Annotated in this window: 48 protein-coding genes and 2 pseudogenes (1 of these 50 running past the window's edge); 25 read left to right on the top strand and 25 right to left on the bottom strand. The window is 61.4% G+C overall.

Annotated elements, in window-relative coordinates; translation table 11 throughout:
- The 3 genes in view from ACZ6YA_RS22305 to ACZ6YA_RS22295 are tightly spaced (at most 27 nt apart) and all read right to left on the bottom strand, a layout consistent with a single transcriptional unit that may run on beyond the window.
- Positions 1-964 carry the 5' portion of an SDR family oxidoreductase gene (locus ACZ6YA_RS22305; RefSeq protein WP_465899503.1) on the bottom strand. The gene continues 362 nt to the left of window position 1, outside the view, so only the first 964 of its 1326 coding nucleotides appear in the window; its start codon is at positions 962-964; the stop codon falls past the left edge of the window.
- Positions 965-991: 27 nt separating this feature from the next.
- Positions 992-1225, bottom strand: a complete 234-nt coding sequence (locus tag ACZ6YA_RS22300) for a PLD nuclease N-terminal domain-containing protein (protein WP_465899501.1) — start codon at positions 1223-1225, stop codon at positions 992-994.
- Between the two features lie 13 nt (positions 1226-1238).
- Positions 1239-2441 carry a zinc-dependent alcohol dehydrogenase gene (locus ACZ6YA_RS22295; RefSeq protein ID WP_465899499.1) on the bottom strand — a complete coding sequence of 401 codons (1203 nt, stop codon included), beginning with the start codon at positions 2439-2441 and terminating at the stop codon, positions 1239-1241.
- A 276-nt stretch (positions 2442-2717) separates the two neighbouring features.
- Between ACZ6YA_RS22295 and ACZ6YA_RS22290 the strand changes: the two are divergent.
- From ACZ6YA_RS22290 to ACZ6YA_RS22275, 4 genes and pseudogenes are all read left to right on the top strand, one after another.
- A pseudogene (locus ACZ6YA_RS22290) lies at positions 2718-2861 on the top strand (manganese catalase family protein); the annotation flags it as partial.
- Entirely contained in the window at positions 2860-2988 is a 129-nt protein-coding gene (locus tag ACZ6YA_RS22285) for a hypothetical protein (protein ID WP_465899497.1), read from the top strand. The pseudogene ACZ6YA_RS22290 and the gene ACZ6YA_RS22285, both read left to right, overlap by 2 nt.
- Before the next feature lie 16 nt (positions 2989-3004).
- Positions 3005-3235 (top strand): hypothetical protein, encoded by a 231-nt coding sequence (locus ACZ6YA_RS22280; RefSeq protein WP_465899495.1) that lies wholly within the window; start codon positions 3005-3007, stop codon positions 3233-3235.
- A 166-nt stretch (positions 3236-3401) separates the two neighbouring features.
- The gene (locus ACZ6YA_RS22275; RefSeq protein WP_465899493.1) at positions 3402-3680 is read left to right on the top strand and encodes a hypothetical protein; all 279 of its coding nucleotides are present in this window, start codon (positions 3402-3404) and stop codon (positions 3678-3680) included.
- Positions 3681-3691: 11 nt separating this feature from the next.
- On the opposite strand, the gene ACZ6YA_RS22270 is transcribed toward ACZ6YA_RS22275, so the two are convergent.
- Both ACZ6YA_RS22270 and ACZ6YA_RS22265 read right to left on the bottom strand, forming a co-directional pair.
- Complete coding sequence (locus ACZ6YA_RS22270; RefSeq protein ID WP_465899492.1) at positions 3692-4486, bottom strand: OBAP family protein; 795 nt, start codon at positions 4484-4486, stop codon at positions 3692-3694.
- Between the two features lie 179 nt (positions 4487-4665).
- On the bottom strand, positions 4666-4986 hold the full coding sequence (locus ACZ6YA_RS22265) for a hypothetical protein (RefSeq protein WP_465899490.1): 321 nt from the start codon (positions 4984-4986) through the stop codon (positions 4666-4668).
- 156 nt (positions 4987-5142) lie between these two features.
- Between ACZ6YA_RS22265 and ACZ6YA_RS22260 the strand changes: the two genes are divergently transcribed.
- Together ACZ6YA_RS22260 and ACZ6YA_RS22255 are read left to right on the top strand one after the other, a co-directional pair.
- Positions 5143-5856 (top strand): DUF72 domain-containing protein, encoded by a 714-nt coding sequence (locus ACZ6YA_RS22260; RefSeq protein WP_465899601.1) that lies wholly within the window; start codon positions 5143-5145, stop codon positions 5854-5856.
- Between the two features lie 71 nt (positions 5857-5927).
- The gene (locus tag ACZ6YA_RS22255) at positions 5928-6146 is read left to right on the top strand and encodes a hypothetical protein (RefSeq protein ID WP_465899488.1); all 219 of its coding nucleotides are present in this window, start codon (positions 5928-5930) and stop codon (positions 6144-6146) included.
- A 247-nt stretch (positions 6147-6393) separates the two neighbouring features.
- On the opposite strand, the gene ACZ6YA_RS22250 is transcribed toward ACZ6YA_RS22255, so the two are convergent.
- Both ACZ6YA_RS22250 and ACZ6YA_RS22245 read right to left on the bottom strand, forming a co-directional pair.
- A complete protein-coding gene (locus ACZ6YA_RS22250; RefSeq protein WP_465899599.1) occupies positions 6394-8199 on the bottom strand; it encodes a glycoside hydrolase family 15 protein in 1806 nt (601 codons plus the stop codon).
- A gap of 179 nt (positions 8200-8378) precedes the next feature.
- A complete protein-coding gene (locus ACZ6YA_RS22245) occupies positions 8379-8795 on the bottom strand; it encodes a low affinity iron permease family protein (protein WP_465899486.1) in 417 nt (138 codons plus the stop codon).
- Positions 8796-8948: 153 nt separating this feature from the next.
- On the opposite strand from ACZ6YA_RS22245, the gene ACZ6YA_RS22240 reads away from it, so the two are divergent.
- Together ACZ6YA_RS22240 and ACZ6YA_RS22235 are read left to right on the top strand one after the other, a co-directional pair.
- Positions 8949-10013 carry a zinc-binding metallopeptidase family protein gene (locus ACZ6YA_RS22240; RefSeq protein WP_465899484.1) on the top strand — a complete coding sequence of 355 codons (1065 nt, stop codon included), beginning with the start codon at positions 8949-8951 and terminating at the stop codon, positions 10011-10013.
- A gap of 256 nt (positions 10014-10269) precedes the next feature.
- Positions 10270-14412 (top strand): CheR family methyltransferase, encoded by a 4143-nt coding sequence (locus tag ACZ6YA_RS22235; protein WP_465899482.1) that lies wholly within the window; start codon positions 10270-10272, stop codon positions 14410-14412.
- 644 nt (positions 14413-15056) lie between these two features.
- On the opposite strand, the pseudogene ACZ6YA_RS22230 reads toward ACZ6YA_RS22235, so the two are convergent.
- Positions 15057-15365: pseudogene (locus ACZ6YA_RS22230) on the bottom strand (type II toxin-antitoxin system YhaV family toxin); the annotation flags it as partial.
- The gene (locus ACZ6YA_RS22225) at positions 15362-16276 is read right to left on the bottom strand and encodes a LysR family transcriptional regulator (protein WP_465899480.1); all 915 of its coding nucleotides are present in this window, start codon (positions 16274-16276) and stop codon (positions 15362-15364) included. The gene ACZ6YA_RS22225 and the pseudogene ACZ6YA_RS22230, both read right to left, overlap by 4 nt.
- A 206-nt stretch (positions 16277-16482) precedes the next feature.
- On the opposite strand from ACZ6YA_RS22225, the gene ACZ6YA_RS22220 reads away from it, so the two are divergent.
- The 7 genes from ACZ6YA_RS22220 to pgm all read left to right on the top strand — a co-directional run bounded on the left by ACZ6YA_RS22220 (position 16483) and on the right by pgm (position 26991).
- Positions 16483-17505 (top strand): zinc-dependent alcohol dehydrogenase family protein, encoded by a 1023-nt coding sequence (locus ACZ6YA_RS22220; RefSeq protein WP_465899478.1) that lies wholly within the window; start codon positions 16483-16485, stop codon positions 17503-17505.
- A gap of 490 nt (positions 17506-17995) precedes the next feature.
- On the top strand, positions 17996-19387 hold the full coding sequence (locus ACZ6YA_RS22215) for a hypothetical protein (protein WP_465899476.1): 1392 nt from the start codon (positions 17996-17998) through the stop codon (positions 19385-19387).
- Positions 19377-20681: an aminotransferase class I/II-fold pyridoxal phosphate-dependent enzyme gene (locus tag ACZ6YA_RS22210; RefSeq protein WP_465899474.1), complete on the top strand. Its 1305-nt coding sequence runs from the start codon at positions 19377-19379 to the stop codon at positions 20679-20681. The genes ACZ6YA_RS22215 and ACZ6YA_RS22210 overlap by 11 nt, the downstream gene beginning before the upstream one ends.
- A gap of 74 nt (positions 20682-20755) precedes the next feature.
- Entirely contained in the window at positions 20756-21247 is a 492-nt protein-coding gene (locus ACZ6YA_RS22205) for a GNAT family N-acetyltransferase (RefSeq protein ID WP_465899472.1), read from the top strand.
- Between the two features lie 112 nt (positions 21248-21359).
- On the top strand, positions 21360-23009 hold the full coding sequence (locus tag ACZ6YA_RS22200) for a VRR-NUC domain-containing protein (RefSeq protein WP_465899470.1): 1650 nt from the start codon (positions 21360-21362) through the stop codon (positions 23007-23009).
- Positions 23006-25267: an ATP-dependent DNA helicase gene (locus tag ACZ6YA_RS22195; RefSeq protein ID WP_465899469.1), complete on the top strand. Its 2262-nt coding sequence runs from the start codon at positions 23006-23008 to the stop codon at positions 25265-25267. The genes ACZ6YA_RS22200 and ACZ6YA_RS22195 overlap by 4 nt, the downstream gene beginning before the upstream one ends.
- A gap of 86 nt (positions 25268-25353) precedes the next feature.
- A complete protein-coding gene (gene pgm / locus ACZ6YA_RS22190) occupies positions 25354-26991 on the top strand; it encodes a phosphoglucomutase (alpha-D-glucose-1,6-bisphosphate-dependent) (protein ID WP_465899467.1) in 1638 nt (545 codons plus the stop codon).
- Between the two features lie 39 nt (positions 26992-27030).
- Here pgm and ACZ6YA_RS22185 read toward each other — a convergent pair whose 3' ends face one another.
- A complete protein-coding gene (locus tag ACZ6YA_RS22185) occupies positions 27031-27729 on the bottom strand; it encodes a pirin family protein (RefSeq protein WP_465899466.1) in 699 nt (232 codons plus the stop codon).
- Positions 27730-27915: 186 nt separating this feature from the next.
- Between ACZ6YA_RS22185 and ACZ6YA_RS22180 the strand changes: the two genes are divergently transcribed.
- The 4 genes from ACZ6YA_RS22180 to ACZ6YA_RS22165 all read left to right on the top strand — a co-directional run bounded on the left by ACZ6YA_RS22180 (position 27916) and on the right by ACZ6YA_RS22165 (position 33798).
- Entirely contained in the window at positions 27916-30420 is a 2505-nt protein-coding gene (locus ACZ6YA_RS22180) for a UvrD-helicase domain-containing protein (RefSeq protein WP_465899464.1), read from the top strand.
- Positions 30421-30524: 104 nt separating this feature from the next.
- Positions 30525-31451 carry an alpha/beta fold hydrolase gene (locus ACZ6YA_RS22175; protein ID WP_465899462.1) on the top strand — a complete coding sequence of 309 codons (927 nt, stop codon included), beginning with the start codon at positions 30525-30527 and terminating at the stop codon, positions 31449-31451.
- A 74-nt stretch (positions 31452-31525) separates the two neighbouring features.
- Positions 31526-31945 carry a VOC family protein gene (locus tag ACZ6YA_RS22170; RefSeq protein WP_465899460.1) on the top strand — a complete coding sequence of 140 codons (420 nt, stop codon included), beginning with the start codon at positions 31526-31528 and terminating at the stop codon, positions 31943-31945.
- Positions 31946-32124: 179 nt separating this feature from the next.
- Positions 32125-33798 carry an MFS transporter gene (locus ACZ6YA_RS22165; RefSeq protein ID WP_465899458.1) on the top strand — a complete coding sequence of 558 codons (1674 nt, stop codon included), beginning with the start codon at positions 32125-32127 and terminating at the stop codon, positions 33796-33798.
- Positions 33799-33862: 64 nt separating this feature from the next.
- Here the strand turns inward: ACZ6YA_RS22165 and ACZ6YA_RS22160 are convergent, their stop codons facing one another.
- From ACZ6YA_RS22160 to ACZ6YA_RS22135, 6 genes are all read right to left on the bottom strand, one after another.
- Positions 33863-34432 (bottom strand): hypothetical protein, encoded by a 570-nt coding sequence (locus ACZ6YA_RS22160; RefSeq protein WP_465899456.1) that lies wholly within the window; start codon positions 34430-34432, stop codon positions 33863-33865.
- Between the two features lie 28 nt (positions 34433-34460).
- Positions 34461-34847, bottom strand: coding sequence for a VOC family protein (locus tag ACZ6YA_RS22155; RefSeq protein WP_465899455.1), 387 nt, complete (start codon positions 34845-34847; stop codon positions 34461-34463).
- Between the two features lie 108 nt (positions 34848-34955).
- On the bottom strand, positions 34956-35954 hold the full coding sequence (locus ACZ6YA_RS22150; RefSeq protein WP_465899453.1) for a transketolase family protein: 999 nt from the start codon (positions 35952-35954) through the stop codon (positions 34956-34958).
- Positions 35951-36799 carry a transketolase gene (locus ACZ6YA_RS22145; protein WP_465899451.1) on the bottom strand — a complete coding sequence of 283 codons (849 nt, stop codon included), beginning with the start codon at positions 36797-36799 and terminating at the stop codon, positions 35951-35953. Before ACZ6YA_RS22145 ends, ACZ6YA_RS22150 begins: the two co-directional genes overlap by 4 nt.
- A gap of 22 nt (positions 36800-36821) precedes the next feature.
- Positions 36822-38120 carry an MFS transporter gene (locus tag ACZ6YA_RS22140; RefSeq protein WP_465899450.1) on the bottom strand — a complete coding sequence of 433 codons (1299 nt, stop codon included), beginning with the start codon at positions 38118-38120 and terminating at the stop codon, positions 36822-36824.
- A gap of 75 nt (positions 38121-38195) precedes the next feature.
- The gene (locus ACZ6YA_RS22135; RefSeq protein WP_465899448.1) at positions 38196-38945 is read right to left on the bottom strand and encodes an SDR family NAD(P)-dependent oxidoreductase; all 750 of its coding nucleotides are present in this window, start codon (positions 38943-38945) and stop codon (positions 38196-38198) included.
- 149 nt (positions 38946-39094) lie between these two features.
- Between ACZ6YA_RS22135 and ACZ6YA_RS22130 the strand changes: the two genes are divergently transcribed.
- Both ACZ6YA_RS22130 and ACZ6YA_RS22125 read left to right on the top strand, forming a co-directional pair.
- Complete coding sequence (locus ACZ6YA_RS22130; protein WP_465899446.1) at positions 39095-40015, top strand: LysR substrate-binding domain-containing protein; 921 nt, start codon at positions 39095-39097, stop codon at positions 40013-40015.
- Between the two features lie 124 nt (positions 40016-40139).
- A complete protein-coding gene (locus ACZ6YA_RS22125) occupies positions 40140-41045 on the top strand; it encodes a LysR family transcriptional regulator (RefSeq protein ID WP_465899444.1) in 906 nt (301 codons plus the stop codon).
- A 34-nt stretch (positions 41046-41079) separates the two neighbouring features.
- On the opposite strand, the gene ACZ6YA_RS22120 is transcribed toward ACZ6YA_RS22125, so the two are convergent.
- Both ACZ6YA_RS22120 and ACZ6YA_RS22115 read right to left on the bottom strand, forming a co-directional pair.
- Positions 41080-41496 (bottom strand): RidA family protein, encoded by a 417-nt coding sequence (locus ACZ6YA_RS22120; RefSeq protein WP_465899442.1) that lies wholly within the window; start codon positions 41494-41496, stop codon positions 41080-41082.
- Positions 41496-42815, bottom strand: a complete 1320-nt coding sequence (locus ACZ6YA_RS22115) for a flavin-containing monooxygenase (protein WP_465899440.1) — start codon at positions 42813-42815, stop codon at positions 41496-41498. Before ACZ6YA_RS22115 ends, ACZ6YA_RS22120 begins: the two co-directional genes overlap by 1 nt.
- Positions 42816-43118: 303 nt before the next feature.
- Here ACZ6YA_RS22115 and ACZ6YA_RS22110 point away from each other — a divergent pair, with 303 nt between their 5' ends.
- Together ACZ6YA_RS22110 and argE are read left to right on the top strand one after the other, a co-directional pair.
- Positions 43119-43796 (top strand): DUF1028 domain-containing protein, encoded by a 678-nt coding sequence (locus tag ACZ6YA_RS22110; RefSeq protein ID WP_465899439.1) that lies wholly within the window; start codon positions 43119-43121, stop codon positions 43794-43796.
- Positions 43789-44949, top strand: coding sequence for an acetylornithine deacetylase (argE, locus tag ACZ6YA_RS22105; protein WP_465899437.1), 1161 nt, complete (start codon positions 43789-43791; stop codon positions 44947-44949). The genes ACZ6YA_RS22110 and argE overlap by 8 nt, the downstream gene beginning before the upstream one ends.
- 120 nt (positions 44950-45069) lie before the next feature.
- Here argE and ACZ6YA_RS22100 read toward each other — a convergent pair whose 3' ends face one another.
- The 4 genes from ACZ6YA_RS22100 to ACZ6YA_RS22085 all read right to left on the bottom strand — a co-directional run bounded on the left by ACZ6YA_RS22100 (position 45070) and on the right by ACZ6YA_RS22085 (position 50158).
- Positions 45070-46329: a carbohydrate porin gene (locus ACZ6YA_RS22100; RefSeq protein ID WP_465899435.1), complete on the bottom strand. Its 1260-nt coding sequence runs from the start codon at positions 46327-46329 to the stop codon at positions 45070-45072.
- A gap of 125 nt (positions 46330-46454) precedes the next feature.
- A complete protein-coding gene (locus tag ACZ6YA_RS22095) occupies positions 46455-48872 on the bottom strand; it encodes a glucose/quinate/shikimate family membrane-bound PQQ-dependent dehydrogenase (RefSeq protein ID WP_465899433.1) in 2418 nt (805 codons plus the stop codon).
- A 225-nt stretch (positions 48873-49097) separates the two neighbouring features.
- The gene (locus tag ACZ6YA_RS22090; protein WP_465899431.1) at positions 49098-49433 is read right to left on the bottom strand and encodes a cupin domain-containing protein; all 336 of its coding nucleotides are present in this window, start codon (positions 49431-49433) and stop codon (positions 49098-49100) included.
- Positions 49434-49546: 113 nt separating this feature from the next.
- Positions 49547-50158, bottom strand: a complete 612-nt coding sequence (locus ACZ6YA_RS22085; RefSeq protein WP_465899428.1) for a LysE family translocator — start codon at positions 50156-50158, stop codon at positions 49547-49549.
- A gap of 109 nt (positions 50159-50267) precedes the next feature.
- Between ACZ6YA_RS22085 and ACZ6YA_RS22080 the strand changes: the two genes are divergently transcribed.
- Complete coding sequence (locus ACZ6YA_RS22080) at positions 50268-51263, top strand: GlxA family transcriptional regulator (RefSeq protein WP_465899426.1); 996 nt, start codon at positions 50268-50270, stop codon at positions 51261-51263.
- On the opposite strand, the gene ACZ6YA_RS22075 is transcribed toward ACZ6YA_RS22080, so the two are convergent.
- A complete protein-coding gene (locus tag ACZ6YA_RS22075) occupies positions 51230-52081 on the bottom strand; it encodes a CAP domain-containing protein (protein WP_465899424.1) in 852 nt (283 codons plus the stop codon). The two genes, ACZ6YA_RS22080 and ACZ6YA_RS22075, sit on opposite strands and share 34 nt — an antisense overlap.
- A 260-nt stretch (positions 52082-52341) precedes the next feature.
- Between ACZ6YA_RS22075 and ACZ6YA_RS22070 the strand changes: the two genes are divergently transcribed.
- Positions 52342-54507, top strand: a complete 2166-nt coding sequence (locus ACZ6YA_RS22070) for a TonB-dependent receptor (RefSeq protein WP_465899422.1) — start codon at positions 52342-52344, stop codon at positions 54505-54507.
- A gap of 7 nt (positions 54508-54514) precedes the next feature.
- Here the strand turns inward: ACZ6YA_RS22070 and ACZ6YA_RS22065 are convergent, their stop codons facing one another.
- The gene (locus ACZ6YA_RS22065; RefSeq protein ID WP_465899420.1) at positions 54515-55123 is read right to left on the bottom strand and encodes a cell wall hydrolase; all 609 of its coding nucleotides are present in this window, start codon (positions 55121-55123) and stop codon (positions 54515-54517) included.
- Positions 55124-55171: 48 nt separating this feature from the next.
- Positions 55172-56089 (bottom strand): AEC family transporter, encoded by a 918-nt coding sequence (locus ACZ6YA_RS22060; protein WP_465899418.1) that lies wholly within the window; start codon positions 56087-56089, stop codon positions 55172-55174.
- Positions 56090-56345 lie beyond the last annotated feature (256 nt).

Raw genomic sequence — 56345 nt, 5'->3', positions numbered from 1 at the left:
GTCCCGTGTAGTTGCCGCCGTCTCGGAAGCCAGGTGTGTCCATGACTGCTGGGTAGATGCCGCACACATGGATGTTTGGAAACTGAGTCAGCTCCCCTCGCAGCGCCTCGGTCAGTCCACGCAAGCCGAACTTGCTCGCCGAATACGCCGCTGCATAGGGCTGGGCCACCCAGCTGCCCAGCGACAGGGTGTTGATCAGAACCCCGCTACCTTGCGCTTTGAAGAAGGGAAGGGCGACGTAGGCGCCTCGCAGGTATCCAATCAGGTCGGTCTGGATAACCTGTTCGTGAGCTTCCAGTGGAGTATCCTCGAACTTCCCGACCGCCCCGACCCCGGCGTTGTTGACCCAGATATCGATCCGGCCATGGCCAAATTCCGAGGCCTGCGCGGCCAGCGCTCGAACCTGGTCGCTGCTCGTGACGTCGGTCGTGATCGCGATGGCATCCGTACCGCAATCGGTACATTCATCCAGGACGTCAAATAACGCTTCTTCATCGCGGGCCGCGAGCACCAAGCGCGCGCCTTTGCAGGCAAAGGCGTGTGCGGCGGCGCGGCCTATGCCGCTGGATGCCCCTGTGATTACCACAACCTTGCCGCGCAGCGGCCCTCTGACCGGATATCCATTGCGGGGCGCTTCTTGCTCTGTACCAGTGCTAGGGTGATCGAGTGGTGCGATGAGCTCTTCGGCTTCGACCAGAGAGAGCTCAAGGGCGGTGCCATCGACCAGGGTCAGGGTCAGCCCTTCGACCGTGCCTGCCTCTTTGTTTGGAAACACAGGTTCACCTTCAGCATCCAGGCTGTCGTAGATGAAGCGTGTACCTTCGAGCCATCCCACAGCGGTGAGAAGCTCAGGGCCTAGATAATACTTCCCGTCTTGAAAGAATCCTGGAAACTGATGCGCTCGCTCCACGCTTTCCACACGGTAGCGCTCACCTGATTTCATACCTGTCGCTTGATCGACCATTTTGCAAACCCCTATAGCCCAGAGATGTCAGCCTTTGCTGTGCTCGTCGGATGTGGGCCCAGTGCCTCGCTTGATGCCTCGCGGGCCGGCAACGCCCCATATGCCCAGACCTACTAACGGTAGCGCCACGATCAGGAGGGCCCAGGCCGCTTTGACGGCGTCTGTCTTGTCGCTCCGGAACACGCTGACGATGGCCCATAGGTCGATGAGTTGAAGAATGGCCGCTACGGCGATCCAGAAGTAACTGGCGAGACCGTTCATGAGCATTCCTCCTCTACACGAAGTCAGGGCCCAAAGTGCCCGCAGCAGCACCCGGCACGAGGATGACCTTGCGACAGTTGTCTTGCTTCTGATCGAACATTTTGTAGCCCATGGCCGCCTCTTCGAGGGCCAAACGGTGGGTGACGATCAGTTCCGGTTGCAGCCGTCCTGCTTCGATGTGCTCCAGCAGTTCGGGAAGGTATTTTTGAACATGGGTCTGACCCATCTTGAAGGTCAGGCCTTTGTCGAAGGCATCACCGAACATGAAGCCGTGAATGAACCCCGCATAAACGCCGGGCACGCTGACTACGCCGCCACGTCGCACCGCCGCGATGCTCTGGCGCAGGGCCTTGCCGCTGCTGCCTTCCAGTTTCAAGGCCGTCATCACCGTTTCCGTGGTGCTGCCTTTGGCTTCAAACCCGACCGCATCGATGACCGCGTCTACGCCACGCATACCCGGTGTCTGGCGAATGATGCTGTCGGCAGGATCATCATCATTTTCGAAATTGATCGGGATGACGCCGTAGGCTTCCTGGGCGTAGGCCAGCCGGTAGTCATTGTCATCCACCATGAAGATCGAATTGGCACCCAGCATCCGTGCACAGGCAGCACTCAGCAGCCCCACTGGCCCCGCGCCATAAATCGCTACCGACGACCCTTGGCCGATCTCAGCATTGATGACTGCTTGCCAGGCCGTGGGCAGGATGTCGGAAAGGAACAGCACTTTGTCGTCGGCGAGGGTGGTCGGCACTTTGAAGGGCCCGACGTTGCCTTTGGGTACTCTGACGTAATCAGCTTGGCCTCCAGGGATGCCGCCATACAGATGGCTATACCCAAACAAAGCAGCACCTGGTGGGATGCCTTTTTTGTTGATGATCGATCCGCGCCCGGTGTTTGTAGTCTCGCAGGCAGCAAACAGATCGTGCTGGCAGAAGAAGCAACTGCCGCAGGCAATCACAAATGGGATCACGACGCGGTCGCCAATCTGAAGGTTCGTCACGTCTCTGCCGACGTCCTCCACAATGCCCATGAACTCATGGCCGAAGATGTCGCCCTGTTCGGTTTCAGGGATCTTGCCGCGATACAGATGAAGGTCAGAGCCGCAGATAGCGGTTGCAGTGACCCGAAGGATTACGTCGTCCGCCTCCATGATAATGGGATCCGGGACGGTATCGACCCTGACATCGTTAGCGCCGTGGTAGGTAAGTGCTCGCATGGTGCTACTCCTGCTTCATAAAGCTCCAAGGGTATGCAGGGGAAGCCATGGGTATCATCAAAGTTCAGAAAAACTGCTTCAGTGGTTAACGTGGGCGCGCTAATCATTGGAGTGAAGTTATTTTTATTTATGTATAAAACTTAGCTTGAACCTTTTCATCTTTTCCTTTCGTCCTGAAACCTTGTGGTGCGTTGGCACGTATTGGGGGCAGCTTGCTCCCACCCAGAGAAGGCGCGCATTTATTTGAGCGCTTGATCAGCCGCGAGGAGAAACCGCATGTTTATTCACATTAAGCGCTTGCAATGTACGGTGCGCGTCGCTCAGCCGAATCCTGTCCTTGCAAACTTGCTCTTGGAGCAGTTTGGCGGCCCTCAGGGTGAGCTGGCGGCTGCCAGTTGGTGGAGATGGCAGCGCCTCGGTGGAACTGGCCGCGCCTGATCTGGCGGTAGTGGAGGCCATGAAACTGCGGACGATGCCCGATCCAGCCAGCAATCCGATCACCGGCGCGGATCTCGGCTCGGGCTTGGTCAACGGTAAAGATGACTGAGGTGAAGGAGGCAGCAATGAGCACGTTGAGAAGAAGGGATAAGACTGAGGCCGGTATCGGCTTCGAGCATTTGATGAATGTGGCGCTGGCGGAGTTTGAGGCGGACTCGCGCCTGGCTTGCCGAGCGATGCGAGTAAAGATGGCCATAGGCATGTTCGGCGTTGGCTCCCTGCTGCCTAACGATCTGCCCCCGAAGCTTCCCGTTGAGTCCTTACACGAGAGTCTGATCAGCCACACGCTGCAGTGAAAATCGATAGAAAAAGCCGCGGACGAGAAGCTGTCAGCGATTGCCGAAGAGGGCGGGAACCAGGCCGCCACCCTCGAGAAGCAATGTGTCGGGCCCAGCCAAGGAGGGGCTGGGCTTGCCACGAATCTGTCGTTTCAACCACGGCCTTGGTAGAAGGGTGAGCGCTATGCGGATACGCGGCGATATTTTTCGAAAATGGACAGATCCAACGCTTCAACTCAGAACGCACATCGAGACATTGGACGACGGCACGACAATGGACATCCAGGTGCGGTTGTCACGAACAGGCAATACGCAAATGTTCATCGGCGTCTATTCGAAGACCGGCATGGCACTGCATGAAGAAGCCTTCGACACCCGGCCCGGGGAGTCGCTGACTCGCGCCCTGGCTTGGGGAGTCGGGCGTGCAAGAAGCGTGATCACCGATTTACAACAAAAAGCCTGACCCCCCTTAGGTCACTGGGTTGATCGGCTGTTCGCTTTCTCAGGTGTCGATCCAGCGGGCCGATGCAGATGGGCGCCGGTTGGATCGGTGATTTGAATAACGTTGCCGTGCTGCCAGCCATTCGCCTTGGGATCAGCCGCGGGGATTTGCATGTCTGCCCGCTGAGCCTTGGTTTTTGCCGCATCCACTCCCAGACGCCGATTCCGCTGCTCGACCATCGCTGGGTCAGCCTGGCCATCTGCAGTGAAACCCATCATCAGTTGAGGGACGCCAACAGGCAGAGATTTGTCCTGGTCGGTGTGCCATGTATGCCATGTCTTCCCATAAGTATGGGCAAGCCGCTCCATCAAGGCATGCTCAGCAGGGGCAGGAATCCCAGGCGCGACCAATTGCCCGGATGACACCTCATAGCCATGACTGTGCCACATCGCCTTCTCCTTCGCCGGCAGTCCGGCGAAGAGCTTCTCGTCAATGATGTACTCGACGCCCATGATTTTCGCTTTCTTGGTGTTGCCGTCGAAGATGACGCACTGGATGACATCCTCGTTGAGGATGGAGCAGTAGTGATGCGCCTCCATCTGCACATCGGGATGGCCGTTGTAGAAGTGGAAGCCATCCAGGTAGGCGTTGATAGCCTCAATTGGCGGCTTGGCCTGCAGTGTCGCGGCCCCTGCTTCGAGCAGTTGAGTCTTAGCTGATTCAAGCCGGCCGGGTGTTTCCACTGGCGACTTCGTTTCGGGAGCGGAACAAGCCCACAGCACAGAGCAGGCGAGGGGAAGTGTTATCCATTGAATTGGCTGGCGCATGTGATTGGCTCTCGCTGGTGTACTGTCGCAATCAGTAGGTGGTTTCTGCTTTACGACGACGTGGAAAGCAGGCGTGAGTGTTCGAGCACCCAGGATCAAGCGTTACTGCGCCAGACTGACGAGAAGGACGTTTTGGGATTGCAGGTTGGCCTATCAGCTCTGCACGGCCAGCCGGAAAATCATCCCCCACTGCCGCTCGAACCACCACCGCTTGCGCCGCCCGAACCTCCGGTTCCGCTGCCGGTGCCAGAACCCGAACCGTTGGTAGTGCCGTCACCACCGGTATTGTCGGTGCCATTGCTACCGGTACCGCCTGACCCGGTTCCCATGCCATCAGCTGGAGTACCCGACCCGCTGGCTCCGCCGTTCATCTCGCCATCGTCTTGCGTTTGTGTGCCGGGGGCGCGCTGGTCGTTCAAGTCGGTAGCCGCCAGCACGATGGGTGCGCTTGCACCCAGGCACAGCGCCATTAGCCATGTAGCAGGCTTCACTAATTTCATGATGAATCTCCTTTTTGCGGTGTTCGCCTAGTGTTCGGCCAGCGGCGGAGTGGGCCGTGCGATGCGATCGACGGACGGGCCGTGTTCAGGCGCCAATGGAACAACGACCGGCCCTGGCGACTCCATTGCAGCAACGGCGTGCTACGGAGTGTCATGATGATCCACCTAGGGTGCGCAGGCTGGAACTTGCCCCGCCAGTACGCCGATGAGTTCCTGCAGCCGGGCAGCCACTTGCAGCGCTATGCCGCACGGCTGGGTGCCGTGGAGATCAACAGTTCGTTTTACCGGCCACACCTGCCTGCGACTTATGCCCGTTGGGCTTGCTCGGTACCGGAGCATTTTCGCTTCTGCGTCAAGCTGCCCAGGCTCGTCACCCACGAGCTGCGCCTGCAGGGCTGTGAGGTTGCGCTGGACGCGTTTCTTGGCCAATGCCAGCAATTGGGTGACCGCCTCGGCTGCCTGCTTGTGCAACTGCCACCTTCGCTGGAGCATGACGCCCGCCGCGACCGATGTTTCTTTGAAGCCCTGCGCCAACGCCATGCCGGGTTAGTGGCGCTCGAGCCCAGACACGCCAGTTGGCAAGCGGCGCAGTCGATGCTGATTGATTTGCGTATTGCCCAGGTGGCGGCAAGCCCTTCACGTTTCGGTGCCGATGCGCAACCCGCTGGCTGGCCTGGACTGGTCTATTGGCGCCTGCACGGCGAGCCGCGGATCTACCACAGCGAGTATTCGCAACAGTGCCTGCAACTGCTGGCTGAGCGGCTGCAGCGCAGCCACGCCGCAGGTGCAGCGACTTGGTGCATGTTCGATAACACCGCTTTCGGTGCGGCAGTAGGTAACGCGCTGGCGCTCCAGCAGTATCTGCGCTGATTCAACCGAATCAAACTTTTTGGCTGCCGTCGGACTCTTCAGAAAACCTATTGCACGGCGAGGAACAGCCCATGAAAACTGACGATGGCAAGACCGGCGACAAAGTCCCACGGCCGCTTTCTTCTGAAGAGGCACAGCAAGGCGAACGGACCCCGGACCCGGTGCTCGAGCGCCCGAACCGGGATACCGAGGCAGTGGACAAGGTCATTACGCCCACTTCCATAAAGGAGCAGGAAGAACAGACGCGCCAGATCAACCAGCACCTGGCCCAGGCCGACAAGAAAGCCTGACGCTGAATACGTGCGCAAATGGCCGGGTGCTTAGCCCGGTTTGCGTGCTTGTCAGTGGAACTCGCTCACCCTGCGATACCCCCAGCAGGATCCGCGATCGAGAACGGCGAGGGCTGACAGTTGACGAGTGGTGCATCCTGGACTGCAGTGAAGCGTCATGGCCGTGGGGCGCCCATGGCAGTCCAGCCGCTTGATCTCCTTATATTGGCTTCCAGGGAAGCATGGGCAACGGTCGAGAAGGTTGTCATCATCGATCAGGGTGACGGCCTCCGATGGCAAGCACTGCCCGAAGAGCAGCCAAGTGGGTCAGGCCCTGCGGAAGATTGCCAAGGTATTGGCCATTGTTCGGGTCGATCATTTCCGAGTAGATACCTACCCCCCGTGATAACCCCTGCAATGCTTCGGCATGCGCGGTTTCCGCACGCTCTTGCTGACCGAGGATCGCCCAGGCTTCGATGAGCCAGAAGGTGCAGGCCAGGAAGCAACCTTCCTCCTCTTGAGCCTGGCTGTAGCGATAGTGAAAAGCGCCGGCCCCCAGCTCATTTTGAACAGCCTCCAGCGTACTGCGTAGTCGATCCACGCTGGGGTATCCAAATCGGACAGCCAGTGCTATCGAGGCATCCAATCGATCACTGGCTGGGTAGAACAGGTAAGCCTGATGTGCCGCGCTCCAGCAGTGGGCTTCAATCCAATTCTGGATGCGTTGCCGCTCGCGATCCCAGCGTTCCCGGCAAGTGGTAGGAAGGTGACCACCGTCCGCCAACTCGATAGCCCGGCTCAACGCTTGCCAACAGCTGATTTTGGACATGGTGTAATGCTGCTTTTCCGGTAACTCCCAGATGCCAGCGTCTTCTTGTCGCCAGCAATCGGCGCATTGGTCGGCAAGGCCGGACAGGATCATGGCGCTTGGCGAGTCGAGAATATTGCCGCTGTCGATGAAGCAGCGAGCGGTTTCGAAAATATCGCCGAATACGCCGTGTTGCAGCTGATCACGGGCATCGTTGCCGACGACGGGAGGCGAATGCTTGTAGCCGGGGAGGGCGACCGGGCGCACGCAATCACCCACTGCCCCGTCCAGGGTGTAAAACACCCGTGGCCCGTGTTCAGCCAGCCGACGCAGTAACCAGGTGAAGGCAGCCTTGGCTTCTGGTTGCGCACCGATGCCCAAAAACGCTTCGATGGTGTAGCCGGCATCACGAATCCAGGCGAATCGGTAGTCGTAGTTTTTGTCTCCACCGATTTGCTCAGGAAGCGATGAGGTCGCTGCGGCCATGATCGAGCCACTGGGCGAGGACAGCAGTAGCTTCAGGGCCAGTGCATTGCGTACTACCAAAGCTTGATGCGGGCCGTCGTAAATCAGCCCCTTCGACCATTGGCACCACTCCCTGTGTGACCCATCGATTCGCTGATCGATCAGGGCCAATGGAGGGACCACCAAGGGCTCATCACGACCTGCGACGATCGCGACCACTGAGCGTTGACCAGCGGCAATGCTGAGGCGGGCACGCACGCCCATGTCGTCCTTGCGGCTGATGTGTACCTGCTGGTCATGTAGGAACATTCCCAGTATGCGGCCTGCATGAAATACGCAGGCGTTGTCATTCGGCGCTACATAGGGGCTGACCGTATCGGCCTGGGTTCCGAAATCGATCGCAATCTGCAAATCCATCTGCCCCTCAACGCCTTCGATGCGCCTCGCCAGTTCGGCCCAAGGCAACCGGCCAGCAGGGCCGCTATTCAGGGACTCTGTGAGCCGAGCACGGCTGGTACCGGTTATGAATGTCGTTTCCAGAACATTGCTGTCAGGAAGGTAACGGCGCTGCGCAACAAACGGCTCGCAGGGGGTTATGGAGAAGAAGCCGCCTGTTTGCGGGGCCAGCAGTTTGTCGAACAGAGGCGGGGAGTCCATATGGGGCACGCACCACCAGTCGATAGATCCGTCCAGGCCGATGAGCGCAACGGAGCGCCCATCTCCGAGCGCGCCGTATTCCTCGAGGGGTAGCCAGCCACCATCATCTCGCTGAGGAGCACCACGTTGCGTCCGAACGACCAGTTCTCTCTGCACCTGCATACCTCCCCTGATGTCTTGCACTGTTTGGGACCTACCTGTAGAGCGCCTAGTTCGTGGCAGACGGTGGCCAATCTCTCTGAGTAGCAGGAACAGGTGATGGACAACGATCACCTCAGTGCTCGACTCCCTTGAGATTCGCTAAATCCATCTGGCCACAAGATTTAGCGCTGCTGATTGTCAAGGGACGAATCCTCTCCCAGCTGCTCGGCGGGCTTTTCAGGATGGGCTTCGCACTGGCTGCCCATGGCTCGGTACTCTTTGCGTAGCTTATGAATTTGCTGATTGTCGAGCGCTTCCAGATCGAGCACGGATTGGTGTGCTGATTTGGTAGCCCTAATAAGTTCGTCCAGCTTCACATGGATGATGTCGTTATCACGATTTTGGGTGTTCTGGATAAGGAAGACCATGAGGAACGTGATGATGGTGGTCGACGTGTTAACGATGAGCTGCCAAGTATCGTTGTAGTGGAACCAGGGACCGGAGGCTGCCCACATGGCGATCAACACCACGGCGACCAGGAACGTGCTGGGTTTGCCCGCGTGATTGGATAGCCATTGGCAAAATTGTGCGAATTTCATTACTTTGCATCTCCACCGCTGTCTACCAACTCTGACCACAGCGAAGCGCAGAAATCTTTTTTCACATTACGCCAGGTCTTCCGGCGAAGCCCGGCTGAACGCAAGTTGCTGGGGTGGGGTCAATACCTGACGCAGCAGCGAGGAGGGCGATCTGTGCAAATTGACGCGCTATTGACTGAGCTACTGAATGCTCGCGGCCCGGGCGGCCAGGAAGACGAGGTGCAGGCCATTTGTCTGCGGGAGTTGGCCTCCCACTGTGACGATGCGCATATTGACCGGGCAGGCAATGTCATTGGGGTCGTTCGCGCTGGACACTCTTGTGATTCAGAACATGCCATCAGGGTCATGGCGCACCTTGATGAGATCGCAATGATCGTCAAGAACGTCCGCGAGAATGGAACGCTGGAAGTTCTGGCCTTGGGTGGTGCTCAGCCGATCAGCTTCGGTGTCTGCCCCGTCGAGATCCTCGGCGACGAACAGGCCCTGCCCGGTGTTCTGTCCTATGGGTCCATGCACAACAGCGGTCGGACTTCCAACGGGCGAGATGTGCTTGCAGGCGATGTTCATTGGAAGGATGTGTACGTGGTCACTCGCATGTCGAAGTGTGAGCTGGATAGCGCCGGCGTGCGCCCGGGGACCCGTGTGGTACTCAGTCAGCATTGGCGTAAACCTTTCAGCGTCCGTGACTGTGTGGCTGCCCATTTTCTTGATGACCGTGCACCACTCACTGCGGTCATTGAGTGCGCCCGCTTGCTGCGAGCAAGGCGTGAGGAACTGCACCAGGATGTGTGGTTTGTCTTGACCACGCTGGAAGAGGAATCCAATGCCGGTGCGCTATACGCTGCTGCCAGGTTACCGGGAGACACCACCATAGCAGTCGAGGTCGGGCCGGTGCTTGAAGAATACGGAACGGAGCTCACGGCCAACCCGATCATCAATACCGGCGACCAGAAGGGATACTACAGTCGCACCGTGGTGCAGGCCCTGATGGCCGCCACTCGGCGGGCAGGGTACATCCCCCAAGCGGCATTGCTGGTGGATTTTGCTTCCGATGCCAGCGCGGTGTTGAGCACAGGTATTGATGCCAAGGCTGGTTGCATAGCGATCCCGACCGAAAATACCCACGGTTTCGAGATGGCCCTACTGGAGGGGATCTCGGCCTGTGCCGTTACGCTTGTCGAATATCTGATAGATCCGCAGCCAGGCCTGAATGGCTAAACCTGAACTAAGTACAGGTGACGAAACCTTTGTCTTCGCCTCAGGAGCGCTGACTCATTTGTGGTCGCGCCACTGCGATTTCAGCCGTCGGTCAGGAGCAAAGGTGGGGTATGCTGTGGCGACTTCGCGAATGGTAGGCACTATACTTTGGTAATGTACAGCGCCCGTCTACTGTGCTGATAGCGTCGATCAGGACACTGGCCATCGACTGCCCGAGCCGTCAAATCTCAGCCCACGATCAGATTCGAGATCCACAATGAAACCGACAACAAGACGTCCCACCTCACTGCCGGAGCGAGAGGGCATTCTGCCCAGCCACCTGCGGTTTCCTGTGGTCGGTATAGGGGCTTCGGCGGGTGGTCTGGCTGCGCTGAAGACATTTTTCGAGCAAATGCCCGCTGACAGCGGCATGGCGTTTGTCATTATTCTGCATTTGTCGCCAGACCACGAAAGTGTGGCCGACAAAATTATCCAGGCGTGTACTTCGATGCCTGTGATGCAGGTAACGGATACCGCACCCATTGAGCAAAACAGCGTTTATGTGATCTCGCCCGCCAGTCAGCTGGCCATGAACGATGGCTACTTGAGAGTAACGGCAGCCAGTCGTCCGGCGGGTAGTCATGTGGCTATCGACCTGTTTTTCCGTGATCTGGCTGACGTGCACAAGGAGTTCGCCTACTGCCTGGTGCTGACCGGCACGGGCAGCGATGGTGCCGTGGGCCTGTCACGCATCAAGGAGCAGGGTGGCATCACCATCGTGCAGAGCCCGGGTGACGCTGAATTTGACGGGATGCCTCTGGCGGCGATAGCGACCGGAATGGTCGACGCTGTGCTGCCGATTGCCGAGATACCTAACAAGCTGCTCGAGATCTGGCGTAATACCAGGGCTATCAAGATCCCCGCACCACACGACATGAAGGTCGCATCCACTTCTCCGGAGCTGGAGCGTGAAGTCGCCGAGCGGGTGTTGCTGGATATTCTGTTGCTGCTGCGAACCCGCACCGGGCATGATTTCAAGCACTACAAGCGGGCGACGGTACTCCGGCGTATCGAGCGGCGCCTGCAGGTAACGGCTCAACCCGACCTGCCTGCGTACTACCAGTACTTGGAGAACACGCCCGACGAAGCCAAGCAGTTGTTGGGGGACATGCTGATCGGCGTGACCAATTTCTTCCGCGACCGAGAGGCCTTCGAGGCGCTTGAGCGCCACGTGCTCAGCCCTTTGATGTCCACAGGCGATGACAAAACTCGCCCCGATGAGGTGCGCATCTGGTCTGCTGGATGTTCGACAGGGGAGGAGGCATACAGCTTGACGATCCTGTGCACCGAGCACCAGAAACTTGAGGTCAACCCGGTCAAAGTCCAGGTATTTGCTACGGATATCGACGAGCGTGCCATTGCGATAGGTCGCACTGGCGCGTATCCGGAGGCGATCATTACCGACGTGCCACCCACGCGTCTGCGACAGTATTTCCTGAAAGAAGGTGAGCACTACCGCGTCCGTAAGGAAGTCCGCGAGAAAGTCTTGTTTGCCAAGCACAGCCTGCTGTCCGACCCGCCTTTCTCGCAAATCGACCTCATCGTCTGCCGCAATTTGCTGATCTATCTGGATCGAGACATCCAGCGAGAAATGCTGCAGATGTTCCATTTTGCCCTCAAGCCGGGCGGTTATCTGTTCATGGGCTCTTCCGAGTCCGCCGATGCCTGCCCTGACCTGTTCACACCGGTCGACAAGCGCAATCGGATTTTCCGAGCGCGGGCAGGAGCCAATATCAATCGCCGGGCACCTTCGATGCCCCGTGGCGGCTTTGCGCTGTCCAGCCTTGCCGCGCCGCCACCCATGCTGCCGCCCACGCGCAAGTTTTCCTATGCCGATATCCATCAGCGGGCGATGGCCGAGCAGATGCCGCCGAGCATGATTGTCGACCCCAATGGCGACATCCTGCACATGAACGAGGGTGCTGGCAGATTCCTGCGTTACGTCACGGGGGAGGTTGGGCGAAACGTCCTGGTGCTGATCATGCCGCAGTTGCGCCTTGAGCTTCGCACCACGCTGTACCAGGCCCAGCAAAGTGGTAAAGCCACACTGTCCCGCAAAATACGGGTGAGCGATCCTGACGGTGACTACTTGGTCGATATCACGGCGCGCCCTTTCAAAGACGAAGCCACCGATCAGGATGTGCGCACCATCGTGTTCAACGTCACGTCCATCGAACCGGGCACCGACTTGCTCGATCTGGATTTGCAAACCGAGAACAAAGTGCTGGCCAGCTTGGAGAACGAGCTGCAGCGAACCAAGACCCACCTGCAGGAAACCATCGAGCAATCGGAGGTCTCAAGCGAAGAGCTCAAGGCGTCCAACGAGGAAATGCAAGCCATCAACGAGGAGCTGCGCTCCGCGACGGAAGAGCTGGAAACCAGCAAGGAAGAACTTCAGTCGATCAACGAAGAACTGCTTACGGTCAACTACGAGCTCAAGACCAAGGTCGAAGAAACCGACAAGATCAACGACTATCTGGCAAACCTCATTGCCTCTACAGATATTGCCACGGTGTTCGTAGACCGCAACATGCATATCCGTTGGTTTACGCCCCGCGCCAAGGAGATTTTCAGCATGCTCCCGGTGGATACTGGGCGCTCGCTGCTGGATATCACACATCGGCTCAATTATCCGGAATTGGCCGAAGACGCTTCGTCCGTGTACGAATCACTGACCATGCTGGAACGTGAAGTCAGCAGTGCCGACGGCCGCTGGTACATTGCCCGGCTCTTGCCGTACCGCTCCAGCGAAGACCATATCGACGGTACGGTGCTGACGTTCATCGACATCACCAAACGTCGCGAGGCCGAGGAAGATCTGCGCCTGGGTCAGGAGCGCATGCGCCTGGTCGCCGAGAGCACCCACGATTTCGCCATCATCATCCTCGATGAACACGGCAAGATCACAGACTGGAACACCGGGGCTCAGCTGATCTTCGGTTACACCACCGAAGAGGTCATCGGCTCGTCCTACGAACTGATTTTCTCCGCGGAAGATCGCAGTGCGGATGTCCCGCAGACCGAGATGCGCAATGCGCGTGAGCATGGACGTGGGGAGGATGAGCGCTGGCACGTGCGTAAGGACGGCAGTCGGTTCTTCTGCAGTGGGGAAATTACGTTGCTGCGTGCCGAAAGTGCTCTGGGTTACGTGAAGATTGCTCGTGACCTGACGGGCCATAAACGGCTGCACGACGAGCAGAGCAGAAAGCTCGCCGAGACACAGAGCACCATCCACATGAAGGATGAGTTCTTTGCGGTCATGTCCCATGAACTGAAGCATCCACTCAACCTGATTCAACTCAACGCAGAAATTCTTCGAAGGCTACCAGCCGTTCGCAACACCGAGAATGCCAGCAAGGCGGTCAGCGCCATTGGCGAGGCTGTGACCAGCCAGGCTCGAATTATCGATGACTTGCTCGATGTGGCTCGCATTCGCACGGGCAAGCTGAAGTTGGCGACGCGCCTGCTTGACATCGGTGCCATGCTGAGTGAGATCCACTCAATCGTTATCGACGAATATCCCTACGCAGAAATCACGCTGGAAAAGCCGAGTGCGGAAGTGCCGGCGATGATCATTGATGGCGACCCTACCCGGCTGGAGCAGGTGATCTGGAACCTTCTGCAAAATGCGCTGAAGTTCAGCGGTGAAGCGGCCAAGGTACGTATTGTGCTCAGCAAGGCGGACAAGCACGCCCACATCGATATCATCGACAACGGTGTCGGATTGCCTACTGCTGACCTTGAGAACGTGTTCGACTTGTTCAAGCAGGCCAAACCCAAACATGTCAGCCATCAGCGAGACGGCCTCGGTATTGGGCTGTCGCTGGTTCGCCAACTGGTACAGGCCCATGGAGGCTCGGTTGTGGCCCGGTCTGCGGGTATTGGTCATGGGTGTACGTTCAGTGTCTCGCTGCCACTTTCACAAGCGCTGATCAAAGAGCCGAAGGATGGGAATGAAGCCGGCGAGCCCCAAGGACGACTGAAGGGGCTCAAGGTCTTGCTGATTGATGACTCGCCAGAGGTTCTGGAAGTGATGCGCATGCTGCTTGAAATGGAGAGCGCCCAGGTCAAGAGTTACAGCGATCCTACCCAGGCACTCAAGCATTCACTCCAGGAGCGTTTCGATATCATTCTTAGCGACATCGGAATGCCGGAGATGGATGGGCATGAGCTGATCAGTGCCCTCAGGGCGGGTAAGGTTCATCAGTACACGCCTGCGATTGCACTGACCGGTTATGGCGCGGCGACGGATCCTCACAAGGGCAAGGACATGCAGTTCGACCGACACCTCACCAAGCCCGTGCAGTATGACGACTTGGTGGGTACCATCGAGTCGCTGTGTAAAAGCGCATTGTCCTGACGTGTGGCCAGGTTACCTTCAGTGCTGAGCTTTCAGGGCTGAGGGTGAGCTGGCATGCGGCTTGATGACGGTAAGGCCTCAGTTATTTGAGCTACAGAAAGCCCTCTCGTCTGAGTAATTCCACATTCGATGGTTTCACCACTAGTTGACTGAGTTCTGCGGCAGACAACCGTCGGCATTCGTCATCCGCTAGAGCGCCACTACGATTTTTCTATAAGCCACGCCCACACAGCATCGTCGTGCTCACTGGACGGCAGAGAATCATCCAGTTTTTTCAGGGCATTGAACTGAAACTCGGCCCGAATGCGAAGTTTGTCCAGCTCTGTACAGGAGCTGTCTGCTGCTCCTCGGTCGTAGGCTCGGAGCGACTTCATAGTCTGGCTGCAGGCGTTTAGCTGAGCCGTGATTCGAATAGCGTCCGTCCGAGTCATTTCAGGTGCCTCCAAAGGGCTAAGCGGGTTCGCTTTAACCTGTCCACATTAACAGTTGCAAGACAAACTTCTCGCATTCGCAAGATTGTACCGATAGACGGTGGCGGCTGAATTTCCATGTGCTCCTTTCAACAGCGGCTCCGAGTGGATTCCGGTGGACGCAACGAGGAGGGATCGGTTTCAAACGTGCAATCCCACATCCACTTGCGCAATTCATGCTTTAGGCTCGTCCCAGTCGCTACGCGTTGCAGCAGTCAGCGCATCCCAGTCATCAGGAGGGTTGCCGCGGCCCAGCATCTTCTCGAATACCGCGTAGGGATCAGATTTGCTGCCTGCGGACCGTAGGGTATTTTCGTCGTTGAACCAATAGACGATGACCTTGGACCTTGAATCGTAGCGAAAGAACAGCTGAAAGCGCCTGCCGATTTTTGCTCGCCGCCAATGTCGGTAGGCGGTGCCCAGCGTATTGCCTTGACGGAACTCATCACGGCCCGGGTCGGCAGGCACAGCCTCCATGATCATAAACTGTCAGGATCGCCAAAAAACATCTGAATCCTCGACCGCAACCACCGCTCCGCCGGGTCATTGTCCTGCGCTCCGCGCCAGGCCATGTGCAGCTCGAAGCTGCGCACCTCCATCGGTAAGTCCTCGGCGCGCAACCCGCCTGCCGCGGTCAAGGCATCGGCCGTGTAATCCGGCACAGTCGCCACGATATCAGTCCCCGCCAGCAAGCTTCCCAGGCCGTTGAACTGCGGTACCGCCAGCACTACATGGCGCTTGCGGCCGATCTCCTCCAGTGCCTCGTCGATGAAGCCAGACAAGTCACCCGCGAACGACACCAGCGCATGCGGCCGGGCACAGAAGTCGTCGAGGGTAATGCTGCCGGGTACGCTATCTGCGCGAAGCAGCTTGGGCTTGCTACGGCGCAACACCTTGCGCTTGGCGTTGGCCGGTAGCTCACTGGTATAGCTCACGCCAACCGAAATCTCGCCCGAGGCCAGCAAGGTCGGCATCAACAGGTAATTGACCCGGCGCACCACCAGCACGATGCCCGGGGCTTCGGCGCGCACGCGCTTGAGCAATTGCGGTAGCAGGGCGAATTCGGCGTCGTCCGACAGGCCGATGCGGAATACCGCGTTACTGGTGGCCGGGTCGAATTCGGCAGCGCGGCTGACGGCAGTGGAGATCGAGTCCAGGGCCGGCGACAGCAGGGCGAAGATTTCATGGGCGCGTGCCGACGGTTCCATGCTGCGGCCGGTGCGCACGAACAAGGGGTCGTCGAACAGGTTGCGCAGGCGCGACAGCGCGGCGCTGATCGCCGGCTGGCCAAGGAACAGCTTCTCCGCGGCGCGGGTCACGCTACGCTCATGCATCAGGGTTTCGAACACGATCAGCAGGTTGAGGTCTACGCGACGCAGGTCGTTTCGATTCATCGGTGCGCTTCGCCTAAAGTGGGGCAGGGGTGAATCTTAAGGCCAAAGGCTGCTACCCTGCACCGATTTGTGGGGGCCAATGCACAGGAATGTGGGGTGCCCAATCGATGACAGGCATGTCGACTATTAATAGCCACTGATGGTCTAACGGCAAAAGCCCGGATAAAGTCCGTGGTAATACGAGATTCACAAAGGCGAGGTATGCGATGTCCCGCATGATCCGGTTCCATAAGTTCGGCGCTGCCGATGTGCTCCGTTGCGAGGAGCAGGCCGAACCGTCCCCTGCTGTCGGCGAGGTGCAGATCCGCGTCGAGGCGATCGGCGTGAGCTGGTACGACGTGCTTTGGCGGCAGAACCTGGCACCCTCCCAGGCGCGTTTGCCGGCGGGTATCGGCCATGAGATGGCGGGTGTGGTGACGGCGGTGGGTGAAGGCGTCGAGGACGTTGCGGTAGGTGACCGGGTGGCCAGCTTCCCGGCCACCAGCGCCAACGAACACCCCGTCTACGGCGATGTCATCGTCCTGCCGCGCACGGCCATCACCCGTTACCCCGACATCCTTACCCCGATCGAAGCCAGCGTGCATTACACGCCATTGTTGATTGCCTACTTTGCCTACGTCGACCTGGCCCGGGCCAAAGCCGGGCAGACAGCGCTGGTCACCGATGCCAGCCACTGCGCCGGGCCGGCATTCGTGCAACTGGGCAAGGCGCTCGGCCTCAAGGTGTTTGCCGCGACCAAGGAGCCGGAGCAGCGTGAGTACCTGATGGGGCTGGGCGCCGACAAAGTGATCGTGACTGAGGAGCAGGATTTGCTCATGCAGGTCGGTAAATACACCGACGGCCGTGGTGTGGACATGGTCCTCGACGGCATGGGTGGGCCGCAGATGTCGCTGCTGGGCGATGTGCTTGCGCCGCGTGGCAGCCTGGTGCTGTATGGCTTGCAGGGCGGCAACCAGACCCCGTTCCCGGCCTGTGCGGCGTTTCAGAAGAACATCCAGTTCTATGTGCACTGCATCGGCAACTTTACCGGCAAGCCGGAACTGGGCATCAGCCAGGACCAGGTCGCATTGCAGCGTGCCCTGCGTGATATCAATCAATTCACCGCTGATCAATTGCTGACGCCGCAGATCATCAAGGTGTACCCGTTCGAGCAGGTGGTTGAAGCTCACCGGTACATGGATGAATGCCCTTGCGGTGGACGGGTGGTGCTGGATATGACACCGACCTGAAGTAGGATGGATGGATGGAACAACCCGGGTTAATGCCCGGGTTTTTTTTGGCTTGAATAGGGACTTTTCCTACACGCAAACAATATGTCTTCTGCATTTTTACAATTTGAAAATCTTTCTTTGGTTTAATCAATGGCACGCGACGCGTAGTTAAGACTCTGCAATTTCCGATGCAAGCGGTGTTTTCGGCTGTGTGAATGGTTTTTTTACCTGGATCTGTATCTTTTATTCGTTCAGTAACGCTTGATAATGGCGCAATGATGGTTAGCGCAAGGAGCGTGCGGTGGATAGGCGATTGGGCTGCGGTATGCGACGGGTGGCATCATTGGAGTCACGAAAAGTCCATTTTTTTTCAATGGCCTGGCGACAGAAATCCAGCACTTCAGTATTTCCTAATATCACGTAGGAAATTTCTTAAATTTGATTTTCTGCATTGGTTCTCGAGTCGTTGCGCATGATGCGGGAGATGACTGAAGTTGCGAGGTAGCGCATGACCATTATTCATGATCAGGCAATGCACTATATTTACCAGCAGGTATTGGAACGCTTGTTGAATCATATGTCTCAAGCGCAAAGGGCTTCCCTGCAGTTGCTGATCCAGCGTCTGCTGGTGGCTGCCGGAGGTCCGGAATACATGGGCACGTTCAGGGTACTGGTGGTGCATGGCGGTGACCGCCACTGTGCACGCCTGCTGGCGATGTTGCGCGCCGCGCAGCTGAGTATCGCCCTGCGCGCGCCGGTAACGTTTCAGCTAAGGGTATTGGTCGTCTGCCTGCCGGCCGCCAGTAGTGCGCTGCTGGAGCAGCATGAGCGTAATTTCAACACCTTGTTCATGCAGGATGATCCGCGGGTGCAGTTGCAGATGATCGAAGCAGGGACTGTGACGCCTTTCAGCCGTCGACCCACAGCGGTGGCTGGTTACCGGACGCTCGCCCGCGACGGCCTTTTGCTTTTTGGGCATCTCGTCGATTCGCGGCCCGAAGCGCTGCTAGGCAGCCGCCTGCACCTGGAAGTGGCCGACAGTGTGCGGCGGGCGCTCGGCGAACAGCCGAGGGCGGATGTCCTGCTCACCGCTATGCCTGTATGCCAGCGGCGGCGGTATTTGGTTTGGGCCCGCAGGTCATTGCGCCTGGCGGGGCTGGTCGGGGCAGGTACCCTGCATCAGTGCGTGGCGAGCCTGGCCGAACAGCTCGGTCGTTTGCAGCAGGTCGCCGTTTTGCAGCAAGAGGAACCAGAGGCGTTCGACCAGGCGCCCCTTTGCGATACGCCGCTGAGGCTCATGGCGATCGATGATCTGCTGCCACAACTGCTGAGCGAAGGCGAGCTGGACAGGATGATGGGGTGCGGCTTGGCGCCAGCACAGGAGGCCCAGTCGTTGGCTGCGTTTCTCGACCCTTTGGCCATGACGCAGTTGCAGGATCTGCGTGCGCGTTGTACGGCGCTTAACGAGCGCAGGCGTGCGTTGAGCCTGGTGAGCCTGCCCCGTTCGGGCACGCCGCAGGTGCCGCTGCAGCTGCGCTTCGCCAAGGCTTATGGGCTAGAAAGAACTCAGCTGATGTGCTTGCTTCACAGCCCGTTCACCGAACAGGGGCGTGGGCTTGAGCGCTTTTTGCAGTGCTGCCATGCCGACATGCTGGTGGCGTTGCCTTATCTGCATCGGGCGTTGCAGGGAAAAGCGTGTCCCGAGGCGGTCAAGCATTGGCTCACCAACACCAGTGGCCTTTCACTTGCGCAGTTGCGCACGATCTATGACGGTCGCGTGCAGTACAGCGTTTGGCGCATGCTGGCAAACCTGGCAAGGCGTGATGTACACCTGGCGCTCCTGTCGCGTCAGCGTACTGCCGGCCGGGCCACGTGCGAGGCGTCCGCTGATGAGCGGTGAGTTTGCCTATCAAGCGGTCTATCGCTACCTGGAGGCGTTGATCGAGGAAGCGCAGCGGGAGGGGCAGTTGCGTCTGCCTTCTTTGCGGGCATTGTCTCGGCGCCTGCGGGTGTCACTGGCCACGGTGCAGACTGCCTATGGGCTGCTGGAGCATGAAGGGCGTGTGTTGTCGGTACCCAAGTCCGGTTACTTCGCCCAGGCCGGCTTATCCGATGGCAGGCACGGAATTCCAACGCGGCCTTTGATGGAACGTGCGCTGCTTGCCCATGAGCGACGCCTGGCACGGCAGCGTGCTCGCTCATTGAACCTGCAGAGCACTGGGCCTGTCCGCTTGCGCAAGGCACTGGCGGAACGCTACACCCGATCATCCCGGCAGTGCTGGCGGCCAGAGGATGTGCACCTTGCCCCTGATGTGCAGGCATTGCTGGAAACGTTGCTGGCGGCATTGGTTCTGCACGGCAGCACGGTGCTCATCACATCGCCTTGCTGTTGGCGTCTGTTGCGTGCGTTGCAGCGCGCTGGCATGCACGTTCAGGAGTTGCCCTTGGACGACCTCGGTAGCCTCGACCTGGGGCGCCTGGCACGGCTGCTTGGGCATGGGGCGGTACGCATGGTGATTATGCCCTCGTGCCTTGGCATGCCACTGGGGCGATTGATGTCGCAGCAGGATCACGAGCAGATCGCGCGCCTGTTGGCGCTGCATCCTGTCTGGCTATTGGAGAATGATCTGGACAGCGATCACAGTTTTGCCGCGCCGATGCGTTCGCGGCTGCGCGACTGGGTCGACCCTCGCTGGCTGCTTGTGCTGGGTTCGCTTGAGGCGGTAGTCGGTGCCGAGGCGCCTTATGCTTACGTGCTGGGTCGGCCTGCTGCCTTGCTGCAATCCTTCACCCAGCGCGGTTTTCAGCTTGCTCCTTTGCGTCAGCAGGCGTTGGCGCAAATGCTCGGCATGGGTGAGATCGATGAGCAAATGAGCCGCCAGCGCGTCGAGCTGCAGGGGCGAATGCAGCTGTTCTGTCAGCAGCTGCAGTTGCACGTGGGGACGCTGGTGACTTTCGCGATTCCAGAAGGCGGGCAGGTGGTGTGGCTGCGATTGGGCAAGCGGTTACCTGCGCGGCGAATAGTTGCTGCGCTGCACGGCTCGGCCTTGCGCGTGGAGGCGGGTGAACAGTTCGGCCTGCAGGGGCGTTATCAGCAATACCTCGCGCTTAGTTGGCTGGGCGATCAGCCAGAGCCCTTGCACGATGCGCTGTGCTTGTTGGGGCAGGCACTGGAGGTAGGCAATCAGGAATGACGGGGCCATTGCGTCAGACAAGGAGGGTGGGTTCCTTTACCATGGCGTCATTGTTCATTTTCAGGAGCCCAGGCATGAACACCCCGCACTTGCGCCAACCCGTCATTCAGGACGCCGAACGCTGCTACCAGATCGAAATCGGTGCGTATGAAGGCGCTGAGGCCGCAACCCTCGAGAAGATCCGCACCCGTATCGCACAATACCCCGAAGGTTTTCTGATTCTCGAGGTCGACGGCCATGCAGTGGGGTTCATCAACAGTGGTTGTGCGCAAGAAGTGGTGATGTCCGACGAAGCGTTCAAGGAACTGGTGGGCCATGACCCCGCTGCCGCCAATGTGGTGATCATGTCGGTGGTGGTCGACCCGGCGTTTCAGGGCAGAGGCTACGCGACAGTGCTGATGAATGCCTTTATCCAGCGGATGAAAGCACTCGACAAGCAGACCATTCACCTGATGTGCAAAGAACAGCATGTCGAGCTGTACCGCAACATGGGCTACCAGTATGTGCAGGCGTCGCCATCGGACCACGGTGGGATGGCCTGGCATGAAATGGTCATGGCGCTCTGACCGAGTCGCGGTGCCATTGGTCGGCGCTTTGACGACTAGACCCGTGGCGCTTGCCATTGCGCACTATCTGTATGTATAAACAGTATTACTTTCTACTACCCGACCCCACCTCGTGATCGCCCATTCCGTCGCCGACCCGCTGTATTACCTGCATAACTTCCGCCAGGTGCTGCTGTGGGTCGAACAGCGGTATGCCGACCTGCTCGATGCGCAGGAGCTGAACTTCATCCAGGCCTTTGCCGCGCTGGAAGCGCCGGCCCAGGCGTTGTTGGTGCGCATGGTGATGCGAAAGGGTGAGCTGTTTCGCAGCGACCGGCTCGACTATGCCGAGATTGGTGATGCCCATAGCGCCTTGCAGCCACTGCAGGCCTTGGGCTGGGTCCGTGAACCTGAGCAGTTGAGCCTGGAGCAGCTGTTCGGCCTGCTGCGCAAGGACGAACTCGCCCGCGGTTTCGCCGTGCAACTGAGTCGTCCACGTGCAGCCAAGGGCGACCTGCTCGTGCAATTGCAATGCTTGTCACTGGCTCCCAGGCCGCTTTCAGAGTGGTTTGCCAAACCCCCGGTCAGCATCGTGCAATGGTGCTTGCAGCCGCTTTGCGACCGCATGCGCTTGCTGTTTTTCGGCAATCTGTATCAGGACTGGTCAGACTTCGTGCTGGCCGACCTTGGCCTGTTGCGCTTCGAGCAAGTATCGTTTAGCCCCGGCTCGCGCGCCTTGCAGCAACGCGGCGATGTCGACCTGGCAATGGCCTTGCACCAGTGCGCCGAGCGTCTGGAGCAGGGCGACGAGCCGGCTTCGATCCTGGCAGCACTGGCAGGCTGGCACAGTGACAATGCGTGGCTGGCCCGGCGGCATGCGCGTCTGCTGTATGCCCTCGGCCAGCAGTGCGAGCGCCTCGGCGACTGGGACCTGGCCCTGTCGGTGTATGCCCAAAGCAGCCATGCACAAGCGCGCATTCGCCAGGTGCGCGTGCTTGAGCGCAGCGAACGCTGGCCGCAGGCGCATGCGCTGGCCCTGCAACTCGCGCAGGCCCCCACAAACGCTCTGGAGATTCAGGCACTGCAGCGCATGTTACCGCGCCTGGCACGCAAGCTTGGCGGGCCGCCTCAGCCTCGGCGGCGCGCGAGTGCCGCTCAGGTAATCGAACTGGAATTGCCGCACGAGCATGCCGTGCTGGGTGTCGAAGAGGCCGTTCGGCAACATCTGGCGCAAGCGGGTGGCCAGGTGCATTACGTTGAAAATACGCTGCTCAACAGCCTGTTCGGCCTGCTGTGCTGGGAGGCGATCTTCGCGCCGGTCCCCGGCGCGTTTTTCAACCCCTTCCAGGCCGCGCCCCAAGACTTGCACGACTGCGACTTCCAGCAGCGCCGCGCCGCCCACTTCGATGCTTGCCTGGGGCGGCTCGACGACGGTACGCATCAACAAGCCATTCTGGATTGTTATGCGACCAAGCAGGGCCTGCAGTCGCCGTTCGTGTTCTGGCCAATGCTCGACGAAGCCTTGCTCACCCAGGCTTTGGCCTGTCTGCCGGCCGCCCACCTCAAGCAATGTTTCCTGCGCTTGTTGCAGGACATCCGCAACAATCGCGCCGGCATGCCCGACCTGATCCAGTTCTGGCCGGAGCAGGGGCGCTATCGCATGGTCGAGGTCAAAGGGCCGGGCGATCGGCTGCAGGACAACCAGTTGCGTTGGCTGGAGTTTTGCGCCGAGCACGGCCTGCCGGTGGCGGTCTGCCATGTGCGCTGGAGTGCTGCGGCGTGAGTTACCGTGTGGCGGTACGTGCGTTGTGTGAATTCAGCGCCAAAGTCGGTGATCTCGACTTGCGCTTCACTCCGTCGCCCACGGCCCAGGAGGGTATCGAAGGGCATCGCCGAGTGGTGGCCCGGCGTGCCGATGGCTACGAAGCGGAGGTCGCCCTCGAAGGGGTTTATCAGGGCCTTCAGGTCCGTGGCCGCGCCGATGGTTATGACCCCTTCGCCAATCGCCTGGAAGAGATCAAGACCTACCGTGGCGACCTCGTTCGGCAACCGGCCAACCACCGCCAGCTGCACTGGGCCCAGGCCAAGGTCTATGCCTGGCTGATGTGCCAGGCGCGGCAGTTGCCGGCCATCGAGGTGGGGCTGGTCTACCTGAATGTGGACAACGACAGCCAGACGCTGCTTAGCGAGCACTGTGGCGCCGATGAACTGCGTGTGTTTTTCGAAACCCAGTGCCAGTGCTTTCTGGCCTGGGCCCAGGGACAGGAACTGCGCCTTGCCGAGCGTAATCACGGTCTGCAGGCCTTGGGCTTTCCCTACCCACAGTTTCGCCAGGGCCAGCGGCAACTGGCCGAAACCCTGTACAAGGCGGTCAGCACGGGGCGCTGCCTGATGGCTCAGGCCAGTACCGGGATCGGCAAGACCCTCGGCACGCTGTTCCCGTTGCTTAAAGCCATGGTGCCGCAACAGCTCGACAAAGTGTTTTTCCTCACGGCCAAGACTCCAGGCAGGGCACTGGCGCTGGACGCCCTGCAGCAGATCACCAAGGCCACGCCGCAGCCCGCGCTGCGCACTCTGGAGCTGATTGCCCGCGACAAGGCTTGTGAGCACCCCGGCAACGCCTGCCATGGCGAGTCCTGCCCTTTGGCCAATGGCTTCTACGACCGATTGCCTGCGGCGCGTGAGGCGGCGGCACAGATGCCGATGCTGGACCGTGCAAGGCTGCGCGAGGTCGCCCTGGCGCATCAGGTCTGCCCCTACTACTTGGGGCAGGAAATGGCACGGTGGGTGGATGTGCTGGTGGCCGACTACAACTACTACTTCGACGCCCATGCCTTGTTGTTCAGCCTGACCCAGGCCAACCAGTGGCGGGTCGCGGTGCTGGTGGACGAGGCGCATAACCTGGTGGAGCGTGGCCGAAGCATGTACAGCGCCAGCCTCGATCAAGGCCAACTGCTCGCGTTGCGCCACAGCAAACCGCAAGGGCTGGGCAGTGCGCTGGACCGGTTGAACCGTCAGTGGAATGCCTTGTACAAAGATCAGCAGGCACCTTACCAGGCCACAGAACATGTACCGGACGCTTTTGTGCGTGCGCTGCAGCAATGCATCGGGCTGATCCAGGAGCGCCTCAACGAAACGCCAGCCCAAGTGGACGCGCAAGTGCTGCAGTTCTTTTTCCAGGCGCTGCAGTTCAGCCGGGTCGCCGAGTTGTTCGACGAACATTTCCTGTTCGATGTAAGCCTGCGCGAAGGCCCGCGCAAGCGGCGCCTGGCCAACGTATGCCTGCGCAACGTCACCCCGGCACGGCTGCTGGGGCCGCGAATGCAGGCGGCGCGCAGTGTGACGTTGTTTTCCGCCACGCTCAGCCCGCGGCATTTCTACACTGACTTGCTCGGCATGCCAACAGACACGGCATGGCTGGAAGTGGCGGCGCCTTTCAGCGCCGATCAGCTCGAAGTGCGAATTGCCAGCCAGGTGTCCACGCGCTATCGCGAGCGCCAGGCTTCTCTGGCGCCGATCGTCGCGCTGATCGCCGAGCAGTATCAACGCCAACCGGGCAACTACCTGGCCTTCTTCAGCAGTTTCGAATACCTGCAGCAGGTGCACGCGCTGCTCGGCCAGCGGCACCCAGCGCTACCGACCTGGGCGCAGGCCCCAGGCATGGATGAAACGGCGCGGGAGGATTTTCTTGCGCGCTTTGCTGCTGATGGGCAGGGCGTTGGCTTTGCCGTGCTCGGCGGCGCCTTCGGCGAGGGTGTGGATTTGCCCGGAACCCGGCTGATCGGTGCCTTCGTCGCCACCCTCGGGCTGCCCCAGGTCAACCCGATCAACGAGCAGTTCAAACAACGCCTGGGGCGCCAATTTGGCGCTGGTTTCGACTACGCCTATCTGTACCCCGGCGTGCGCAAGGTAATCCAGGCCGCGGGGCGCGTCATCCGTGGCGATCAGGACCGTGGCGTGCTGGTGTTGATCGATGAGCGTTTTGCCGAACCGCGGGTCCAGCAGATGTTCCCCAGTTGGTGGCAAAAGGCTGGCAACTAATCCTCGTCAGGCACTTCGCATGGCATTGCAACTCCCAGTACACTGCGCGTTCCAACTCCAACATCCGTTGAACTCGAGGTTTCTGCATGACGCTCAGTCCTTTGGCAGGCAAGCCGGCTCCGGCCAGCGTGCTGGTCGATATTCCCCGCCTGCTCACCGCTTACTACACCGGCCGCCCCGACGCGTCCGTGGCGGCCCAGCGCGTGGCCTTCGGCACCTCGGGCCACCGCGGCAGCGCGTTCGACCTGAGCTTCAACGAAGACCATGTGCTGGCGATCACCCAGGCCATCTGCCTGTATCGCCAGGAACAGGGCATCGACGGTCCGTTGTTCATCGGTGCCGACACCCACGCGCTGTCAACGCCCGCTGCCGCCAGCGCCCTGCAAGTGCTGGCTGCCAATGGCGTGCAGGTAATGCTGTCCAAGGACGATGAATACACCCCGACGCCCGCGGTGTCCCATGCCATCCTCTGCTACAACCGTGGCCGCGACATTGGCCTGGCCGACGGCATCGTCATCACCCCGTCGCACAACCCGCCACAGAGCGGCGGCTTCAAGTACAACCCGCCCAACGGCGGGCCCGCTGACAGCGACGTGACCAAGTGGGTCGAAGCCAAGGCCAATGAACTGCTGGCCGCAGGCCTGGCGGGCGTCAAGCGCATTGAGCATGGGGCGGCGCTGCAGGCACCCACTACCCACCGCCATGATTACGTGAGCCATTACGTCGCTGACCTGGAAAACGTCATCGATTTCGACGTCATCCGCAACGCCAAGCTGCGCCTGGGCGTCGACCCATTGGGCGGGGCAGGGGGGCGCTATTGGGCGGCGATTGCCGAGCATTACAAGCTCGACCTGGAAGTGGTCAACACCGAGGTCGATCCGACCTTCCGCTTCATGACCGTCGACTGGGACGGCCAGATCCGCATGGACCCGTCCTCGCCTCACGCCATGCAAGGCCTGATCGGCCTGCGCGAGCGCTTCGACGTGGCCTTCGCCTGCGACCCGGACCACGACCGCCACGGCATCGTCACCGCCGATGGTTTGCTGCAGCCGAACAACTACCTGGCCGTGGCCATCGACTATCTGTACCGCCATCGTCCGCAATGGCGCAGCGATGCAGCCGTAGGCAAGACGGTGGTATCCAGCGGCCTGATCGACCGCGTCACCGCGCGTCTGGGGCGTGAGTTGTACGAAGTGCCGGTGGGTTTCAAGTTCTTCGCCCAGGGCCTGTTCGACGGTTCGCTTGGCTTTGGTGGGGAAGAAAGTGCCGGTGCCTCGTTCCTGCGCAAGGACGGCACGGTCTGGGCAACTGACAAGGACGGCCTTATTCCAGCGTTGCTGGCGGCTGAAATGACCGCGCGTACCGGCCGTAACCCGAGCGAGGCCTACGCCGACCTTACCGCCGCGCTGGGCAAGCCATTCGCTACCCGCGTGGAAGCCAAGGCCGATGCACGGCAGAAGGCACTGTTGAGCAAGCTGGCGCCGGAACAGGTCAAGTCGACCGAACTGGCCGGCGAGCCGATCCAGCAGATTCTCAGCCACGCGCCGGGCAACGGCCAGGCCATTGGCGGCCTGAAGGTGATGACCGCCAATGGCTGGTTCGCCGCGCGGCCTTCGGGGACTGAAGACATATACAAGATCTACGCCGAAAGCTTCATCGACGAGGCACACCTGCAGCGCCTGGTGGCAGAAGCTCAAGTGCTGGTGGATGCGGCGATTGCCTGATCGATTGGTGAAACGGGGCCGCACAGCGGCCCCGTTCATTCACGCCACATCGACCAGGACGATCTCGCTGTCCGCGATCGCCGTCACCCGCAGCACGTCTTCTTCCTCGATCGCCACGCCATCGCGGCCCTTGGCCCGCAATCCATTGACCTCGACCAGCCCCTTGGCCGGCACCAGGTAGCCCCGGCGCCCCGCGTCGAAACGGTACTCTGCCGTTTCACCGGCCTTCAGGGTAGCCGCCACCAGCCGCGCATCGGTACGGATCTGCAAGCTGTCCTCATCACCGGCCCGGCCGCTGGCCAGGGTCACGAAGCCTTCACCGCGCTCGCCTTTCGGGAACGGACGGGTGCCCCAAGCAGGCGCGTCACCCACTCGCTCCGGCACGATCCAGATCTGGAAGATGCGCGTGTCGACCTCTTCCAGGTTGTATTCGCTGTGTACGATGCCGCTGCCGGCACTCATCACCTGCACGTCACCGGCCTCGGTACGGCCCTTGTTGCCCAGGCTGTCCTGGTGGGTAATGGCGCCTTCACGCACATAGGTGATGATCTCCATGTCGCGGTGCGGGTGTGGTGGGAAGCCGCTGCCGGCGGCAATCAGGTCATCGTTCCACACCCGCAGGTTGCCCCAGTGCATGCGCGCCGGGTCGTAGTATTCGGCAAACGAAAAGTGATGGTGGGCGTCGAGCCAACCGTGGTTGGCGTGGCCGAGGCCTTCGAAGGGTCGCAGTTGCAGCATGGTCGTGCTCCTTGAATCGGTGGAATGTGGCCATGATGCTGCAAAGAAAGATCGAAAATAAGCGTAATTATCGACTGAATATGATCGCTTATATCGATAGTTAATGGCGATGTGAATTGTGCGATTCATCGCCTAATCTGCTGATCTTCAAGCATTCGCTGGCGATTTTTTGCCGATACGGCGAACATGCGTGCTGATTCGATTTTCAACGGAGTGACCGTGCCCCACGAGCAACCCCTGGCCCCCGCCGAACTGGCCCCGCCTGCCCAGCTGCCCTGGTTTCGCCGGCTGGCTGCGCGCCTGCTGGGCCGTGGCCTGAGCAGTTTGCAGGCGCAACACCGTGACTCATGGTTCCTGGGCCACGCCACTGGTCAGCGCAGCGGCCACGCCGATGGGCTGCGCGAAGGCTTCGAGCGCGGGCGGGTCGAGGGGTACGAGGCAGGGCGCCAGGTGTTGGTGATTCGAGATACCCGCCCAGACAGCGCTGCAGTACCCGGCCAGGACGACAAGCTGTTCGACGACTGGCGCCTGCCACTGACTGCCGAGCTGAAGAAGCGCTTCAAGGCCGATGTCGCCCAGCGCCTGCCTGCCGAGGCCCAGCCCAGTGCTGCACAGTGGAAGCTGATCTTCAGCGACACGCCGTCCACCTGCGTGGTGGCCGGGGCGGGGGCGGGCAAATCCACTTCGTTGGTGCTGCGCATCCTGCTGCTGCGTCACTACCTGGGGTACGAGCTGGACGCGATGACCGTGGTCACCTTCACCCGCGAGTCACGCAAGGACTTCATCAAGCGCCTGGTGCAGGTGTTCGCGCTGTGGCAGCTCGACCTGCAGCCCGCAAAAGCCCGCGAGCTGGTGCGTACTTTCCACTCACGCATCCTACCGCTGGTGCGCAGTTTGCCGGGCTTTGACCAGGTGCGTGCATTCGAGGCCCTGGGTAACGAGATGCCCGCGGGTCGCGAAGCGGAAGCCGAGAGCAACCCGTTCGACCTGCGCCTGAACGACGCCCAACGTCAACAGCTCAACCAGTGCTATAGCAACGTGCTCGCGCAAAGCCCACGTTTCGCCGACATCATTGCCACCCTGCGTCGCGAGGCCCTGCAGCTCAAACCGCTGGACCCAGATCATCCGGATGTGCAGAAGCGGGTACAGGTCACGCAGCTCGCCGCCCAGCGTGACGAAGAACTGTGCGACGTGATCGAAGATCTCTGGTTCGCTGCGGGTGCGTGGCCGATCAAGGGCATCGCGCCGTGCCGCGAGACGGTCGAAATCCGTGGTAGCCGGTTCCATGTCCACGGCCGCCTGGAAGGCCTCGATGCCTGGGTGGTGCTCGGTTTCGACCCTGCAGAAAGCCCCCAGTACCAGCGCCCGGGTGCCAAACTTGCAGTGCGCGCCGAGTGGGCGGTGAAGCGCACGCTGTTGCAGGCGTTCTGCGACAAGCCGCTGATCTGGCTCGACAACTATGCGATGGCCCGGCGCCTGGCAGCGTCGTTGGCCGGCGATGCCGTGGCCGGCCCCGGCTTCGAATACAAGGTCAAAGGCGAACTGGCCCCGGCGCCCTTGCTCGACGCCTTTGTCGGCGCCGCCAGTTTCATCGAGAACCTCGGCCTTGAAGTGAATGCCGCCGTGGCGGCCATGAGCTTTCCGACCGGCGACAGCGACGCGTTGTTCTTCGAGGCCCTGGCACTTTACTGGAGAGCCCTGGAAGCGCACCTGCTGGACCAGTCGCCGCCGGTGATGAGTTACAACCGCATGTTCGCCCTGTTTGGCGAGAACAACCCGGAAAACCTGCAACTGCTGCCTGACCCGCTGCTCAGGCCGCTGGCACACCTGATGATCGATGAATTCCAGGACGTTTCGCCGCAGATTGTCAGCTGGCTGCGCGCCAGCCTCGCGGAAATCCGTCGGCGTGGCCCGGCTATGCACACCGGGCGCAATGCCCAGCATTCTTCGCTAATGTGCGTGGGCGACGACTGGCAGTCGATTTACGGCTGGCGCGGCAGTTCGCCGAAATACTTCACGGAATTCACCAAATCCTTCAGGTCGCCGGCCAACACACGCGTGATGCTGGTCGACAACTATCGCTGCCAACAGCAGGTCATCGACGCTGCCGAGCATTTGGTCAAGGGCACGCCGACCATTGCCGGCAAGAAAGCTCGGGCCAGCGGACCTGCCGCCGAGTTGCCGGGCTCGCCGGTGAGGGTCTTCGAACGCGATGAAGCCGCGTTGGGCGCTACACTCCTCGAGCATTACCAGCGCGGCGAATCAGTGATGCTGCTGTACCGCAAGGGTAGCGACAAGGCCTTGATGAACGAGCATTTGCAGGCCGTACTGCAGGCCGAAGCGATGTTGCCAGCGCAACAGCGTCGCCTGCGCCAGCTGTCCTACCACAGCGCCAAGGGCCTGGAGGCAGATGCTGTGTTCATGCTGGGCGATTGCCAGTACCTGACCAGCTCTCCGTACAAGAATCAGGTCTATCGCCAGGCCGGCCTGGGTGGGGCCGGGGATTCACAACCGTTCGACACAGCGCAGAAGGAAGAAGTGCAGCGCCTGGCCTACGTCGGGGTAACCCGGGCGGTGCGACACTGCTATTGGCATGTGGAAGCGACCAACGCGGAGACAGCCAAGCTGCCCCGCGCGTCGAGCCACGTGGATGGGCGCCAGGTGTTCTTCGAAGACCTGCGTGGCCAATAGCGAGGGCTGAAGTCGGTACGGTGCATGCGAGGGTCGGTAGCAGGCCAGCGCGGCGCAGATGACTGGGGGATGGTGGTGTACGGCTATTGTCAGGGAGAATGCCAATGCAGTCGCTGTGCAGCCCCAAAGATCATTTGCTCGATCTGGACGGTATTGAAATCGCAGTACGAACGTGGGGGGTCGAGGACGGCATCCCGGTGCTGGCCCTGCACGGGTGGCTGGACAATGCCGCCTCGTTTGAACGACTCGCGCCGTTGCTGGACGGTTGTTTCGTGGTGGCGCCCGACCTGGTCGGCCACGGACGTTCCGACCATCGCCGTCACGACAGCGGTTATTACCTGTGGGAGCATGCCGAGGACATGCTGGCAGTCACAGACAGCCTGGGACTTTCACAGTTTCATGTGCTGGCCCATGGCATGGGTACCGGCATTGCGTCGTTGCTCGCGGCCATGACCAGCGGCATCGCCAGCTTGATCTTCCTCGATGGCATCGGCGCGCCCTTCACCGTGGCCGATGATGAGCGTGTGCAGCATCTGGCGCGCGCCTATCGGCTCAAGCGAATGGTCAGGCGCAGCCAGTTGCAGGGCTTTTCAGAGCCTGGTGGCAGTCGTTTCGATAACCTTGAAACCGCGCTTGAGCAGCGGCGCAAGCACTTGGACGGCGAATTGAGCGAAGATGCCGCTCGGTTGCTGGCCATGCGAGATCTGCTGCCATTGGCCGATGGCTACTGCTGGCGACATGATCCACGCCTGGTGCTGCCCGAGCCCATGCCACTGACAGAGCGTGAGGCCTGTGATCTGCTGCGAGACATCCATTGCCCGCTGTACTTGATGTTCGGCCGGCAGGGGGCATTCATTAGCGGCGGTTTCGAGCGACGCCAGTCGGCGTTGCCGGCTCATGCCAAGGTGTCGTGGCATCCAGGTGGGCATCATTTGCACTTGGAGGCGCCGGATCGGGCATTGGTCGACCAGATCCTGCGCATCCTCGCCAGCCACGAAGGGCGGCCGGTGCAGCGTTTGGTGAACGAGTAGGCGTGTGGCCTGCGAGCCTGCTCTAGGGCTATGGTGACGAACGCCCTCGGGCAATCGCCACAAGGAGACCAGGCATGCGACCGTTCACCCTCAAGCACATCGATCATCTTGTACTGCGGGTCAGTGACCTGCCGCGCAGCGTGGCCTTTTACCGCGACCTTTTGGGATGCACGGTAAGCCGAGAGCGCCCGGACCTGGGCATGGTTCATCTGGCCACCGGCACCGCGATGATTGACCTGGTGACGCTCGACGGCCCCCTGGGACTGCCAGGGGGCGCGGCGCCAGGGGCCGAAGGGCGCAACCTTCATCACTTCTGCCTGCGCATCGAGCCGTTCAACGAACAGGCGCTGACGGATTACCTGAAGGCGGCAGGGGTGACGGTGGAATCTGCAGAGAAGCGTTATGGCGCCGAAGGCGAGGGGCTTTCACTGTACTGCTTTGACCCGGATGGCAATCAAGTCGAGCTCAAAGGTCCGGTTGAAGTGGCTGTTTGAAGTGCTGGCCAGTGGATATCCCGGCAAAGCCGATTATGCTTCAGATACCTTGCTGCGATCCGAGGCGGCCCGCCTCGTCGTGCTTCGCGCAACCAATGCAAGCCCTAGGGCCTGGGGTGCGACGGTGAAATGGGTGTGAGGTACTCCGGCCTTCAATAGCGATGAGACGGAGGCAACCCATGGCGGTAATCGACAGCGCATCCACGGGCAGTAGCGCGCCCCAACGGGGTATCACCAAGGAGGAGCGCAAAGTCATCTTCGCCTCCTCGCTGGGTACCGTGTTCGAATGGTACGACTTCTACCTCTACGGCTCACTGGCGGCGATCATCGCCAAGCACTTCTTCGCCGGGGTGAATGAAACCACCTCGTTCATCTTCGCCTTGCTGGCCTTCGCCGCAGGTTTTGCCGTGCGGCCATTCGGCGCCATCGTGTTCGGCCGTCTGGGCGACATGATCGGGCGCAAGCATACCTTCTTGATCACCATCGTCATCATGGGCCTGTCGACCGCGATCGTCGGCTTGCTGCCCAGCTATGCCACGATCGGTGTGGCGGCGCCGGTCATCCTGATCACCCTGCGCCTGCTTCAGGGCCTGGCGTTGGGCGGCGAATACGGAGGGGCGGCCACCTATGTCGCCGAGCATGCGCCCAAGGGCCGGCGGGGCTTCTTCACCTCCTGGATCCAGACCACTGCCACCCTTGGCCTGTTTCTGTCGCTGTTGGTGATCCTGGCCTGCCGCACGGCATTGGGTACCGAGGCGTTCGAGGCCTGGGGCTGGCGCATTCCGTTCCTGCTGTCGATCCTGCTGCTGGCGATTTCGGTCTACATCCGCATGCAGCTGAACGAGTCGCCGGTATTCATGAAGATGAAGGCAGAGGGCAAGGCCTCGAAGGCGCCACTCACTGAGTCTTTCGCCCGCTGGGACAACCTCAAGGTGGTGATCATGGCGCTGCTCGGCGGTACTGCCGGACAAGCCGTGGTGTGGTACACCGGGCAATTCTATGCACTGTTCTTCCTGTTACAGACGTTGAAGATCGACCCGCAGACGGCCAATCTGCTGATTGCCGGTTCCTTGCTGATCGGCACGCCGTTCTTCATCTTCTTCGGCAGCCTGTCCGACCGCATCGGGCGCAAGAAGATCATCATGGCGGGCTGCATCATCGCCGCGTTGACCTACTTCCCGATCTTCAAGGCGCTGACCGAGTACGGCAATCCCGACGTGTTCGTCGCCCAGGAGCAGAACCCCGTGGTGGTGGTGGCCGACCCTGGCCAGTGCGCGTTCCAGTTTGACCCGGTGGGCAAGGCCAAATTCACCAGCTCCTGCGACATTGCCAAGAGCCTGCTGGCCAAGCGCGCGATCCCGTATGAGAACGTGAAGGCCGAGTCCGGTAGTGTGGCGCAGATCCGTATCGGCGAACGCGTGATCCCGAGCTTCGACGGCAGCAGCCTGGCAGCGGCCGACCTGAAGACCCAGGGCGATGCGTTTACCGCGACGTTGACTGGCGCCTTGAAAGAGGCCGGTTACCCCGAGAAGGCGGACCCTGCGAAGATCCACTACCCGATGGTGCTGTTGCTGCTGACCATTCTGGTGATCTACGTCACCATGGTCTACGGGCCGATCGCCGCCTGGCTGGTGGAGCTGTTCCCGGCGCGCATCCGCTACACCTCGATGTCGTTGCCGTACCATATCGGTAATGGCTGGTTCGGTGGTTTCCTGCCGACTGTGGCATTCGCCATGGTGGCGGCGACCGGGGATATTTATTACGGGCTGTGGTATCCGATCGTGATTGCGGTGATGACGGCGGTGTTGGGGATCTTCTTCCTGCCGGAGACCAAGGACCGGGATATCACGTAAAGCATGCGTAGTCTGTCCCAGCCTCTTCGCGGACCGCCCGCGAAGAGGCCGGTATTGAACACAGTCAGTCGAAATATCCGCGCAAGCTGAAGGCATAGCCGATATCCACATCCTTGGCCTCGCCCCGGCTCCAGCGCTTTGTCATCACAAACTCGAACGCCGGCTCGTATAACCCATCCCGCACCACCGCGCCCCCCAGCACCTCAACGTCATACCAGCCATTGTCCAGCTCGATGATCGGCCGCCCTGGCACTTGATAACGAGCCAGGAGGTCGCCGAGGGTCTTGTTGGTGAAATGCTGAAGAATGCGCCAGGTGTATACCATCACCGCATGGTGCTCGACCTGCAGCACATAGCCGTCGCGCCGGTGCTTCAGCCGGCTGCCCGATTCGAGCAGCGCGGGTGTGTCGCCATCGAGGGTGAAAATGATGTGGTAGGGCAGGTTGTCGACTCCGGCCAGAGGCAGCACTACACCCTCGCGTACCGCCCTGTCGCCGCTGTCGGTGTGGGTGAATTCGCCGGCCAAGTCGTCGGGGAGGTCATGTTCATGCTTGAAGCGGTCGAGCAACTGAATGTCTCCGACCAGGATGTAATCGACTTGGTCATTGAGCACTTCGCTGAATTCATGGCGCATTGGTTTTCCTTGTTCTAGCGCACCAGGGTCAGTGTTTTTGGGCGATCTGGATTAGATTACCGCAGGTGTCGTCGAAAACTGCGACGGTCACCGGGCCCAGATCTGTGGGCTCCTGGGTGAATTTGACGCCGGCCTTGCACAAGCGCGTGTACTCGGCTCGGATGTCGCGTACGCCAAAGGAGGTGGCCGGGATGCCATCTTGACGTAACGCTGCTTTGTAGGTCTTGGCGGCGGGGTGAGCCTCGGGCTCGAGTACCAGCTGCACACCATTGGGGTCGTGAGGAGAGGTCAGAGTAAGCCAGCGATGCTGGCCCAGGGGGATATCATCCTTGGGCTCGAAACCCAGCACGTAATGGTAGAAAGCCAGGGCCTTGGCCTGGTCGTCGACGAGGATGCTGGTGACAACGATCTTCATAGGCGCACACCGTTCCTGCGGCTGTTTACCCTCCAGTAAAGACGTTCTTGCAGGTTTTGCTCATGGCAGTACCGGCTCTTTTGCGGGGCCGGTACTGCCACACTCAGACTACAGCCAACCTTTGATCTGCCGCGCCACGGCTTCGGTCGAGATCCCATAGCGGTCATGCAAGGTCGGCAACGCCCCCGCATCCAGGAACGCATCCGGCAGCGCGATCTGGCGGAAGGTGGGCGTCACGCCATTGCGCAACAACACGCCGGCTACCGCTTCACCCAAACCACCCACGATCGAGTGGTTCTCTACCGTTACCACCAACCGCCCCGGTTTACGGGCTTCGGCGAGAATCGTTGCTTCATCCAGCGGTTTGATCGTGGGTACATGCAGCACCGACACGTCCACGCCATCCTTGTGCAACAGCTCTGCCGCTTCCAACGCACGCATGGTCATCAGTCCGCTGGCGATCACCAGAACGTCGCGCCCTCCACGTACCACCTGCGCCTTGCCCAGCTGAAACCGGTAATCATAACGGTCCAGCACCAACGGCACGTTGCCACGCAGCAGGCGCATGTACACCGGGCCCTGGTGGGCTGCAATGGCCGGCACCGCCTGCTCGATCTCCAGTGCGTCGCACGGGTCGACGATCATCAGGTTGGGCATGGCGCGCATGATCGCCAGGTCGTCGGTGGCCTGGTGGCTGGGGCCGTAACCCGTGGTCAGGCCGGGCAGGGCGCAGACGATCTTGACGTTGAGGTTTTCCTCGGCGATGGCCATGCAGATGAAATCGTACGCCCGCCGCGACGCGAACACCGCGTAGGTGGTGGCGAACGGGGTGAAACCCTCGCGGGCCATACCGGCGGCGGCGCTCATCAGCAGTTGCTCGGCCATGCCCATCTGGTAGAAACGGTCCGGATGGGCTTTGGCGAAGATATGCAGGTCGGTGTACTTGGACAGGTCAGCGCTCAGGCCCACAATGTCTTGGCGTTGTTCGGCAAGCGCCGCCAGGGCATGGCCGAACGGGGCGGGGCGGGTCGCTTGTCCCTCGGCGGCAATCGACGCAATCATTGCCGAGGTGGTCAAGCGTTTTTTCGGTACGGTCTGGTTGTTCATGCGTGGCTCCCAGCGTCCAGTGCTTGCAGGGCGAGGTCCCATTCGTGTTCATCGACGCGAATGAAGTGGGTCTTGTCGCGGTTTTCCAGGAAGGGCACGCCCTTGCCCATGCGAGTGTCGCAGATGATCACCCGCGGTTGTGCAGCCGCATGAGTGCGTGCCTGGTCGAAGGCCTGAACCACAGCATCGAGGTCGTTACCATCAACCCGTTGTACGTACCAGCCGAATGCCTGCCAGCGCTCGACAATCGGCTCGAAGGCCAGCACCTCGCTGGAATGACCATCTGCCTGTTGGTTGTTGACGTCGACGATGGCGATCAGGTTGTCCAGCTGCCAATGGCTGGCCGACATCACCGCTTCCCAGGTAGAGCCTTCATTCAGCTCACCATCGGAAAGCAGGTTGTACACCCAGTTGCTCGACCCTTTGCGCTTGAGCCCGAGGCATGCGCCGACCGCGATACCCAGGCCGTGGCCAAGCGAGCCACCGGTAATTTCCATGCCGGGGGTGTAGGCTGCCATGCCGGACATCGGTAGGCGGCTGTCGTCGCTGCCGTAGGTTTCAAGCTCCTCTTCTGGAATGACCTTGGCTTCGATCAGCGCTGCGTACAAGGCAATGGCGTAATGTCCGATGGACAGATAGAAACGGTCGCGCTGCTCCCACTCGGGGTTGCCTGGGTCCAGGCGCAAGGCATGGAAGTAGGCCACTGCCAGCAAGTCGGCGGCGCCAAGAGCCTGACCGATGTAACCCTGGCCCTGGACCTGGCCCATGCGTAGGGCATGGCGACGGATATTGTGGGCGCGCGCAGCCAGGGGCAGCGCACCCGGGGTAACGGGTACGGCGTTCATGGGGTGACTCCTTGCGAGGTTATTAACGGTTGACCAGGCTGGCCGGGACGCGGAATACCAACCAGGCGCCGGAGATCAGCACGGCGGTGATCAGGTACATGCCGATAGCGTTGTTGCCCAGGGTGCTGGTAACCCAGCCGATCAGGAACGGCGAGCAGAACCCGGCCAGGTTGGCGAAGCTGTTGACTGCGGCGATGCCGGCGGCCGCCGATACGCCGCCCAACAGTGTGGTGGGCAGCATCCAGAACAGCGACGAGGCAGAAAGTATGCCAGCCGCGGCCAGGCACAGGCTGAGAATCGACAAGCTCAGGTGGCTGGCGAACAGTGCAGCCAGCGCCAGGCCCAAGGCGCCAGCGAGCATGGGTATCGCCAGGTGCCAGCGGCGTTCGCGGTGGCGGTCGCCGCTTCGGCCGGCCAGCAGCATGGCAGCGATTGCGCAGAGGTAGGGCAGGCTGGTCAGCAGGCCGATGTGCAGCGGTTCACTGACTCCGGCATTGCGTACCAGGGTCGGCAGCCAAAAGGTGATAGCGTACTGGCCCATCACCACGCAGAAGTAAATGCCTGCCAGCAACCAGAGACGGCGGTCGCGGATGAAGTCGCCGACTGAACCGTGCTGAACCTTGTGCTGTTCGTCCTCGGCCAGTTCCTTGCGCACAAGCGCCTTTTCATCCTCGTTCAGCCAGTGAGCCTGGTCCACTCCGTCTTTCAAGTAGCTCAGCACCAGGATGCCCACCAGCACCGTGGGAATTGCTTCCAGTAGGAACATCCATTGCCAGCCGGCCCAGCCGTGCACACCGGCGAAGCGTTCCATGATCCAGCCCGACAGTGGCCCGCCGACCATGCCCGAGAGCGGGATGGCGATGAACCACAGCGCGGTCATCTTGGCCCGCCGATAGGATGGGAACCAGTAGGTCAGGTACAGCAGAAGGCCCGGCGCCAGGCCGGCTTCTGCGACACCGAGGAAAAAGCGCAGGGTATAGAACTGCCAGGCCGTCTCGACGAAGGCGAACAGCGCCGAGATGATGCCCCAGGTGATCATGATGCGGGCGATCCAGCGCCGCGCCCCGACCTTGTGCAGGATGATGTTGCTCGGCACCTCGCACAGGAAGTAGCCGATGAAGAACATGCCGGCGCCCAGGCCATAGACCGCTTCGGACAGCGCCAGGTCATCCATCATCTGCAGCTTGGCGAAGCCGACGTTGACCCGGTCGAGGTAGGCGCATAGGTAGCACAGCATGAGAAACGGCATCAGCCGCCAGGCGGTCTTGCGATAGGCATGGCTGCGCGCGGCCGTGGCCGCGTCGAGGGCTAGGGTGGTCATGTCGATCTGATCTCTTGTTGTTATCGATTGCCCCGCCGTGACGGGGCTCAGATGCGAAACATCATGCAGCTGCCGTCAGTGGATCAGCATACCCCCGTTGACGTCCAGGGTGATGCCGGTCAGGTAGCTGGACAGATCGCTGGCGAGAAACAACGCGGCGTTGGCCACGTCCCGGGCTTCGCCCAGGCGGCCCAGGGGGATGCCTTCGATGATCGCGTGGCGGCGCTCGTCCTGCATCAGGCCACCGGTGATGTCGGTATGGATAAGCCCAGGGGTGATCGCGTTGACCCGCACATTATCTGGCCCAAGTTCACGCGCCATGGCCTTGCCCAGGCCGAGCACCGCGGCCTTGGCGGCGCTGTAGTGAGGGCCGCCGAAGATGCCGCCGCCGCGCTGCGCCGAGACCGACGACATGCAGATGATGCTGCCCGTACGCTGGGTACGCATCGTCGGGATCACGGCTTGGGACATCAGCAGGGTGCCGCGCAGGTTGACGTCGAGGATGCGGTCGTAGTCCTTGCCGGTGATTTCCAGGGTTTTTACGGGTTGGGTGATGCCGGCGTTGTTCACCAGTACATCGATGCGCCCGAAGTGGGCCAGCACCTGGGCCACTGCATCGCGCACCTGCGCTTCATCGGCCACGTTCGCAGCCAGGCCCAGGTGGCTGTCGCCGAGTTGCGCAGCTGCATCACGGGCGGCATTCAGGTCGAGGTCGATGATGGCCACCTTGGCGCCCTGGCTTGCAAAGGCCTGGGCGGTGGCGCGGCCAATACCGCGGGCAGAGGCGGCACCGGTGACGATTGCGATTTTGCCTTCAAGTAGCATGGGGAGTGCTCCAGATGTTTGTTGTTGTGGGCACAGCTTGGTCTGCGGGCGGGGGCTGGGCAACGCCGTGCGCTTCAGCCTATGCTGAAAAAAATTCAGCACAGGGCAGGGCGTGACGACGTTCGAAGCCCGTAGATCCAAGGACTGCGATGAATCACGACCTGAGCAAGAAGCCTCTGCAACTGCCACCGCTGAAAGCGATTCAGGCCTTCGAGCAAGCGGCGCGCTTTGGCAACGTCGCCCGCGCCGCCGAGCAGCTCAACCTGACGCCTTCGGCGGTCAGCCATCAGATCGCCAACCTGGAAGCGTTGATAGGTCGCCCCTTGTTCCTGCGCACCGCCAAGGGCGTGACCCTAACAGTGGCGGGCGACCAATACCTGCGTGAGGTATCCGGTCTTCTGCAGAGCCTCGCCACCGCCACTGAGCGGGCTGGCAGCGCGGTGGGCTTCGATTGCTTGCGCCTGCATTCGGCGCCGAGCTTCGGTTTGCTGTGGCTGCTGCCGCGGCTGGAGCAGTTTCGAGCCAGCCACCCGGATATCCAGATCAACCTGTCCTGCTCTTACGAGGCGTTGCACTTCGGGCGGCACCAGATTGACGTGGACATCCGCCACGGTTACCCGAACTGGCCGAGCCTGGAGGTACGCACCATCCGCCACGAACGTGCCACGGTGCTGTCTGCCCCGGCGCTGTTGGCGCGCCAGCCGATCCTGCAGCCTGCCGACCTGCTGGGGCAAAACCTGATTCTTTCCGAGTCGGCCCTGGTGCAATGGCCTCAGTGGTTTGCCCAGCAAGGCGTGTCGCTGCCGCAGGCACCGTTCGCGCTGAGTTTCGACCGCTCGTACATGAGCCTGGAGGCGGCCAGTCATGGGTATGGCTTTGCTTTGGAGAGTTCGCTGTTATCTCAGGACTACGTGGCACGCGGGCAACTGGTTCCAGTGTTCGGCACCGATCAGCACAGCCCCGTGAGCGCGCATCATCTGGTGTTTCCTCGCGGGCATGCGGAGCTGCCGCGGGTTCGGCGGTTTCTGGAATGGATGCAGAGTCAGCTGGGGCACGATTTCAGTTACTGACCACGGCAAAATAGCGTCAAGCCATAGGCAAATCCTTTACCACCCGGCCGCCCGAGCCCGTGGCGGCAGGTTAAAGTGACAGGATAATTCCAAAGGCGCCCGAAACTGCGCCAGAGAGGTGCCTGTGGCTTCCTATACCTTGCGACAACTCAAGTATTTCGTCACCACCGTCGAGGCCGGCAGCGTTGCCGAAGCCTCGCGCCAGTTGTACATCGCCCAGCCCTCGATCTCCACGGCGATCAAGAGCCTGGAGGAAAGCTTTGGCGTCCAGCTGTTCATCCGCCACCACGCCCAGGGTGTTTCACTGACCCCCAGTGGCAAGCGCTTCTACGCCAAGACCAAGTCGCTGTTGCAGATGACCCATGAGTTCGAGCAGAACGCCCTGGCCGATAACGACACTGTGGCCGGGCAGATCGACATCGGTTGCTTCGAGACCGTCGCCCCGTTGTATCTGCCACGCCTGATCGCCGGGTTTCGCGAGCGCTACCCGGGGGTCGACATCCGTCTGCGGGACGGCGAGCAACAGGAGCTGATCCAGGGGCTGACAGCGGGCACTTTCGACTTGGCATTCCTCTATGATCACGACCTCGATGGCACCATCGAGACCGAACCGTTGATGCCGCCGCAGAAGCCCTACGTGTTACTTCCCGAAAAGCACCGCTTCGCCGGTCAGGCGCAGGTTTCGTTGCGTGACCTGTGCCCGGAGCCGATGATTTTGCTGGACGTGGCACCGAGCCGTACTTATTTCGTCAGCCTGTTCAACGAGCTGGGTCTGACGCCCAACATCGTTTTCAGTTCGCCGTCGATCGAGATGGTGCGCGGGATGGTGGGGCAGGGGTTCGGTTTTTCGCTGCTGGTGACCCGGCCGCATTCGCCGTACACCTATGACGGGCAGAAGCTGGTGACACTGGATATTGCCGAGCCGGTGACCTTGTCGGGGCTGGCGGCGGCGCGTTTGAAGCGGGTGCAGCTGACCAAGCCGGCGCAGCTGTTCGTGGAGTTTTGCCGGGAGGAGTTGGGCAGGCTGTGAAAAGCTGGGGCCGTATTGCGGCCCCAGCAATGCGTCACGCGTGATCGGGGACCACTGCAATTACATCGATCTCCATCAACCATTCAGCCTGGGCCAACCCGGCCACTACCAGCCCAGTGGAAATCGGGAACACGCCCTTTAGCCACTTGCCGACCTCCTTGTACACCGGCTCACGGAAGCGCGGGTCGGTGATGTAGGTAGTGGTCTTGACGATGTGCGAAAGGTCCGAGCCGGCTTCCTCAAGCAGCTGCTTGACGTTCTTCATCGCTTGCTCGGCCTGCGCCTGCGGGTCGCCCAGGCCCACCAGACGGCCTTCGAAGTCAGTACCGACCTGGCCGCGCACATAGATGGTATTGCCGGCACGCACGGCCTGGCAGAGGTCGTTGTCCAGGGTCTGGTTGGGGTAGGTGACCTTGGTGTTGAACATGCGGATGCGGGTATGGGTAGGCATCAGTGGGCTCCGAGTGTGCTGACGTTGCTGATCGAATTGGGTTTCTGTTCGTCCGCGTCACGCTGTTCGCGGTCGCGGTAGGCCAGGTAGGTGCGCTGGGTAGCGATGTGGCCGGCAACGTGCTTGGCGTCGTGCCACACGCCCCAGATGAACGACGAGCCACGGCGCGACAGCCAGGGTAGGCCGAGGAAATACACGCCCGGCTCGCGCGATACGCCGCGCTGGTGCTGGGGTTTGCCGTTGGCGTCGAAGGTGTCGACCTGCAGCCAGCTGAAGTCCACGCCATAACCGGTGGCCCAGATGATGCTGGCGACGCCGGCTTGGGCCAGGTCCAGCTCGCGCAGCGGGTTGCTGACGCAGTCCGGGTCGGGCAGGCGCTTGCGGGCTTCGGGTTCTTGCGGAAGGTCAAGACCGTTGCGTTCGATGTAGTCATCGGCGGCATCGAGCAGGGCCAGGTAGTTTTCGTCGCCGCGGCTGATGTTGTCGGCCAGGTTGTCCTGGAAACGCGCGACGCCGTTGTCGAACGACTCGGTCAAGCCGACCAGGGTCATGCCTTGATGGGCGAGGGCGCGGAAGTCCACGGTGTGGCCGCCACGGGCACCACTGACAGCGATGGTCACGTGCTCGCGGCCGGGCTTGGCGATTTCTGCATCCCACTCGCCCAGCACGCCCAGCCACCAGCAGAAATCACGGTTGCGATAGGCGCGTGGCGGACGGTCATGCGCGCCGACCGACAGGTACACCTGGCGCCCGGCGCGCATCAGCTCTTCGGCGATCTGCACGCCGGAGGAGCCGGCACCCACCACCAGTACAGCGCCTTCAGGCAACTGCTCGGGGTTGAAGTAGGCAGCGGAGTGAATTTGGTGCAGTTGCTCATCCTTTGGCGCGATGGCCGGGATTACCGGGCGCTGGAACGGGCCGGTGGCGGCGACCACGCGGTTGGCGCGGATCACGCCTTCATTGGTTTCGATGGTGAAACCCGGGCGGTCGGCGTTGCGCACCACCTTCTTCACCTCGATGCCGGTGCGTACCGGCAGGTTGTACTTGCGAACGTACTGCTCGAAGTAGTCGGCTACCTGGTCCTTGCCGGCGAAGGCGTCGGCGTCGAGGTTGAATTCAAGGCCTGGGAAGCGGTCGTGCCAGACCGGGCCGTTGGCGACCAGTGAGTCCCAGCGGCCGGTGCGCCAGGCTTCGGCGATGCGCTTGCGTTCCAGTACCAGGTGCGGCACGCCGAGCTTGCTCAAATGTTCGCTCATGGCCACGCCGGCCTGGCCGGCGCCGACGACGAGGGTGTCGATTTCGATGTTGTTCATTGTCATTGTCCGAGCCCTTGTTCAGGCGGTTTTTGTCAGGTCGGTTTGGAGGACCGCCGTTACCTGGGGCCAGACTAGGGACGCTGCGCGAATCGCGAAAATAGTATTTAGCTTGGGCTTGCCGATAAAACGGCGAAGGCCTTGCCGAGCAGGGCTTGCAGGTATGTTCAAGGTTGCTTTTCGAATGTTTTGAAGGGCTGTCGGCGGCCTTAGTTTTTTCCTGTTCAACGCACAGGAAAATGTTGGTTTCGCGCACTAGAGGGTTCTGTTGAGATGACCTGCAACCGCACAGAACAACAGGAGCATGACATGACCTTTTCCATCATCGGTCGCTGCCAGGAAACCGGCCAGGTCGGTATCGCCATCAGCTCGTCGAGCATCGCCGTGGGTGCCCGCTGCCCTTGGGTGCGTGCGGGTGTCGGCGCCGTGGCCACGCAAAACATCACCTTGCCGGCACTCGGCCCGCAGATTCTCGATGCCCTGGAGCAGGGGCAATTGCCGCCAGCCGCAGCGCTGGACCGCGTGCTCAGTGCCAATGGCTGGAGCGAGTATCGGCAGGTCACGGTGATCGACAGCAATGGCCAAGTGGCGCTGTTCACCGGCAAGGAAGCGCTGGGTGTGCACAATGCAGTGGCCGGTGAGCAATGTGCGGCGGCCGGCAACCTGCTGTCTTCCGTATACGTGATTGAAACCATGGTGCAGGCCTTCGAGCAGGCCGGTGGGCATCTCGCTGACCGCTTGCTGGCGGCAATGCATGCGGCAATGGCTGCAGGTGGTGAGGCTGGGCCGGTACATTCGGCGGCGCTTAAGATCGCCGGCGAGTTGACTTGGCCGCTGGTGGACCTGCGCGTGGACTGGGCCGAGCACGATCCGATCGGGGCGCTGGATGGCCTGTGGCAAGCGTACCGTCCGCAGATGCAGGATTATGTCACGCGCGCTTTGGACCCCACCACTGCCCCCAGCTACGGGGTGCCGGGTGATGAGTGAGTTCAGCAGCCGCGCCTTGCTGGCCCGGCTGATAGGTTTTTCGACGGTCAGCCGCGATTCCAACCTGCAGCTGATTGGCTTCATTCGCGATTATCTGGCCGAACTGGGCGTAGAAAGCGAGCTGTTGCATAACCCCGAGGGCACCAAGGCCAACCTGTTCGCCACCATTGGCCCCAAGGATGTCGGCGGCGTGGTGCTTTCCGGCCATACCGATGTGGTGCCAGTGGACGGCCAGGCCTGGACGGTCGAGCCATTCGCCTTGAGCGAACGCCAGGGGCGGCTATATGGCCGTGGCACCGCCGACATGAAGGGGTTCATCGCCTCGGTGCTGGCGGCTGTGCCGGCGTTTCTGGCGCAACCGTTGCGCCTGCCGGTGCACCTGGCGTTTTCCTATGACGAGGAGGTCGGTTGCCTGGGCGTGCGCTCGATGCTCGCTGCGCTTGAACAGCGCCCGCACAAGCCGCGCCTGTGTTTGATCGGAGAACCGACGGAACTCAAGCCGGTGCTCGGACATAAGGGCAAGCTGGCCATGCGTTGCCAGGTGCAGGGTGCGGCGTGCCATTCGGCGTACGCGCCTTACGGGGTCAACGCCATCGAGTATGCCGCTAAGTTGATCGGCAAGCTGGGCGAGATCGGTGACGCCCTGGCGTTGCCGCAAGCGCATGACGAGCGCTTCGACCCGCCGTTCTCGACAGTGCAGACCGGGATGATAAATGGGGGCAGGGCGTTGAACATCGTGCCCGAGGAGTGCGCCTTCGACTTCGAGGTACGTGCCTTGCCGGGCTTCGAGGCGCAGACAGTGGCCGATCAGCTGCAGACCTATGCCGAGGCCGAGTTGCTACCGCGCATGCGCAAGGTCAATGCGGCCAGCGCCATTCGCCTGGAACCGTTGAGTGCCTATCCGGGGCTGGCCACGCCTGCCGACAGCGAGGCGGCACGGTTGGTCGCGTTGCTTAGTGGGTCCGAGGATTTTGGTACGGTCGCGTTTGGGACGGAGGGCGGGTTGTTCGATAAGGCGGGAATACCCACCGTGGTCTGTGGACCGGGAAGCATGGAGCAGGGACACAAGCCGGATGAGTTCGTCAGTGTCGAGCAGTTGCGGGGCTGTGATGCGATGTTGTTGAGGTTGGTGGATTACCTCAAGCAGGGATGACAGTGGTGGCTTCTTCGCGGCTGAAGCCGCTCCCACAGAATACACGCTAACGCATTGTTCAGCGGATCCCCTGTGGGAGAGGCTTCAGCCGCGAATGGGCCGCCAGGCGGCCCCGGGGAATCAGAAGGTCGCCTTGACCTGCAGCCCCACCACCAGTGCGTTGTCGATGTCCTTCCCGGAGAACGCACCCGGCTCGATGATGTACTGCACATCAGGGCGCAGGTTCAGCCACGGCGTGGCCTGGTAGCCATAGCTCAGCTCGATCAACTGCTCGGCGCCGTCGATGTTGGGGAACTGCTGCCCGGCATTGAACGCGGCGTCTTCCAGTACGTCGCGGCTGCGCGGGTTCTGCACGGCGCGGCCGTAGCCCAGTGCCACGGTGTCACGCGGGCGGCCTTCGAACGGTTTGTACAGCACCACGCCGGCGCCATACCACTTGGTAAACGGCGAGGCCGCTTCGCTCGATGCCGAGTACTGGCCGAAGGCATGCAGGCTGCGACCCGGCGAACCGGCGTCGTTCCATACGGCCTGGTCGATCAAAAGGTAGTGGCCACCACGTCCGGACACTTCCTTGTCGCTGCCGATGCGTTTGACGTCGGAGCTATCGTAGTAGTAGCCCAGTTTGTACTCGCCCGGCAATTCACCCTGGAGCTTGTACACCAGCTCCACCGGTACCACGGTGCCGGTGGTGTGCTTGGGCCCAAGGTGCCAGGCGCGGCTGGAGTTGCCGTTGCTTTCAGGGTCGACGTTGAACGCCGCCACGCGCAGTTGCCAGGACGGCGACAGGTCGTACTTCACGCGCACACCCAGGTGGGCGTTGGGGTAGTTGGTCCAGCCGCTGCCACCGGACATGTTCAGCGGGTGGCCGCAGAAGCCGGCGTTCATGAAGTTGCACAGAATGCCGCTGTCCAGGCCACCAAGGTCGTTGCCCATGGCCATGTAGCCGAGCTTGACGTTGAGCGCCGGGGTGAACAGGGTGCGCTCGTAGCTCAGCTCGGTCAGACGGGTGTAGAGGCCACCGTAGTTTTCCTGGATCGGCAAACGGTTGCCCACCAGGTCTTCCGAGGCGCTGTTGCCGCGGCGGTCGTTGATGGTCAGCTGTACTTTGCCGCCGTTGTCCAGGCCGTACAGTTTCGACAGATCGAACTGCACACCGAACTTGAGGTTCTGCGAGTAGCGCGCGGAGCGGTGCAGGCCACCGTGGGCGTTGTAGGCGGTTTCACCGCTGTAGTCGCCGGTGATCTTGACGCCGTCTTCCTCGAGCTGGTGACGCAAGCCGCCCCAGTCGCCGGTCAGGGTGTTGCGGGTCATCAGGTCGCCGTCGGCCAGGGCGGTGGTGCTGGCCAGGGCAAGCAGAAGGGCAGTAGGTGTGTAGCGCATTGCGAGGGCTTTCCTGAGAAATCTTGGTGTTATGTAGGGCCCATTCGCGGGACAAGCCCGCTCCCACAATGAGGCCACCGGGACCCTGTGGGAGCGGGCTTGTCCCGCGAAAAGAGCGACTCGATTTATGGCAGCGCGTAAGAAATCACATAGTCGCCACGGTCAGTCGACTGACGGGCGCCGCCCGCAGTGATCACCACGTATTGCTTGCCAGTCTTCGGCGAAACGTACGTCATCGGGCCGCCCTGGCTGCCGACGGGCAGGCGGGCTTTCCAGATTTCGCTACCGTTGCTGCTGTCGTAGGCACGCAGGTAGAAGTCCTGGGTGCCGGCGATGAACACCAGGCCACCTTGGGTCGACAGGGTGCCGCCCAGGGTTGGCAGGCCGATCTTGATCGGCAGGTGCATGCGGATGCCGAGCGGACCGGTATCTTCCACGGTGCCGACCGGAACCTGCCAGGCAACCTGGCGCGTTTTCATGTCGATGGCGGTCAGGGTGCCGAATGGCGGCGCCTGGCACGGGATGCCAGCGACCGACAGGAAGCGGTTCTTGTTCACAGCATACGGGGTGCCTTTGAGCGGAACGGCGCCCATGCCGGTGTTGAGCGCTTCGCCACCGGAAGCCGCCTGGCCCTTGTTCTGCGACGGGATCATCTGAATCCACAGGCCCAGACGCATGTCGTTGACGAAGATGAAGCCATGCACCGGGTCGGTGGAGAGGCTGCCCCAGTTCATGCCGCCCAGCGAACCTGGGAAGCTCAGCGACAGGTCGGTGCCTGGCGCGGTGTAGAGGCCGTCGTAGCGCATTTTCTTGAAGTCGATACGGCACAGCAACTGGTCATACGGCGTGGCACCCCACATGTCCGATTCGGTCAGGGTCTGCGCGCCGATCTGCGGCATTCCCACCGATTTTGGCTGGGTCGGGGAGTACGGCTCGTTAGGGATGTTGCTTGGTTTTACCGGAACTTCGTCAACCTGGGTCAGCGGCTTGCCGGTGGCGCGGTCGAGCACGTAGATCTGCCCGGCCTTGGTGCCGATCACGACTGCAGGTACCGACTTGCCGTCGTCCTTGGTGAAGTCGATCAGGCTCGGCTGCATCGGCAGGTCGAAGTCCCACAGGTCGTTATGCACGGTCTGGAACACCCACTTCTCGTTACCGGTGGTGGCGTCCAGGGCCAGCACCGAAGCGCCGTAGGTGTGGTCCAGCTTGTTGCGCTCGACACCGTAGATGTCGGTGGACGACGAGCCCATCGGCAGGAACACGGTGTTCATGGCCGGGTCGTAGGACATCGGTGCCCAGCTGTTCGGGGTGCTGCGCACGTAGGTGGCACCGTCTCCCGGGGCGTTGCGGTCTTCCGGGTTGCCGGGGTCGAAGGCCCAGCGCATGGCCCCGGTGATCACGTCGAAACCACGGATCACGCCGCCTGGCATGTCGGTCTGGACGTTGTCGGCGACACGGCCGCCGACCACCACGGTTGTACCGGCCATCAACGGCGCCGAGGACAGCTGGTAGAAGGAGTCCGGCACATCACCCAGGCCGGCCATGAGGTTGACCTGGCCATTGTTGCCGAAGCCCTGGCAGAACTCACCGGTGTCGGCGTCGACGGCGATCAGTCGGCCATCGATGGTGTTGGTCAGCAGACGGCGCTGGCAGTTGGCACCGGCCGGGACGCTACCGACGGTGATCGGCGAGCTGTTCGGCTGGGACGGCTGGGCGATCGGCGCGCTGGCGTCGAAGTAGGCCATGCCACGGCAACGCTGCCAGACCTTGGACTGGGCGTTGATTTCGTTCTTCCACAGCTCTTTGCCGGTGTCGGCATCGAGGGCGATCAGGTTGTTGTGCGGGGTGCAGATGAACACCTTGTTGCCGACCTGCAATGGGGTCAGTTGGTCTTCGGCGCCGTTGCCGTCGCTGATGGCCACGTCACCGGTGTGATAGGTCCAGGCGACCTTGAGCTTGTCGACGTTGTCGCGGTTGATCTGATCGAGCGCGGCGAAGCGACTGCCACCTTCGGTATTGCCGTAGTGGGCCCAGTCCTTCTGCTCCTTGCCGGCCTCGACCGGGGTCATGCCCGGGCCTTTGCCGGTAGGCGCGACGCTTGGGTGGGCGACGAACATGTTGCCGGCAGCGATCACCAGCACCACGGCCATCACCCCGGCGATGCCGTAGGCACCACGGCCAGTGCTGCCACCATTGCTACGTACCAGCAGCGGGTAGACCAGGGCTACCACCATGCCGATCGCGCCGAACATGAACAAGCGCGAGAACAGTGGCCAGAACACCAGGCCAGCGTCGATCAGCGCCCACAGCGCGGTACCGATCAGGAAAGCAGCGTACAACCAGGCACCGGCTTTCTTGCGCCGGGCGATGAGCACACCCGCGATGGCCATCGCCAGGCCGCCGATGAGGAAGTACCAGGAACCGCCCAGCCCGGCCAGCTTGATGCCGCCAGCAGCCAGGAGCAGGCCGAGCAGGGCGATGATCACGCCCAAGCCGACCAAAATGATGTTTGTGGCGCCAGAGGCGCGCGGTGTTTCGTTCATGCCAGGGATCTCAGCAGGTGGAATGGGCGCAGTTTAAGCCCTTAGCAAGCTAATTAACAAGTTAGTACATAATATTGTGAGGCTGATTGTCGCAGGGCTTAACTTGCCAAGGTGTGCCAAAAAGCTTAGATCATGGAGTGAAAATTGCAGTAAACGAGGGGTTTACCTGGGTTCGTTGTGATGTATTAGACGTTTGTCGCAGGCCGATCAGATTGTCGACCACCCTCAAGAACTGCTGTAGAAGACCGCAAGCCAGATGGTCGTCTCCCCCGGCGCGGTCCATTCCACCCGATGCTGGCAATGGGCCGGAATATCGAGGCAATCTCCCGGTGCCAGCAGCCGGGTGTGGTCTTCGTATTCGATACGCAAGGCCGCGTGGCCGCTCAACAGCATTACCCACTCGCCTTCCGCTTGGTCATACCAGAAGCCGGGTGGGCTCGCCTGGCCGCACGATACGATGCGCTCAATGCGCACGCCGGGGCGCTGCAGCAGTTCATCGACCCGCTCGGCTGCAGCGGGGTCACAGGTGGGCAGGGCATTGAGCAGGTTGACGGCGGTCATGGACAAGTCTCGTTCAGTGGGAGGTATTTCCACTATGGACCGGTTCACGCGGCGGTGCGCTTCTTCACCTCACCGCAGATTGTAGGACCGTTCCGTAATGGATACGCCTAGCCTTAACGCCCGAGCGGCAGCGCTACGCCAATCACTGCAAACAAGCCCCCGCAGCAGCGGTTGAAACTCTTGCCGCCCTTGGCCAGCCAAGGCTTTATCCGGAACGCCAATCGCGCGAGCAGGTACTCGACCATGAATTCCACGCTGGCAAAAGTGGCGGCCATGACCACGAACTGCAGGAACAGCCCCCGCTGCGGGTCGATGAACTGCGGCAGGAACGCCCCGTAGAAAAGCAGCACCTTGGGGTTGGCCAAGGCCGACAGCAGGCCCTGGCGGAACAGGCCGGAATTGCTCACACGTGCCGACCGCGTGGTCACTTCCAGGTGCAAGGCCGGGCTGCGCCAGAGCTGGATGCCCAGCCACACCAGATAGGCCCCGCCGAGCCACTTCAGTACGGTCAGCACCGATGCAGAGGTCTGCAGCAGGGCAGTGAGGCCGAACATGGCGAGAGCAATCAATGCGCTGAAACCGAACACCCCGCCAACGATGGTGAACAAGGTGCGCCGTGCGCCGTACAGCGCGCCATGGGTCAGGGCCAGCAGGCTGTTCGGGCCTGGGGTCAGCGACAAGCCGATGCTTGCCAGCAGGTAGATGAGCCAGGTATTCAGAGCCATGAGATGCGCCTTGAGTCAGCCAGTATTCGGAGATGGCCAGTCTAGGCGACCTAACCCGATCCAAAGAGTATGATCTGGACATCTCATGGTGATTTTCGGACATTCCTCCATGCTCCCCGATATCCGACTTCTAATCCTGCCGTTACCGGACTTTGCCTTGCTGCCTTTCGGCGCCTTTCTCGACAAGTTGCGTTTCAGCGCCGATGACGAAGACTACAGCCGTCAGCGTTATTGCACTTGGACACTGGCCGGCCTGACGGCCGAGCCGGTGGTCTCCAGCAGCGGCGCGGTGATGCAGGTGGAGGCGATTGCAGATCAACTCGCCCTGGGTGCCTACGATTACCTGGTGCTGTTCGGCAGCCGCAATGCCGAGGCCACCGACAGCCTGGCACCCCATTACAAAAGCCTGCTCAAGCGTGCGTCGAAGGCGGGTGTGAAGCTGGTCGCCATCGACAACGCGGCCTTTCTGCTGGCGGCCTGTGGCCTGCTGGACGGGCACAAGGTGGTGGTGCACTGGCGGCATGAAGCCGAGTTTCGTGCATCGTTTCCGCACGTGCAGTTGCTGCGTGAGCAGTTGTACTGCATCGACGGTACGCGCATTACCTGCGCGGGCGGCACGGCAGCCCTCGACCTGGCAGTCGAGCTGTTGTCGAGAGCCTGCGGGCGTGCCCGCGCGCTAAAGGGACTGGCCGACATGCTGGTGGATGAATCCCGTGACAGTCGCCACGCCTTGCGTTCGCTGGAAACCGGCGCCGGGCAGGGGCGCCAGGTGCAGCGTGCGTTGGCGCTGATGCGTCACCACTTGAGCGCGCACTTGTCCATTGAAGAACTGGCGGCGGAACTGGGCATCAGCCGACGGCAATTGGACCGCCAGTTCCAGGCCAGCCATGGCATGAGCGTCAACGCCTGGTGGCTGGAAATGCGCCTGCAGCAGGCGCGCTGGCGGCTGCTCAACTCCAGCCACAGCCTGGCGCAGATTGCCGAGGAAGTGGGGCTGGGCGATGCGAGCTATCTGGGAAAATGCGTGCGGCGTCGGTTTGCTTGCACGGCGCTGGAGCTGCGCCGTGACGTTCATTGCGGCGTGCCGAACAACCCCGTCCAGTAGATGCCCGCATCACTTTTCGGATCCACCGCATAAGCAGCGCCCATTTCGCGGAAATCCGGGTTCATCAACGTGGCGCAATGGCCAGGGCTGGCCAGCCAGCCGTCCACCACCTTCTGTGCGCTGTCACGCCCGGCAGCGATGTTCTCGCCAATCTGCTGATACAGGTAGCCGGCCAGCTCGGCACGGTCGCCCGGCGTACGCCCGTCGCGGTCGATGTGGTCGAAGAAATTCTGGTTGGCCATGGCCCTCGTGTGGTTGGCCGCCACCCCGGCAAGGGCGGTGCTCCAGCCAAGTGCAGGCGCCGCCGCAAAGGGTTGGCCGCCGCATTGGCGCGGTGCCTTGCGCGCAGCATTGATCGCCTGCATGACCTTCTGCCCCTCGGCCTGCCAGTCGCCGAGGCGCCCGCTGAGCAGAGGGCGCGCCAGTACCACGCGCCAGTCGCGGCCTTCCTGGCTGACGCCGATGTCGACGAACTGCGGGTCGAGCACCACCTGGCAGAAGCTCTCTTCGATGGCGTGCATCGCGGCGCGCGCATCGCGGGGGCCGGACAGGCTGATGGCCTGCACGTTGACCATCGGGTAGGCGGCACGGGTCATGGCCTGCTGCAGGTCGCGGGTACCCTCTGGTGACAACGCCAGGCGGGTGTCGCTGTTGAGCGGCGGCAGCTCCAGCGATGCTTCGCCGCCGCAGGGCTGAGCCTGGCTGCGGTAGGCATTGATCGAATCGATCAGTTGCGCCTCTTCGCCGGTGGCAGCCAGGCTCGAGGTCGAGACGACCAGGCCCAGCGACAAGGCGGCAACGGATGACAGGACGCGCATGTGGATCTCCCTGTGACTGGCAGCGTCTTGGTTTGCGCTGCTCATCCTACACAAGCCCAAGGCTTTTGGCCCGGTGTCGTGCAAAGCAATGAAAACACCAGCAATGGCTTGCAGGCGGCAAAAGAGGGGGTAGACCACTGGTCGCCCAGAAAGTGCCATGGTTTGGTAATCATTCGTAACTTCGACTAGAAACAATACGCAAACGTTAATAATTCTACCTACGCCAGGAAGGCCCAACCCAGCGCACTCTGGAGCCCTTCATGGCACGATTCCCTTCGTATCAGTCGACCTTTATCGCTGTTTGCTGTTCCGTTGCCGTGACCGCCCAGGCGGCCGATGGCGCCATCGAGCTGGATGCCACCGCCATCAATGCCGAGGCCGCGCGGCCAAAAGGCGAGCCGCCCGAACCCTTTGCCGGTGGCCAGGTGGCCCGTGGCGGGCAAATGGGGATACTGGGCAACCAGGACATGATGGATGTGCCTTTCACCATGACCAGCTACACCTCGCAGCTGATCGAAGACCAACAGGCGGAAGACATTGGCGATGTGCTGCTCAACGATCCGTCGGTGCGCCAGTCGTTCGGCTTTGGCAACCAGTCGCAGGTTTTCGTCATTCGCGGGCTGCCACTCAATGGTGACGACGTGGCCTTCAACGGCCTGTACGGAGTGTTGCCGCGGCAAATGATTTCCACGGATGCAGTGGAGCGGGTCGAGGTGCTCAAGGGGCCTAATGCCTTCCTCAACGGTGCCAGCCCAACCGGCACCGGGCTGGGTGGCAACGTCAACCTGCAACCCAAGCGTGCCGGAGACACGCCGACGCGCCGCTATACCCAGGACATCAGCAGCGATGGTCGCCTCGGCGAGCATCTGGACCTTGGGCAGCGCTTTGGTGAGGACAACCGCTTTGGCGCTCGGCTGAACCTTTCACAACGCGAAGGCGAGACTGGAGTCGATGACCAGGACCAGCGCAGCAAGCTGTTCATCGTTGGCCTCGACTACCGCGGCGACAACTTTCGCGTGTCCACCGATATCGGCTACCAGAAGCAGCGGGTCAACCACATGCGCAACTCGGTGCGCCTGGGCACCGGGCTGACTGACATCCCGCGCGCGCCGGACGCCGACCACAACTATGGCCAGGACTGGGCCTGGACCGAGACCGAGGACACCTTCGGCATGGTCCGTGGCGACTATGACTTCAACGACAACTGGAGCGCCTACCTGGCCGGTGGGGTCAAGCATACCCACGAGAACGGTTTCTATGGCACGCCAATCCTTACCGACGCCGCCAGCGGCGATGCCACCATCGGCGGCTCGAAGATCCCCCACAACGAGGACAACAGCACGGTCATGGGGGGGGTCAACGGCCGCTTCCAGACGGGCCCGATCAGCCACCAGTTGAACATCGGCGCAGCCAGTATCTGGACCCAGCAAGAAAACGCCTTCGTCTTCTACAACTCGCAGGATACGAACATCTACCACACCGACCCGCTGCCCAAACCCACTACCCCGACCTTCACGGGCGGCAAGCTGGACGACCCTGGGGTAACCGGCAAAACCCGCAATCGCAGTATCGCCGTGTCCGATACCGTGGGGCTGTTCGACGACAGTCTGCTGCTCACTGTCGGCGTGCGCCGCCAGCAGTTGCGTGTCGAGGGTTATGCCTATGATGGAGAGGGCCCGGACCTTGGCCGCAACGCCTTCTACGACGAGTCGGTCACCACCCCGGTGTATGGCATCGTCTACAAGGTCAACCCGTCGATCTCGCTGTACGCCAACCGCATCGAGGGCCTGGCCCAAGGCGCTACGGCCTCGGGGCAAGTGATCAATGCCGGCGAGGTGTTCCCGCCGGCCAAGACCAAGCAGGTGGAGGCGGGGATCAAGCTCGATTACCAGAGCTTCGGCGCCAACCTCGCGGTGTTCCGTATCGAGCGGCCCACCGACGGTTTCGTCCAGGGTGATGTGTTCGTCCAGGACGGTGAGCAGGTTAACAAAGGCATCGAGCTTAGCGTGTTCGGTGAGCCGGTCACCGGCCTGAGGCTGATGGCGGGTGGCACGCGCATGGACACCGAGCTCAAGAAGACCCTGAACGGTGCCGACGACGGCAATCATGCCGTGGGTGTGCCGACGTTCCAGCTCAATGCCAGCGTCGACTGGGACGTACCCGGGCTCGAAGGCCTGGCGTTGAATGCGCGTATGCTGCGCACCGGCGGGCAGTACGCGAACCCGGCCAACACCCTCAGCCTGCCGACCTGGAACCGCTTCGACGTGGGCGCGCGGTATCGCTTCAACGTTCAGGAGAAGGCCGTCACGTTACGCGTCAATGTGGAGAACCTGACCGACAAGAACTACTGGGCATCAGCCAACGGTGGTTACCTGACCCAGGGCGACCCGCGTTTGGTGAAGTTTTCCGGCACGATAGACTTCTGATGCGGGTTCAGCGAGCCAACGCCTGGTTCGGCTTGTAGAACAGGAAATGACGGGTCTCGGCCGTTCTGCGGTAGGCCTTGGCCCAGTCCGGATGGACATTGCGGTCATGGAAGTACAGCGCGCCGCCCGTGCTGTCCTTGAGCTGCTGGTTGAGCGCCTTGCGCGCGATCTCCTTGGCGATGTCATAGCGCTCGGGTTCCTCGACCTGGTCGGAACGCCCGTCACACCACCAGGAAAACTGGCAGGCCTTGCTTTCGACACCTTGCTTGACCACGCCGCAGATGGTGTCGGGAAAGCCGTCCTTGCCCAGCCGGTTGATCACCACGCTGGCCACCGCGCTCATGTCTTTTTCATCGGCGCCCTTGGCTTCCCAATAAATGGTACGGGCCAGGCAGGTGATGCTGTCGTCCATGGGCGCCTGGCCTGCCGGGTCGACGGCTTTGACTTCACTGGGCGTGAGGGTTTCGGCTTTTTTCGGCGGTGGCGCATCTTCGACCACCTTTTCTTCGAGCACTTCGGCCTTGTCTTCGGCAACTGCAGCCTTGGTGTCGGCGGCATTCGATGGGCCTGCGAGCAGGGCCGAGGTCAAACCGATCACCATCCACGTAAGGCGCATGGTCGAGGTTCCGAAGTGTGTGTTGCCTCACAGTCTAGCCAAGCGCATTCAATTCAGCGAAAGCATTAGCACCAAGGGCAGTGTCACCGCCGCCGCCACCGTCTGCAGGGCGATGATGGTCGCCATCAGCGGAGCGTTGCCGCCCATCTGCCGTGCCATCACGTAGGACGATGACGCCGTAGGCAACGCCTGGAACAGCACCGCCACAACCGCCGCCTGACCACCAAGGCCTAGCAGCCGGCACAAACCCCAGGTGGTCAGCGGCATGACCAGGAATTTGAACATCGACGCCGCCAGCAGCGGCCGCACCTGCTGCCCGACACTGGCGCCACCCAGCGCCGCGCCGACGCACAGCAGGCCCAGGGGCAGGGCGGCCTGGCCAAGCGCCTTGACCGTGGGCTCCAGCCCTGCGGGTAGTCCCAGTCCCGTGACCCGCAGCAGTATGCCGCCGGCACAGCCAACGATCAGCGGGTTGGCAAAAATCGCCCGCAACACGATCGCCGGGGAACTGTGGCGCGCGCTGAAGCGGGCGAACACCAGCACGCAGAGCAGGTTCACCAGCGGCACGATGGCGGCGTTGGCCACCGCCGCCAGGGCAATGCCGGCACTGCCGTAGATGCCAGCGGCAAGGGTGGCGCCGATGTAGTTATTGAAACGCACGCCGCCCTGGAATACCGAGGTGAAGTCCGCGCCGTCGTGGTTGACCGCGCCTTGGTAGAGCACCAGCAGCGCGGCGCCGAGGACGGTCGAGAGCATCAGCACGCCGACCATACCCAGTACCGGCACGCCATCGAGGTCGGCGGTGGCCAGGCCGTGGAGGAACAGCGACGGCAGCAGCACGTAGTAACTCAGGCGTTCGGCGCCAGGCCAGAAGCTCTCGGCGAGAAAGCCGCGCACGCGCAGAAAGGTGCCCAGGCCGATCAACAAGATGATGGGCAGCAAGGTGGTCAGCAGCAGATGAAGCATGGGCGACGTACCGTGGTCGGGTTCGGGCACAGGTTAACTTGGCTGACTGATTGGTAAAAACGTTGATTTCTGCAGTGACTGTTGAGAAAAAATGCACAGTCTCTGGAGGCTACGCGAACCCTGTGGGAGTGGTTTTAGCTGCCATCCACCCCATTGCCAGCTTCGCGGCTGAAGCCGCTTGTGTCTTGAAGAGGGATTAGAATCTGGAGTGAGAGCGGTGAATGACAAGCTGAGTGCCGCAGGTGCCATGAGCACG

Source organism: Pseudomonas sp. NPDC090752, assembly GCF_055584805.1.
Note: the sequence above shows the minus strand (reverse complement) of the source record. Positions and strands in the feature narration are given on the sequence as shown.

What these genes read in the sequence shown, in the direction of transcription:
- ACZ6YA_RS22300 (WP_465899501.1), bottom strand. Translation starts at nt 1,225, where the DNA reads ATGAACGGTCTCGCCAGTTACTTCTGGATCGCCGTAGCGGCCATTCTT.
- ACZ6YA_RS22295 (WP_465899499.1), bottom strand. Translation starts at nt 2,441, where the DNA reads ATGCGAGCACTTACCTACCACGGCGCTAACGATGTCAGGGTCGATACC.
- ACZ6YA_RS22280 (WP_465899495.1), top strand. Translation starts at nt 3,005, where the DNA reads ATGAGCACGTTGAGAAGAAGGGATAAGACTGAGGCCGGTATCGGCTTC.
- ACZ6YA_RS22275 (WP_465899493.1), top strand. Translation starts at nt 3,402, where the DNA reads ATGCGGATACGCGGCGATATTTTTCGAAAATGGACAGATCCAACGCTT.
- ACZ6YA_RS22270 (WP_465899492.1), bottom strand. Translation starts at nt 4,486, where the DNA reads ATGCGCCAGCCAATTCAATGGATAACACTTCCCCTCGCCTGCTCTGTG.
- ACZ6YA_RS22265 (WP_465899490.1), bottom strand. Translation starts at nt 4,986, where the DNA reads ATGAAATTAGTGAAGCCTGCTACATGGCTAATGGCGCTGTGCCTGGGT.
- ACZ6YA_RS22260 (WP_465899601.1), top strand. Translation starts at nt 5,143, where the DNA reads ATGATCCACCTAGGGTGCGCAGGCTGGAACTTGCCCCGCCAGTACGCC.
- ACZ6YA_RS22255 (WP_465899488.1), top strand. Translation starts at nt 5,928, where the DNA reads ATGAAAACTGACGATGGCAAGACCGGCGACAAAGTCCCACGGCCGCTT.
- ACZ6YA_RS22245 (WP_465899486.1), bottom strand. Translation starts at nt 8,795, where the DNA reads ATGAAATTCGCACAATTTTGCCAATGGCTATCCAATCACGCGGGCAAA.
- ACZ6YA_RS22235 (WP_465899482.1), top strand. Translation starts at nt 10,270, where the DNA reads ATGAAACCGACAACAAGACGTCCCACCTCACTGCCGGAGCGAGAGGGC.
- ACZ6YA_RS22225 (WP_465899480.1), bottom strand. Translation starts at nt 16,276, where the DNA reads ATGAATCGAAACGACCTGCGTCGCGTAGACCTCAACCTGCTGATCGTG.
- ACZ6YA_RS22220 (WP_465899478.1), top strand. Translation starts at nt 16,483, where the DNA reads ATGTCCCGCATGATCCGGTTCCATAAGTTCGGCGCTGCCGATGTGCTC.
- ACZ6YA_RS22215 (WP_465899476.1), top strand. Translation starts at nt 17,996, where the DNA reads ATGACCATTATTCATGATCAGGCAATGCACTATATTTACCAGCAGGTA.
- ACZ6YA_RS22210 (WP_465899474.1), top strand. Translation starts at nt 19,377, where the DNA reads ATGAGCGGTGAGTTTGCCTATCAAGCGGTCTATCGCTACCTGGAGGCG.
- ACZ6YA_RS22205 (WP_465899472.1), top strand. Translation starts at nt 20,756, where the DNA reads ATGAACACCCCGCACTTGCGCCAACCCGTCATTCAGGACGCCGAACGC.
- pgm (WP_465899467.1), top strand. Translation starts at nt 25,354, where the DNA reads ATGACGCTCAGTCCTTTGGCAGGCAAGCCGGCTCCGGCCAGCGTGCTG.
- ACZ6YA_RS22185 (WP_465899466.1), bottom strand. Translation starts at nt 27,729, where the DNA reads ATGCTGCAACTGCGACCCTTCGAAGGCCTCGGCCACGCCAACCACGGT.
- ACZ6YA_RS22180 (WP_465899464.1), top strand. Translation starts at nt 27,916, where the DNA reads ATGCGTGCTGATTCGATTTTCAACGGAGTGACCGTGCCCCACGAGCAA.
- ACZ6YA_RS22175 (WP_465899462.1), top strand. Translation starts at nt 30,525, where the DNA reads ATGCAGTCGCTGTGCAGCCCCAAAGATCATTTGCTCGATCTGGACGGT.
- ACZ6YA_RS22170 (WP_465899460.1), top strand. Translation starts at nt 31,526, where the DNA reads ATGCGACCGTTCACCCTCAAGCACATCGATCATCTTGTACTGCGGGTC.
- ACZ6YA_RS22165 (WP_465899458.1), top strand. Translation starts at nt 32,125, where the DNA reads ATGGCGGTAATCGACAGCGCATCCACGGGCAGTAGCGCGCCCCAACGG.
- ACZ6YA_RS22160 (WP_465899456.1), bottom strand. Translation starts at nt 34,432, where the DNA reads ATGCGCCATGAATTCAGCGAAGTGCTCAATGACCAAGTCGATTACATC.
- ACZ6YA_RS22155 (WP_465899455.1), bottom strand. Translation starts at nt 34,847, where the DNA reads ATGAAGATCGTTGTCACCAGCATCCTCGTCGACGACCAGGCCAAGGCC.
- ACZ6YA_RS22150 (WP_465899453.1), bottom strand. Translation starts at nt 35,954, where the DNA reads ATGAACAACCAGACCGTACCGAAAAAACGCTTGACCACCTCGGCAATG.
- ACZ6YA_RS22145 (WP_465899451.1), bottom strand. Translation starts at nt 36,799, where the DNA reads ATGAACGCCGTACCCGTTACCCCGGGTGCGCTGCCCCTGGCTGCGCGC.
- ACZ6YA_RS22140 (WP_465899450.1), bottom strand. Translation starts at nt 38,120, where the DNA reads ATGACCACCCTAGCCCTCGACGCGGCCACGGCCGCGCGCAGCCATGCC.
- ACZ6YA_RS22135 (WP_465899448.1), bottom strand. Translation starts at nt 38,945, where the DNA reads ATGCTACTTGAAGGCAAAATCGCAATCGTCACCGGTGCCGCCTCTGCC.
- ACZ6YA_RS22130 (WP_465899446.1), top strand. Translation starts at nt 39,095, where the DNA reads ATGAATCACGACCTGAGCAAGAAGCCTCTGCAACTGCCACCGCTGAAA.
- ACZ6YA_RS22120 (WP_465899442.1), bottom strand. Translation starts at nt 41,496, where the DNA reads ATGCCTACCCATACCCGCATCCGCATGTTCAACACCAAGGTCACCTAC.
- ACZ6YA_RS22115 (WP_465899440.1), bottom strand. Translation starts at nt 42,815, where the DNA reads ATGACAATGAACAACATCGAAATCGACACCCTCGTCGTCGGCGCCGGC.
- ACZ6YA_RS22110 (WP_465899439.1), top strand. Translation starts at nt 43,119, where the DNA reads ATGACCTTTTCCATCATCGGTCGCTGCCAGGAAACCGGCCAGGTCGGT.
- argE (WP_465899437.1), top strand. Translation starts at nt 43,789, where the DNA reads ATGAGTGAGTTCAGCAGCCGCGCCTTGCTGGCCCGGCTGATAGGTTTT.
- ACZ6YA_RS22100 (WP_465899435.1), bottom strand. Translation starts at nt 46,329, where the DNA reads ATGCGCTACACACCTACTGCCCTTCTGCTTGCCCTGGCCAGCACCACC.
- ACZ6YA_RS22095 (WP_465899433.1), bottom strand. Translation starts at nt 48,872, where the DNA reads ATGAACGAAACACCGCGCGCCTCTGGCGCCACAAACATCATTTTGGTC.
- ACZ6YA_RS22090 (WP_465899431.1), bottom strand. Translation starts at nt 49,433, where the DNA reads ATGACCGCCGTCAACCTGCTCAATGCCCTGCCCACCTGTGACCCCGCT.
- ACZ6YA_RS22085 (WP_465899428.1), bottom strand. Translation starts at nt 50,158, where the DNA reads ATGGCTCTGAATACCTGGCTCATCTACCTGCTGGCAAGCATCGGCTTG.
- ACZ6YA_RS22080 (WP_465899426.1), top strand. Translation starts at nt 50,268, where the DNA reads ATGCTCCCCGATATCCGACTTCTAATCCTGCCGTTACCGGACTTTGCC.
- ACZ6YA_RS22075 (WP_465899424.1), bottom strand. Translation starts at nt 52,081, where the DNA reads ATGCGCGTCCTGTCATCCGTTGCCGCCTTGTCGCTGGGCCTGGTCGTC.
- ACZ6YA_RS22070 (WP_465899422.1), top strand. Translation starts at nt 52,342, where the DNA reads ATGGCACGATTCCCTTCGTATCAGTCGACCTTTATCGCTGTTTGCTGT.
- ACZ6YA_RS22065 (WP_465899420.1), bottom strand. Translation starts at nt 55,123, where the DNA reads ATGCGCCTTACGTGGATGGTGATCGGTTTGACCTCGGCCCTGCTCGCA.
- ACZ6YA_RS22060 (WP_465899418.1), bottom strand. Translation starts at nt 56,089, where the DNA reads ATGCTTCATCTGCTGCTGACCACCTTGCTGCCCATCATCTTGTTGATC.